Origin of the sequence: Microbacterium istanbulense (assembly GCF_037204145.1) — a bacterium.
Classification (GTDB): domain Bacteria; phylum Actinomycetota; class Actinomycetes; order Actinomycetales; family Microbacteriaceae; genus Microbacterium; species Microbacterium istanbulense.
Map to the genome: position 1 here is coordinate 1 of NZ_JBBDGN010000015.1, position 57,671 is coordinate 57,671.

The 57,671-nt window shown below is 68.7% G+C and carries 52 protein-coding genes (1 of these 52 running past the window's edge); 49 read left to right on the plus strand and 3 right to left on the minus strand.

Annotated features, from left to right (window positions below):
• Positions 1-97 precede the first annotated feature (97 nt).
• From ruvC to WDU93_RS13205, 7 genes are all read left to right on the plus strand, one after another.
• The gene (gene ruvC / locus WDU93_RS13175; RefSeq protein WP_337321380.1) at positions 98-679 is read left to right on the plus strand and encodes a crossover junction endodeoxyribonuclease RuvC; all 582 of its coding nucleotides are present in this window, start codon (positions 98-100) and stop codon (positions 677-679) included.
• Positions 680-688: 9 nt separating this feature from the next.
• Positions 689-1,297 (plus strand): Holliday junction branch migration protein RuvA, encoded by a 609-nt coding sequence (ruvA, locus tag WDU93_RS13180; RefSeq protein WP_337321382.1) that lies wholly within the window; start codon positions 689-691, stop codon positions 1,295-1,297.
• Positions 1,290-2,318, plus strand: coding sequence for a Holliday junction branch migration DNA helicase RuvB (ruvB, locus tag WDU93_RS13185; protein ID WP_337321385.1), 1,029 nt, complete (start codon positions 1,290-1,292; stop codon positions 2,316-2,318). Before ruvA ends, ruvB begins: the two co-directional genes overlap by 8 nt.
• A gap of 78 nt (positions 2,319-2,396) precedes the next feature.
• On the plus strand, positions 2,397-2,798 hold the full coding sequence (locus tag WDU93_RS13190) for a preprotein translocase subunit YajC (protein WP_337321387.1): 402 nt from the start codon (positions 2,397-2,399) through the stop codon (positions 2,796-2,798).
• 54 nt (positions 2,799-2,852) lie between these two features.
• Positions 2,853-4,580 carry a protein translocase subunit SecD gene (secD, locus tag WDU93_RS13195; protein WP_337321389.1) on the plus strand — a complete coding sequence of 576 codons (1,728 nt, stop codon included), beginning with the start codon at positions 2,853-2,855 and terminating at the stop codon, positions 4,578-4,580.
• Entirely contained in the window at positions 4,580-5,569 is a 990-nt protein-coding gene (gene secF / locus WDU93_RS13200; RefSeq protein ID WP_337321391.1) for a protein translocase subunit SecF, read from the plus strand. The genes secD and secF overlap by 1 nt, the downstream gene beginning before the upstream one ends.
• Before the next feature lie 68 nt (positions 5,570-5,637).
• Entirely contained in the window at positions 5,638-7,890 is a 2,253-nt protein-coding gene (locus tag WDU93_RS13205) for a RelA/SpoT family protein (RefSeq protein WP_337321393.1), read from the plus strand.
• Here the strand turns inward: WDU93_RS13205 and WDU93_RS13210 are convergent.
• From WDU93_RS13210 to WDU93_RS13220, 3 genes are all read right to left on the minus strand, one after another.
• A complete protein-coding gene (locus WDU93_RS13210; protein WP_337321395.1) occupies positions 7,869-8,423 on the minus strand; it encodes a hypothetical protein in 555 nt (184 codons plus the stop codon). The genes WDU93_RS13205 and WDU93_RS13210 overlap by 22 nt on opposite strands.
• 64 nt (positions 8,424-8,487) lie before the next feature.
• Positions 8,488-9,777, minus strand: a complete 1,290-nt coding sequence (locus tag WDU93_RS13215) for a DUF349 domain-containing protein (protein ID WP_420064130.1) — start codon at positions 9,775-9,777, stop codon at positions 8,488-8,490.
• Between the two features lie 200 nt (positions 9,778-9,977).
• Positions 9,978-10,328, minus strand: coding sequence for a hypothetical protein (locus WDU93_RS13220; protein WP_337321399.1), 351 nt, complete (start codon positions 10,326-10,328; stop codon positions 9,978-9,980).
• A gap of 103 nt (positions 10,329-10,431) precedes the next feature.
• Between WDU93_RS13220 and WDU93_RS13225 the strand changes: the two genes are divergently transcribed.
• The 42 genes from WDU93_RS13225 to pyk form a co-directional block, all read left to right on the plus strand.
• A complete protein-coding gene (locus WDU93_RS13225) occupies positions 10,432-11,760 on the plus strand; it encodes a replication-associated recombination protein A (protein ID WP_337321401.1) in 1,329 nt (442 codons plus the stop codon).
• A gap of 156 nt (positions 11,761-11,916) precedes the next feature.
• Positions 11,917-12,546 (plus strand): 30S ribosomal protein S4, encoded by a 630-nt coding sequence (rpsD, locus tag WDU93_RS13230; protein WP_337321403.1) that lies wholly within the window; start codon positions 11,917-11,919, stop codon positions 12,544-12,546.
• A gap of 123 nt (positions 12,547-12,669) precedes the next feature.
• Positions 12,670-12,858: a hypothetical protein gene (locus WDU93_RS13235; RefSeq protein ID WP_337321406.1), complete on the plus strand. Its 189-nt coding sequence runs from the start codon at positions 12,670-12,672 to the stop codon at positions 12,856-12,858.
• Positions 12,859-12,892: 34 nt separating this feature from the next.
• On the plus strand, positions 12,893-15,553 hold the full coding sequence (gene alaS, locus WDU93_RS13240) for an alanine--tRNA ligase (RefSeq protein ID WP_337321408.1): 2,661 nt from the start codon (positions 12,893-12,895) through the stop codon (positions 15,551-15,553).
• On the plus strand, positions 15,550-16,032 hold the full coding sequence (ruvX, locus tag WDU93_RS13245; protein ID WP_337321410.1) for a Holliday junction resolvase RuvX: 483 nt from the start codon (positions 15,550-15,552) through the stop codon (positions 16,030-16,032). The genes alaS and ruvX overlap by 4 nt, the downstream gene beginning before the upstream one ends.
• Positions 16,025-17,461 (plus strand): endolytic transglycosylase MltG, encoded by a 1,437-nt coding sequence (mltG, locus tag WDU93_RS13250; protein ID WP_337321412.1) that lies wholly within the window; start codon positions 16,025-16,027, stop codon positions 17,459-17,461. Before ruvX ends, mltG begins: the two co-directional genes overlap by 8 nt.
• A gap of 1 nt (position 17,462) precedes the next feature.
• Positions 17,463-18,287, plus strand: a complete 825-nt coding sequence (locus tag WDU93_RS13255; RefSeq protein ID WP_337321414.1) for a shikimate dehydrogenase family protein — start codon at positions 17,463-17,465, stop codon at positions 18,285-18,287.
• Positions 18,288-18,291: 4 nt separating this feature from the next.
• Complete coding sequence (gene aroC, locus WDU93_RS13260; protein WP_337321417.1) at positions 18,292-19,521, plus strand: chorismate synthase; 1,230 nt, start codon at positions 18,292-18,294, stop codon at positions 19,519-19,521.
• Positions 19,508-20,029 (plus strand): shikimate kinase, encoded by a 522-nt coding sequence (locus WDU93_RS13265; RefSeq protein ID WP_420064132.1) that lies wholly within the window; start codon positions 19,508-19,510, stop codon positions 20,027-20,029. The genes aroC and WDU93_RS13265 overlap by 14 nt, the downstream gene beginning before the upstream one ends.
• Positions 20,026-21,114: a 3-dehydroquinate synthase gene (gene aroB, locus WDU93_RS13270; RefSeq protein ID WP_337321422.1), complete on the plus strand. Its 1,089-nt coding sequence runs from the start codon at positions 20,026-20,028 to the stop codon at positions 21,112-21,114. Before WDU93_RS13265 ends, aroB begins: the two co-directional genes overlap by 4 nt.
• Positions 21,115-21,273: 159 nt before the next feature.
• A complete protein-coding gene (aroQ, locus tag WDU93_RS13275) occupies positions 21,274-21,717 on the plus strand; it encodes a type II 3-dehydroquinate dehydratase (RefSeq protein ID WP_337321424.1) in 444 nt (147 codons plus the stop codon).
• Positions 21,718-21,792: 75 nt separating this feature from the next.
• Complete coding sequence (gene efp / locus WDU93_RS13280) at positions 21,793-22,353, plus strand: elongation factor P (protein WP_337321426.1); 561 nt, start codon at positions 21,793-21,795, stop codon at positions 22,351-22,353.
• A 3-nt stretch (positions 22,354-22,356) separates the two neighbouring features.
• Positions 22,357-22,767: a transcription antitermination factor NusB gene (gene nusB, locus WDU93_RS13285; protein ID WP_337321429.1), complete on the plus strand. Its 411-nt coding sequence runs from the start codon at positions 22,357-22,359 to the stop codon at positions 22,765-22,767.
• A gap of 47 nt (positions 22,768-22,814) precedes the next feature.
• Positions 22,815-25,775, plus strand: coding sequence for a DEAD/DEAH box helicase (locus tag WDU93_RS13290; RefSeq protein WP_337321431.1), 2,961 nt, complete (start codon positions 22,815-22,817; stop codon positions 25,773-25,775).
• Between the two features lie 153 nt (positions 25,776-25,928).
• The gene (locus tag WDU93_RS13295; RefSeq protein ID WP_337321433.1) at positions 25,929-27,506 is read left to right on the plus strand and encodes a Rieske 2Fe-2S domain-containing protein; all 1,578 of its coding nucleotides are present in this window, start codon (positions 25,929-25,931) and stop codon (positions 27,504-27,506) included.
• An 80-nt stretch (positions 27,507-27,586) separates the two neighbouring features.
• Positions 27,587-28,117 (plus strand): bifunctional pyr operon transcriptional regulator/uracil phosphoribosyltransferase PyrR, encoded by a 531-nt coding sequence (gene pyrR, locus WDU93_RS13300; protein ID WP_337321435.1) that lies wholly within the window; start codon positions 27,587-27,589, stop codon positions 28,115-28,117.
• The gene (locus tag WDU93_RS13305; protein WP_337321437.1) at positions 28,114-29,079 is read left to right on the plus strand and encodes an aspartate carbamoyltransferase catalytic subunit; all 966 of its coding nucleotides are present in this window, start codon (positions 28,114-28,116) and stop codon (positions 29,077-29,079) included. Before pyrR ends, WDU93_RS13305 begins: the two co-directional genes overlap by 4 nt.
• Positions 29,076-30,380 carry a dihydroorotase gene (locus WDU93_RS13310; protein WP_337321439.1) on the plus strand — a complete coding sequence of 435 codons (1,305 nt, stop codon included), beginning with the start codon at positions 29,076-29,078 and terminating at the stop codon, positions 30,378-30,380. The genes WDU93_RS13305 and WDU93_RS13310 overlap by 4 nt, the downstream gene beginning before the upstream one ends.
• Positions 30,377-30,889, plus strand: coding sequence for a PH-like domain-containing protein (locus WDU93_RS13315; RefSeq protein ID WP_337321441.1), 513 nt, complete (start codon positions 30,377-30,379; stop codon positions 30,887-30,889). The genes WDU93_RS13310 and WDU93_RS13315 overlap by 4 nt, the downstream gene beginning before the upstream one ends.
• Entirely contained in the window at positions 30,886-32,037 is a 1,152-nt protein-coding gene (carA, locus tag WDU93_RS13320; protein WP_337321444.1) for a glutamine-hydrolyzing carbamoyl-phosphate synthase small subunit, read from the plus strand. The genes WDU93_RS13315 and carA overlap by 4 nt, the downstream gene beginning before the upstream one ends.
• Positions 32,030-35,317, plus strand: coding sequence for a carbamoyl-phosphate synthase large subunit (carB, locus tag WDU93_RS13325; RefSeq protein ID WP_337321446.1), 3,288 nt, complete (start codon positions 32,030-32,032; stop codon positions 35,315-35,317). Before carA ends, carB begins: the two co-directional genes overlap by 8 nt.
• Positions 35,314-36,150 carry an orotidine-5'-phosphate decarboxylase gene (gene pyrF, locus WDU93_RS13330; RefSeq protein ID WP_337321448.1) on the plus strand — a complete coding sequence of 279 codons (837 nt, stop codon included), beginning with the start codon at positions 35,314-35,316 and terminating at the stop codon, positions 36,148-36,150. The genes carB and pyrF overlap by 4 nt, the downstream gene beginning before the upstream one ends.
• Positions 36,143-37,051: a guanylate kinase gene (gmk, locus tag WDU93_RS13335; protein ID WP_337321450.1), complete on the plus strand. Its 909-nt coding sequence runs from the start codon at positions 36,143-36,145 to the stop codon at positions 37,049-37,051. The genes pyrF and gmk overlap by 8 nt, the downstream gene beginning before the upstream one ends.
• 64 nt (positions 37,052-37,115) lie before the next feature.
• Positions 37,116-37,370 carry a DNA-directed RNA polymerase subunit omega gene (gene rpoZ, locus WDU93_RS13340; protein ID WP_337321452.1) on the plus strand — a complete coding sequence of 85 codons (255 nt, stop codon included), beginning with the start codon at positions 37,116-37,118 and terminating at the stop codon, positions 37,368-37,370.
• 102 nt (positions 37,371-37,472) lie between these two features.
• A complete protein-coding gene (gene metK, locus WDU93_RS13345; RefSeq protein WP_337321454.1) occupies positions 37,473-38,669 on the plus strand; it encodes a methionine adenosyltransferase in 1,197 nt (398 codons plus the stop codon).
• 7 nt (positions 38,670-38,676) lie between these two features.
• Entirely contained in the window at positions 38,677-40,614 is a 1,938-nt protein-coding gene (locus tag WDU93_RS13350) for a primosomal protein N' family DNA-binding protein (protein WP_337321456.1), read from the plus strand.
• 34 nt (positions 40,615-40,648) lie between these two features.
• On the plus strand, positions 40,649-41,572 hold the full coding sequence (fmt, locus tag WDU93_RS13355; protein WP_337321458.1) for a methionyl-tRNA formyltransferase: 924 nt from the start codon (positions 40,649-40,651) through the stop codon (positions 41,570-41,572).
• The gene (locus WDU93_RS13360) at positions 41,569-43,005 is read left to right on the plus strand and encodes an RsmB/NOP family class I SAM-dependent RNA methyltransferase (RefSeq protein ID WP_337321461.1); all 1,437 of its coding nucleotides are present in this window, start codon (positions 41,569-41,571) and stop codon (positions 43,003-43,005) included. The genes fmt and WDU93_RS13360 overlap by 4 nt, the downstream gene beginning before the upstream one ends.
• Positions 43,002-43,682 carry a ribulose-phosphate 3-epimerase gene (gene rpe / locus WDU93_RS13365; RefSeq protein ID WP_337321463.1) on the plus strand — a complete coding sequence of 227 codons (681 nt, stop codon included), beginning with the start codon at positions 43,002-43,004 and terminating at the stop codon, positions 43,680-43,682. Before WDU93_RS13360 ends, rpe begins: the two co-directional genes overlap by 4 nt.
• Positions 43,679-43,942: a phosphoribosyl-ATP diphosphatase gene (locus WDU93_RS13370; RefSeq protein ID WP_337321466.1), complete on the plus strand. Its 264-nt coding sequence runs from the start codon at positions 43,679-43,681 to the stop codon at positions 43,940-43,942. Before rpe ends, WDU93_RS13370 begins: the two co-directional genes overlap by 4 nt.
• 37 nt (positions 43,943-43,979) lie before the next feature.
• Entirely contained in the window at positions 43,980-44,822 is an 843-nt protein-coding gene (hisG, locus tag WDU93_RS13375; protein ID WP_337321467.1) for an ATP phosphoribosyltransferase, read from the plus strand.
• Entirely contained in the window at positions 44,822-45,583 is a 762-nt protein-coding gene (gene hisF, locus WDU93_RS13380; RefSeq protein WP_337321469.1) for an imidazole glycerol phosphate synthase subunit HisF, read from the plus strand. The genes hisG and hisF overlap by 1 nt, the downstream gene beginning before the upstream one ends.
• The gene (hisI, locus tag WDU93_RS13385) at positions 45,580-45,939 is read left to right on the plus strand and encodes a phosphoribosyl-AMP cyclohydrolase (protein WP_337321471.1); all 360 of its coding nucleotides are present in this window, start codon (positions 45,580-45,582) and stop codon (positions 45,937-45,939) included. Before hisF ends, hisI begins: the two co-directional genes overlap by 4 nt.
• A complete protein-coding gene (locus WDU93_RS13390; protein ID WP_337321473.1) occupies positions 45,936-46,520 on the plus strand; it encodes a Trp biosynthesis-associated membrane protein in 585 nt (194 codons plus the stop codon). Before hisI ends, WDU93_RS13390 begins: the two co-directional genes overlap by 4 nt.
• A 44-nt stretch (positions 46,521-46,564) precedes the next feature.
• Positions 46,565-46,795, plus strand: a complete 231-nt coding sequence (locus tag WDU93_RS13395; RefSeq protein WP_337321475.1) for a DUF6704 family protein — start codon at positions 46,565-46,567, stop codon at positions 46,793-46,795.
• Positions 46,795-47,571: an indole-3-glycerol phosphate synthase TrpC gene (gene trpC / locus WDU93_RS13400; protein ID WP_337321477.1), complete on the plus strand. Its 777-nt coding sequence runs from the start codon at positions 46,795-46,797 to the stop codon at positions 47,569-47,571. Before WDU93_RS13395 ends, trpC begins: the two co-directional genes overlap by 1 nt.
• The gene (gene trpB / locus WDU93_RS13405; RefSeq protein WP_337321479.1) at positions 47,568-48,779 is read left to right on the plus strand and encodes a tryptophan synthase subunit beta; all 1,212 of its coding nucleotides are present in this window, start codon (positions 47,568-47,570) and stop codon (positions 48,777-48,779) included. Before trpC ends, trpB begins: the two co-directional genes overlap by 4 nt.
• Entirely contained in the window at positions 48,776-49,582 is an 807-nt protein-coding gene (trpA, locus tag WDU93_RS13410) for a tryptophan synthase subunit alpha (protein WP_337321481.1), read from the plus strand. The genes trpB and trpA overlap by 4 nt, the downstream gene beginning before the upstream one ends.
• A 10-nt stretch (positions 49,583-49,592) precedes the next feature.
• Positions 49,593-50,594, plus strand: a complete 1,002-nt coding sequence (gene lgt, locus WDU93_RS13415) for a prolipoprotein diacylglyceryl transferase (RefSeq protein ID WP_337321483.1) — start codon at positions 49,593-49,595, stop codon at positions 50,592-50,594.
• Between the two features lie 98 nt (positions 50,595-50,692).
• Entirely contained in the window at positions 50,693-55,282 is a 4,590-nt protein-coding gene (gltB, locus tag WDU93_RS13420; protein WP_337321485.1) for a glutamate synthase large subunit, read from the plus strand.
• Positions 55,275-56,747, plus strand: coding sequence for a glutamate synthase subunit beta (locus WDU93_RS13425; RefSeq protein ID WP_337321487.1), 1,473 nt, complete (start codon positions 55,275-55,277; stop codon positions 56,745-56,747). The genes gltB and WDU93_RS13425 overlap by 8 nt, the downstream gene beginning before the upstream one ends.
• A gap of 50 nt (positions 56,748-56,797) precedes the next feature.
• On the plus strand, positions 56,798-57,671 hold the 5' portion of the coding sequence (gene pyk, locus WDU93_RS13430) for a pyruvate kinase (protein ID WP_337321529.1). The gene runs 575 nt beyond the window's last position; only the first 874 of its 1,449 coding nucleotides appear in the window; it begins with the start codon at positions 56,798-56,800; the stop codon falls past the right edge of the window.

The following is a 57,671-nucleotide window of genomic DNA, read 5'->3' on the forward strand; positions in this document are numbered from 1 at the left end:
GTCTGTAGCACGGGGTCTCGGCGATAAAGCGGGGTCTCGGCGTCGTGGACAGGCGTGCCTGCGCCGCAGTGTCGGCGGTGGCGCCTAGCCTGGGGGAGTGACCTCCACTCTGCGCGTGCTCGGCATCGACCCTGGTCTCACGCGGTGCGGCGTCGGCATCGTCGACGTCGACAGGGCACGCCGAGCCACCCTCGTGCACGTGGGCGTCGTCCGCACACCAGCCGACGCCGATATCGCCGAGCGGCTCGCCGCGGTGGCGTCCGGCATCCGCGCCGCGATCGCCGAACATCGCCCGCAGGCCGTCGCCGTCGAGCGCGTCTTCGCGCAGCACAACGTGCAGACGGTGATGGGCACCGCTCAGGCCTCCGGCGTCGCGTTGCTCGTCGCCGCCGAAGCCGGGCTGCCGGCAGCCACACACACGCCCAGCGAGGTCAAGGCGGCCGTCACCGGCTACGGATCGGCCGACAAACGTCAAGTGCAGGCGATGATCGCCCGCATCCTCCGTCTCGATGCTCCGCCGCAACCCGCCGACGCCGCCGACGCCCTCGCGATCGCGCTCTGCCACGCGTGGCGCAGGGATGCCGCATCGCCCACCGCCAGCGGCGGGATGACCGCCGCGCAGCGCGCCTGGGCGGATGCCGAGCGTGTCGCTCGAACATACGTACGATCCGGCCGCTAGGCTATCACCATGATCTCCTCCTTGCGCGGCACGGTGCTGCATGCGGCATCCGACCACGTCATCGTCGAGACCGGCGGCGTCGGCTTCTCGGTCGCCGTGCCTGCCGATGTCGCTCACACGGCCACGGTCGGAGAACAGCTGCTCCTGCACACCAACCTCATCGTGCGCGAGGACGCGCTCTCGCTGTACGGCTTCGCCGATCGCGACGAGCTGGAGATCTTCGGACAGCTCCTCAGCGTCACCGGGGTCGGGCCCAAGTCGGCGCTCGGCGTGCTGTCGCACCTCACGGTCGACCAGATCGCCGAGGCCGTGACTGCCGAAGACGACGCCCCCTTCCGGCGGGTGTCGGGTATCGGCCCCAAGACGGCAAAGCTCATCGTCGTGCAGCTCGCGGGCAAGGTGCAGCCACGCATCGCCACCGCACCGGCCGGCGGAGCTGCAACAGCCGTGACCGACCAGGTGACGGCGGCACTCGTCGGACTGGGCTGGTCGGAGAAGGTTGCTGCCGAGGCGGCCGCGCAGACGGCCGAGCAGGCGACGGATGCCGAACTGAGCTCGGTGCCCGCTCTGCTGCGGCGCACGCTCGCCGCCATGGGCCCGGGAGCGCAGCGTGGCTGAGTCCCGCGACGCCGCCGAGCCGCTCGACGAGACCGAGCTGGCGATCGAGGGAGCGCTGCGCCCGACGAGCCTCGGCGAGTTCGTCGGCCAGCCCAAAGTGCGAGGGCAGCTGCAACTGCTGCTCGACGCCGCACGCATTCAAGAGCGCCCCGCCGACCACATCCTGCTTGCCGGCCCCCCTGGGCTCGGCAAGACGACGCTCGCGATGATCGTCGCGCACGAGAGCGGACGCCCCCTTCGGCTCTCCAGCGGACCGGCGATCCAGCATGCCGGCGACTTGGCGGCGCTGCTGTCGAGCCTTACCCCGGGCGAAGTGCTCTTCATCGACGAGATCCATCGCATGGCACGCTCCGCGGAGGAGATGCTCTATCTCGCGATGGAAGACTTCCGCATCGACATCATGGTCGGAAAGGGAGCCGGCGCGACGAGCATCCCGCTCGACCTCGCGCCGTTCACCCTGGTCGGCGCGACCACCCGCTCCGGGCTGCTGCCGAATCCGCTGCGTGACCGCTTCGGCTTCACCGGCCACCTGGAGTACTACGGCGAGGACGAACTCGAGCGTGTGATCGCACGATCCGCGAGCGTGCTCGGTGTCGATGTGCCCACCGACGCCCTCGCCGAGATCGCGCGGCGCTCCCGGGGTACGCCTCGCATCGCCAACCGACTGCTCCGGCGCGTGCGCGACTACGCCCTGGTGCATGGCGCCGGCGGGTCTGCCTCGCTCTCTGACGTGCGGGCGGCACTCGAGCTGTACGACGTCGACGCGATCGGCCTCGATCGCCTCGACCGCGCCGTGCTCGATGCGCTGGTGCGCAGATTCCGGGGCGGCCCCGTGGGGCTGAGCACCCTCGCCGTCGCGGTCGGAGAAGAGGGCGAGACGGTCGAGAGCGTCGTCGAGCCGTATCTCGTTCGCATCGGCTTCCTGGGTCGAACACCGCGCGGTCGCATTGCGATGCCGGAGGCTTACGCGCACCTGGGCGTGGCCCGCCCCGAGGGGTCGACATTGTTCGATGACCTATAATCGCTGAAGACTTCACCGTCATCCCCCCACACGCCCGCACCGTCGCCGGTGTGGGCGTGCGCACCCGAAAGGCGCCTCATGGATCCCACAATCATCCTGTTCGGTCTGCTCGCAGTCATGCTCGTGTTCATGTTCATCAACACGCGTCGTCGCCAGAAGCAGATGAAGGAGCAGCAGGAGGAGAAGGCCACCAAGACCGTTCCCGGCGCCCGGGTCCTTCTGCAGGGCGGTCTGTACGGCACCGTCGTTTCGTATGACGCCGTCGACCTCGACAAGCCCGCACAGATCGAGCTCGCCCCCGGCGTCGTCGTCGAGGTGCACAGCCAGGCCATCCTGCGCCTGGTCGAGCCCGATGTCGCGCCCGAGACCGTCGAGGAGATCGAAGAGATCGAGGTCATCGACGAGGCGCCGACCGACGCGACCCAGCCTGAGACCCCGGAGCAGACCCGCAAGCGCCTCGACGGCGACGCGGACAACTGATCTGCTGATCACCTGATCTACGCCTGATCGCATCGCGGAAAGCGGGAAAATTTCGTGGCTTCATCCTCTCCGGTTCGTCATGCCTGGCGGGTCCTTCTTGGCCTGCTGTTGGTGACGGCGGCACTCTTCGGCATCAATGCGATCGGGGTGTACGGCTTCCAGCAGAGTTCGTGGGCTCCTGAGCTCGCCCTCGACCTGCAGGGCGGCACGCAGATCGTGCTCAGCGCTCAGACGATCGACGGTGCTGACCCGAGCGAAGATCAGCTCAACCAGGCCGCGGCGATCATTCGTCAGCGCGTCGACGCCTCTGGCGTCGCCGAGGCCGACATCACCACCGAGGGCGGCCGCAACATCGTGGTGCAGATCCCCGGCAAGGTCGACGACGCCACCCGCGAGCGCATTCAGGCCAGCGCCCAGCTGGAGTTCCGCGCGGTGATCGCCGCGACCGGCTCTGCAACGGAGTTCGTCGGCGATGATGGCGAGGCGACGCCGTATCCGACCCCGGATGACACCATGAACGCGGTGCCGACGCCGGAGCCCACCGACGCGAGCGACCCGGCATGGATGACCGAGCGTCAGCAGGCCGAGCTGCTCGCCTTCGACTGCACCGCAGAGCGCGGTGTCGAGGTCGCCGACCCCGACCAGCCGCTTGTCGCCTGCGACCCGGAGAACACCGTGAAGTACCTGCTCGGCCCTGCCGAGCTCAACGGCACGGCGATCGACGACGCGCAGGCCGGCCGTGACCAGACGAGCGGTGCGTGGACCGTCAACCTCGAGCTGGATTCCGAGGGAACCAAGATCTTCGGTGAGATCAGCCAGCGCCTGTACCAGAACAAGCTCGCCGGTCAGAGCCCGCGCGACCAGTTCGCGTTCGTGCTCGACGGCGTCGTGATCTCGGCACCCGCGATGCAGGCGCAGATCCTCAACGGCAAGCCGAGCATCTCGGGCTCGTTCACGCAGGAGAGCTCGCAGGCCCTTGCCGATCAGCTGCGCTACGGTGCCCTGCCGCTGAGCTTCGAGGTGCAGAGCTCCGACACCATCTCGGCGACGCTCGGCTCGCAGCAGCTGCAGATCGGTCTCATCGCCGGTCTCATCGGCCTCGCCCTCGTGGCGGTGTACTCGCTGATCAGCTACCGAGCGCTCGGTTGGGTCATCATCGCGTCGATCGGCGTGATGGGAGTGCTGACCTACGTCATCGTCTGCATCCTCGCCTGGCGCATGGGCTTCCGCCTGTCGCTGGCCGGTGTCGCCGGTCTGATCGTGTCGATCGGCTTTACGGCCGACTCGTTCATCGTCTACTTCGAGCGCATCCGTGACGAGCTGCGCGACGGCAAGTCCGTCACCTCAGCGGTCGAAGACGGGTGGGGCCGCGCCAAGCGCACGATCTACATCTCGAAGTCGATCAACGTGCTCGCCGCCGTCGTGCTTTACATCCTTGCCGACTCCACCGTGAAGGGCTTCGCCTTCACCCTGGGGCTCACGACACTGATCGACGTGTTCATCTTCGTGATCTTCACGCACCCGGTCATGCAGCTGCTCGCCCGCACGAAGTTCTTCGGCGGCGGACACAAGCTGTCGGGCCTCGACCCCGAATCGCTGGGCGCGGTCTACCGCGGACGCTCCCGCTACCGCGAGGTGCAGACCGGCTCGTCCGGACGCTCCGCGCGGGTGAAGGGTTCCCGCAACGAGGCCGAGCGCCGCCAGACCATCGCCGAGCGCAAGCGCGCTGAGGCTCTCGCTGCCCAGGGCGGCGCGAACGCCGGGAAGGACTCCGATTCCTGATGCTGTCCATGAACGAATTCGGAAACCGGCTGTACACCGGGAAGATCTCCTTCCCGTTCGTCGCCAAGCGTCGCCTGTGGTTCCTCATCGCGATCATCCTCGTCGTCGGCTCGGCCTTGGTGCCGCTGCTGCGACCGATCCAGTTCTCCATCGAGTTCACCGGTGGTTCGCAGTTCACCGTGACCGCGCCGTCGACGACGGACCAGTCCGTCGCGACCGAAGCCGTGCGCGGCGTCGTGCCGGAGGCGACGGCCAAGGTCGTCATCGTCGGCGGCACCGATGTGCGTGTGCAGACCGACCAGCTCTCAGAAGCGCAGACCCTCGATGTCCGCGACGCTCTCGCCGACGCCTACGGCGTTGACAGCGACGAGGTGGCGAGCTCGTTCATCGGCCCGGCGTGGGGCGAGAACGTCACGCGTCAGTCGCTGTGGGGACTGGCGATCTTCCTCGCACTGACCTTCCTGATCCTGGCGATCTACTTCCGCACCTGGAAGATGTCCGCCGCGGCGATCATCGGCCTGCTCGACGTGCTCGTGATCACCGTCGGCGTGTACGCGCTGGCGGGCTTCGAGATCTCGCCCGCGGCTGTGATCGGCTTCCTGACGATCCTTGCGTACTCGCTCTACGACACCACCGTCGTGTTCGACAAGATCCGTGAGAACACCACCGAAGACGGCGACCAGACCACGCGCACCTTCGGCGAATCCGTGAACCTCGCGGTCAACCAGACGCTCGTGCGCTCGATCAACACCTCGATCGTGGCCGCGCTGCCGGTAGGCGCGATCCTCTTCATCGGCGCGTTCTGGCTCGGCGCTGAGACGCTCACCGACATCTCGCTGTCGATCTTCGTCGGCATCATCGTCGCCACGTACTCGACGCTGTTCGTAGCCGCACCGCTGTACTCGCTCTTCCGGGAGAACGAGCCGGCCATCGCCGAACGCGATGCCAAGGTGCTCGAGGCGCGCGAACGCTCCACCACCTCGGTGTGACCGGTGGGGAGCGGCTGCGCGCCCTCCCCGCCGCATAAGATGTTCTGATCCATGAGAGGTGGTACTAGATGGTCGATTCGCAGACGCCGGCGCAGGGATCCAGCCTGCGACGACTCGTACCGCGAATCTTCTCGCGTGCCCCCCGGGTCAACGACCTCGACAACCTCATCCGCACCGTGCGGGCCAACCACCCGCGCGGCGATCTGCCCATCATCGAGCGCGCCTACGCCGTGGCGAAGGACAAGCACGAGGGACAGTTCCGCCAGAGCGGCGAGCCGTACATCACTCACCCGCTCGCGGTCGCGCAGATCCTGGCAGAACTAGGGCTCGGCCCTCGTGCCATCGCCGCCGCACTGCTGCACGACACCGTCGAGGACACCGGCTACGCCCTTGCCGATCTGACCGACGCGTTCGGCGACGAGGTCGCCATGCTCGTGGACGGCGTCACCAAGCTCGACAAGGTGAAGTACGGCGACAGCGCCCAGGCCGAGACGGTCCGCAAGATGATCGTGGCGATGTCGAAAGACATCCGGGTGCTGCTGATCAAGCTCGCCGACCGCTTGCACAACGCCCGTACCTGGGGCTTCGTTCCGCCGGAGAAGGCGGAGCGCAAGGCCAAGGAGACGCTCGAGATCTACGCACCCCTGGCGCACCGACTCGGCATCCAGGCGATCAAGTCCGAGCTCGAGGATCTCTCGTTCGCGGTGCTGCATCCGAAGATCTACGCCGAGATCAACAGCCTCATCGCCCAGCGCACCCCGCAGCGCGAGAAGTATCTGCTGCAGGTGATCGAGGAGATCGACGAAGACCTGCGCGAACTGCGCATCCGGGGCAAGGTCGTCGGACGCCCGAAGCAGCTGTACTCGGTGTACCAGAAGATGGTCGTGCGGGGTCGGGAGTTCGACGACATCTACGACCTCATCGGCATCCGTGTGCTCGTGGGTTCTGTGCGCGACTGCTACGCCGTCCTCGGCGCCATCCACGCCCGGTGGACGCCGCTCTCCGGCCGGTTCAAGGACTACATCGCCACCCCCAAGTTCAACCTCTACCAGTCGTTGCACACGACGGTCATCGGCCCCAGCGGTCGCACCGTCGAGATCCAGATCCGCACCAATGAGATGCACCAGCAAGCGGAGTTCGGTGTTGCCGCGCACTGGATGTACAAGGAGCGGATGAACGGAGGCAAGGTCGAGACGCGCGCCAGCGACACCGACATGGCGTGGCTCGCGCACATCTCCGACTGGCAGGCCGAGACCGCCGACCCGAGCGAGTTCCTCGACTCGCTACGGTTCGAGATCGGCGCGAAGGAGGTCTACGTCTTCACCCCGAAGGGGCGCGTCATCGGCCTGCCTTCCGGTGCCAGCCCCGTCGACTTCGCCTACGCCGTGCACACCGAGATCGGTCACCGCACGATGGGCGCCAAGGTCAACGGCCGTCTCGTGCCGCTGGAATCCGAGCTGCACAGCGGTGACGTGGTCGAGGTCTTCACCTCCAAGAACCCGGATGCCGGCCCCAGCCAGGACTGGCTGAGCTTCGTCAAGAGCACGCGTGCGCGCAACAAGATCCGCGGCTGGTTCACCAAGGAGCGCCGCGAAGAGGCGATCGAGCAGGGCAAGGAAGCGATCGCTCGCGCGATGCGACGCCAGAACTTGCCTCTGCAGCGCCTGATGAATCAGGAGTCGTTCTCCGAGGTCGCCCAGCAGCTGCGGTACGAGGACGTCTCGGCCCTGTACGCGGCGGTTGGCGAGGGCCATGTCTCGACGCAGTCGGTGCTCGAGAAGGTGACAGCGCTCGTCTCGGCCGAAGAGGACACCGCGACCGGCGCCATCGAACTGCCCGGACGCGCCCCCGTCAAGGAGCGCGCCGGCGGTGATTCGGGTGTTCTGGTGCGCGGTGCCAACGACATCCTGGTCAAGTTGGCGCGCTGCTGCACCCCCGTGCCTGGTGACCCGATCGTCGGCTTCGTCACTCGCGGCAGCGGCGTCTCGGTGCACCGCGCGGACTGCGTGAATGTGAAGGCGCTCGGGTCGGAGCAGGACCGCTTCATCGACGTCGAATGGGCGCCGACGACCAAGAGCGTGTTCCGTGTGCAGATCCAGGTGGAAGCCCTGGACCGTTCGGGTCTGCTCTCCGACGTGACACGGGTACTCACCGAGCACCACGTGAACATCCTCTCCGCGTCAGTCACCACGACCGATGAGCGCCTGGCGCTGAGCCGATTCGTGTTCGAGATGGGCGATGCCGTGCACCTCGATCGCGTGCTCAACGCGGTGCGTCGCATCGACGCCGTCTACGACGTCTACCGCGTGACGACCTCCTGATCCGCACGGAGCAGGGCACGCGCCTGCGCGCGTCCCGGCCGCCGGGGCAGTGAGCCCAGCCGCTCACGCAGATCGTCGCGCAGCGAGGGCATCACCTCGAGCAGGCGAACTAGCCACGTCGCGTAGACGGGGTGCGTCGACGCACCCAGCGCGAGTTCGAGGCCGGTGAACAGGGGAGTGGCGACGACGACACCACTGATCTGCACGCCGTCGGGAGGCTCCAGCGCCGGCTCGTGCACGATCACGGCGTGCCCGACACCGGGCCGGAAGCGTCCCTCCGCGATCCGACGCACATGATGCACCGGAGGCGGGAGCAGCCCCGCGCCGTGAATCCAGGCCGCCGTCGGGCCACACGCTCCCATCCGGTCCGGGATGCCCGCCGCGACGCTGGCCGCCCTGGCATCGACCCCCTCGACCGTGTCTGCCGGCACGTAGGCGTCACCCAGCTCGACCACGTGTCCGTCGAGTCGCGCGGCGGTCAGCTCGGGCAGGCTCAGACGTGTGCCAGGCAGGTACAACAGCGCGGGATGCATCGCTCAACAGTAAGAGCCGTGCCACCCCGGAGGGGGACACGGCTCAGACTGTGGATAACGCGGGTCAGGCGCCGAGGGCGGCGAGCCAGGCGCGCCGTGCGTCCAGCGCCTCCTTGGCGGCCGCAACTGCCTTCTTGTCGCCGGCTGTCTCTGCGGCGGCGAGTTCGGCCTCGAGCTTCTCGATCGCCTCGAGCAGCTGCGAGCTCATGTCGTTGGCGCGCGCCTTCGTCTCGGGGTTGTTCTTCTTCCAGTCGACCTCTTCGCGCGCCTTCAGCGCCTGCTCGATCGAACGCAGGCGGTCGTCGAGCGCCCGCTCCTTCTCGCGCGGGAAGATGCGTCCCTGCTCGTCCCACTCGCGCTGGATGCGGGTGAGCAGCGCACGGGCGCGCTTGATGTTCTTCTCGTCGGCGACGGCCTTGGCCTCTTCGAGGAGGCCCTCGCGGATGACGATCTTGGGCGCGGAGTCTGCCTCTTCAGCTGCAGCCTGCTCGGCACGAGCGGCATACAGAGCGTCACCGGCAGCCTTGAACTTGGCCCACAGCGCGTCGTCGGCCTTGCGGCCGGCGCGGCCGGCGGCCTTCCACTCGTCGAGCAGGTTGCGGTAGGCCGGGATGCCGTCGACACCGCGCGGCGCGAGTGCCTCGGCGCGCTCGACAAGACGCGACTTGGCGTCGCGTGCAGAGCGATGGGTGTCGTCAAGTTCGGAGAAGAACGCGCGGCGCGCCTTGTCGACGGTCGAGCGTGCATCACGGAATCGCTTCCACAGCTGCTGCGCGGTGCCCTTAGGCAGGCGCGGGCCGTTCTGCTGGTGGGCCTGCCACGCGTCGAAGAGTGCCGTCATCTCGACGGTGACCTGCTTCCACTGCACCTTGCTGAGATCGCGGGCGGCGATGGCCTCGGCCTGCTCGACGATGGCGGTGCGCTCGGCGATCGCGGCATCCAGCGCCTCACGAGCTGCCTGCTGCTCCTGTTCGGTGGCGGCGGCGAGCGACGAGATCAGGGCCTGGATGCGGGTGCGGAGACCTGCGAGATCGCCGACCGCTGCCGCGCCCGTGACCTCGCTGAGCAGGTGGTTGGCCTGCTTGGAGAGATCGGATGCCGAGGCGCCGCCGCCCTGGGCGCGCGTCTCGAGCGTGCCGAGCTTGACGGCGAAGTCGTCATACTTGCGTGCGAAGTACGCCAGCGCCTCTTCCGGGGTGCCGTCGGGGTACTCACCGACCGGACGCCAGGTCTCACCTTCGCGGACCTCGACGACGCCCTCTTCGGTCACGCGACCCCACTCGGCGGCATCCGTGGCCGAGACGACAGGGGCGACAGGCGCGGAGGCCGTCGCCGCCGGAGTCTTACGCGGCAGCGGCGCCCGCGGCGGTGCGGGTACAGGAACAGCCGGCTTGGTAGGCACGGGAGCGGCAGTCGCCTGCTCTTCGGCCTGAGGCTCGGCGTTGGGGGACTCGGGGGTGGACGGCTCAGTGGCAGACACGGTGTTCTCCTTGCGCGGGCAACCCGCGGGAGTGGACAGGACGAGATCAGCCTAGTTCACTCGACCGCCCCGATTCACTCGTCCAGCGTCTGCGTCGGTACTGGCTCTGGCTCCCCTGTGGGGTTGGTGGGCAGGGCCGGCAGCGGCGTGCTCGCGGGATCCGTCGCCTGCTCCGAGGGCAGGGGAGTGGGACTCAGCGTCGTCGTCGGCGTTGGCTCCGGAGCGGGGGCATTCACCTGAGCGACGAAGACCTGACTGACGATCGCGCCGACGACGATGACCGTACCCACGACCACGGCGATCAGGGTGTCGCGCCTGCGCCGGCGGATGAGTCCCTCATGCCATGAAGCGCGCGCAGCGTAGAGCCGGGCGCGTTCGGCATCCGTCCGGTTGCGCTTGGCATCTCGGGAACCGCGTGCCGCCATCGTCGTCCTCTCCGCGTCGTTCTCGGGTCGTCTGCGAGCCTAGTGGGATTGGAGGCCCTGCTCTGCCGGCGAGGATGTCACAGGCCCGCACTAGTCTGGACGTATGACCTCCGTCCCGCTGCTGTCCGGCCAGACGCCGCTGGCCGTGCGCATGCGCCCGGTCTCGCTCGTCGAGGTCGCCGGTCAGCAGCATCTGCTCCGCGCAGGTTCGCCGATCGTCGCATTGGCCGACCCCGAGGCCTCGGCGCCCGGCGCGGTGTCGATCATCCTGTGGGGCCCGCCCGGAACGGGCAAGACGACCCTCGCTCAGGCCATCGCCCGCTCCTCGGGCCGTCGCTTCGTCGAGCTCTCGGCCATCACTGCTGGCGTGAAAGATGTGCGGGAGGTCATGCAAGAGGCGATCACGCAGCGCGACTTGTATGGGCAGACGACGATTCTGTTCCTCGACGAGATCCACCGTTTCACCAAGGCCCAGCAGGACGCACTGCTGCCCGGCGTCGAGAACGGCTGGGTCATTCTCATTGCGGCGACCACGGAGAACCCCTCGTTCTCGGTCATCTCGCCGCTGCTCTCCCGATCGCTGCTGCTGACGCTGCAGCCACTCACCGACGACGACATCGGTGTACTCCTCGACCGCGCCGTCAGCGACGCACGCGGACTGAACGCCGCGGTGTCTGTCTCTGCCGAGGCGAGAGCGGCGCTGATCCGGCTCGCGTCGGGCGACGGCCGCCGCGCGCTCACGGGGCTCGAGGCGGCCGCGGCAGTCGCGCTCTCGCGTGCCGACGGCGACACCCCACCCGTGATCACCGACGACGACGTTGCCCAGGCAGTCGACCGGGCCCTGCTGCGCTACGACCGCCAGGGCGATGAGCACTATGACGTGATCAGCGCGTTCATCAAGTCGATCCGCGGCTCAGACCCCGATGCCGCACTGCACTACCTCGCGCGCATGATCGAGGCGGGGGAGGATCCGCGCTTCATCGCCCGGCGCCTGGTGATCTCGGCGGCAGAGGACATCGGCCTCGCCGACCCGCAGGGTCTCGTGATCGCGAACGCCGCCGCCGACGCGGTCGCCTTCATCGGCATGCCCGAGGGACGCATCCCGCTCGCCGAGGCCACCGTCTACCTGGCCACGACAGCAAAGTCGAACGCGGCGTACGAGGGCATCAACGCGGCGATCGCCGATGTGCGCGCCGGGGGATTTGGCCGAGTGCCGATCCATCTGCGCGACGCGCACTACGCCGGGGCGAAGCGACTGGGCCATGGCAAGGGCTATCGGTATCCGCATGACAGCGACGCCGGCGTGCTGCCGCAGCAGTACCTCCCGGACGAGCTTGAGGGTCGCCGCTACTACAACCCCAAGCAGCTCGGCGCGGAGCGCGACGTGGCGGCGCGTCTCGAGCGCATCCGCCGCATCCTCGGCGACCGCTGAGCATCTGGTAGCATTAATCGGCTCGAAACCGAGTTTTCGGGCATCCCCTCACTCACACACACCGTTCTGGCGCCCCGGCGTGCGCCCGACGGCAGAGTGCCGGAGATACGCCCGTGAGGCGCGAAAGACGCGTCCACGTCACGGAAGGAACACTTCGTGGTCACGAAGTCCCAGGACCGCCGCAAGGTCCGTCTCAGCCGCGCGCTGGGTATCCCGCTCACCCCGAAGGCCGCCCGCTACCTCGAGAAGCGTCCCTACGCTCCCGGCGAGCACGGCCGCACCAAGCGCAAGGCCGACAGCGACTACGCCGTCCGTCTGCGCGAGAAGCAGCGTCTGCGCGAGCAGTACGGCATCCGCGAGAAGCAGCTGCGCATCGCCTTCAACGAGGCGCGTCGCAAGGACGGCCTGACCGGTGAGAACCTCGTCGAGCTCCTCGAGATGCGTCTCGACGCTCTCGTGCTGCGTGCCGGCTTCGCCCGCACCACCGCACAGGCTCGCCAGCTCGTCGTGCACCGTCACATCCTCGTCGACGGCCAGCTCGTCGACCGCCCGTCGTTCCGCGTGAAGCCGGGTCAGCTCATCCACGTCAAGACCAAGTCCGAGGGCCTCGAGCCCTTCCAGGTCGCAGCCGCCGGCGGTCACGCCGAGGTGCTGCCCCCGGTTCCGGGCTACCTCGAGGTCGAGCTCGACAAGCTGCAGGCCCGCCTGGTCCGTCGTCCGAAGCGCGCCGAGGTCCCCGTGACCTGTGAAGTGCAGCTCGTCGTCGAGTACTACGCAGCCCGCTGATCACGGATCAGACCTGAACCGGTTCCGGTTCACTCAAGAGGCGTCGGGATCTCCCGGCGCCTCTTGGCGTTTCCGCATACGATGGAGAGACCGCGTCCGGCGCGCGGAGACGAGGATGACGACATGAAGAATCTGCTGTGGCTCCTGATCGGTGTGATCGGCGGTTTCGTCGCTGCGCACTTCATGAACAAGGACCCGCGCGGGCAGGAGATCTTCGCCGACATCGACGCGAGGATCTCGGAGTTCACCGGGATCCTCTCAGACGCCTACCGCGCCGAGGAAGCCCGACTCTCCGACGCCACCGACGACTGACCGCACTGCAACACACAAGGACCCCTAGAACTCAATGAAGACCTCGGAGATCGCGCAGCGATACCTGGACTATTTCGAGAAGAACGATCACCAGATCGTGCCGTCCGCCTCTCTGGTCAGCGATGACCCGTCGCTGCTGTTCACAGTGGCCGGCATGGTGCCGATGATCCCGTACCTCACGGGAGTAGTTCCCGCGCCGTACCCCCGCATCGCCGATGTGCAGAAGTGCATCCGCACCAATGACATCGAAGAGGTCGGCCGCACGGCCAGGCACGGCACGTTCTTCCAGATGCTCGGCAACTGGTCGTTCGGCGACTACTTCAAGGAAGGCGCGATCCGCTACGCGTGGGAGCTCCTGACGACGTCGGAGGCCGACGGCGGCCTGGGCTTCGACGAGAAGGACCTGTGGGTCACCGTCTACGAGACCGACGATGAAGCCGAAGCGATCTGGCGCGACATCATCGGCCTGAAGCCCGAGCGCATCCAGCGTCTGGGCCGTGCCGACAACTACTGGAACACCGGCCAGCCTGGCCCCGGTGGCCCGGACTCCGAGATCTTCTTCGACCGCGGCCCCGCCTACGGCAAGGACGGTGGGCCGGCGGTCGACGACAGCCGATTCCTGGAGATCTGGAACCTCGTGTTCATGCAGGACTTCATCGAGAACATCCGCGGCAAGACGGAGTTCGACATCGTCGGTGAGCTGCCGATGAAGAACATCGACACCGGCATGGGCCTCGAGCGCGTCGCCTTCCTCAAGCAGGGCGTCGAGAACATGTACGAGACCGACCAGGTGCGGCCCGTGCTGGACCGCGCTGTCGAACTCTCCGGTCGCCGCTACGGCGCCGTACATGAGGACGACGTGCGTTTCCGCGTGGTCGCCGATCACGTGCGCTCGTCGCTCATGCTGCTCTCGGACGGCGTGCGCCCCACCAACGAGGGACGCGGCTACATCCTGCGCCGACTCATGCGCCGCACCGTGCGCGCGATGCGCCTGCTGGGCGTGGATGCCCCCACCTTCCCGGAGCTGTTCGCCGCCTCGCGTGACGCGATGAAGGCCTCCTACCCGGTGCTCGAGACCGACTGGTCGACGCTGTCCTCCGCCGCCTTCGCGGAGGAAGAGACGTTCCGCCGCACTCTCGCGCAGGGGTCGACGATCCTCGACCTCGCGCTGGATGAGACGAAGAAGAGCGGCGGCTCGACCCTCAGCGGATCCGAGGCCTTCCTGCTGCACGACACCTACGGCTTCCCGATCGATCTGACTCTTGAGGTGGCCGAAGAGGCCGGCCTGTCCGTGGACCGCTCGGCGTTCGACTCCCTCATGCAGGAGCAGCGTTCGCGCGCCAAGGCCGACGCCCGCAATCGCAAGCGTCAGCTCGCCGACGTCTCGGTGTACCGCGACTTCCGTGCGCTCGGCGAGACCACGTTCGCCGGCTACACCGACCTGCAGACCGAATCGCGCATCCTCGGCATCATCGTCGACGGCCAGACCGTGCAGAGCGCGAACGAGGGCGATGTCGCCGAGGTGATCCTGCCCGAGACGACGCTGTACGCCGAGTCCGGCGGCCAGGTCGCCGACAAGGGAACGATCGTGGGCGCGGGCTTCGAGCTCGATGTGCTCGACGTGCAGCGGCCTGTGCCCGGCCTGATCAGCCACACCGTGCACGTGGCATCCGGCACCGTCGCTCTCGACGATGCCGCCACGACCGTGGTGGACGCCGCGAACCGGCGGGCCGCGCGACAGGCGCACTCGGCCACGCACCTCGTGCACGCCGCACTGCGCGACACGCTCGGCAAGGATGCGACCCAGTCGGGTTCGCTCAACCGCGCCGGCTACATGCGCTTCGACTTCGCCTGGTCGCAGCCGCTGTCGACCGAGACGCGTTCTGAGATCGAGGACATCACGAACCGCGCCGTGCAGGAGGCCCTGGAGGTCACCACGCGGATCGTCTCGCTGGACGAGGCCAAAGAGGCCGGCGCCATGGCGCTGTTCGGCGAGAAGTACGGCGACGTCGTGCGCATGGTCGACATCGGTGGCCCCTGGTCGCGTGAGTTGTGCGCCGGAACCCATGTCTCGTCGAGCTCGGAGATCGGGCTGGTCAGCGTCGTCGGCGAGTCCTCCGTGGGCGCATCCAACCGCCGCATCGAGGCCCTCGTCGGGCAGGATGCGTTCCGCGAGCTCGCGGCCGAGCGCACCGTCGTGTCGCAGCTGTCTGCGGCGCTCAAGGCCCCCCGCGACCAGCTGGCGTCGCGCATCGATGAGCTGCAGGCGAACCTGAAGTCCGCCGAGAAGCGCATCGCGCAGTTCGAGGCCAAGGAGCGGGAAGGCCGCGTGCCTGCCCTCGTCGAGAGCGCGGAGACCGTCGGCGCGTACCGGGTCGTCGCGACCTCGCTCGGTGAGGTCGGGTCGGCAGACGACGTGCGCACCCTCGCACTGAGCGTGCGCGAGCGGCTCGGCTCCGCTCCCGCTGTCGCCGCGCTCGGCGGTGTCGCCGCGGGCCGCCCGATCGTGGTCATCGCGACGAATGACGCTGCCCGTGCCGAGGGTGCCAAGGCGGGTGCGCTCGTGCGCCTCGCTGCCGGCGTGCTCGGCGGTGGCGGTGGGGGCAAGGATGATGTCGCCCAGGGCGGCGGAACCGACGCCTCCGCGCTGCCTGCCGCCCTCTCGGCGATCGTCACGGAACTGCGGGGCGCGTGAGCGGCTTTCGTCGCGGGACGCGTCTGGGTGTCGACGTCGGGAAGGCGCGCATCGGGGTCGCTCGGTGCGACCCCGACGGGATGCTCGCCGTGCCGGTTGAGACCGTCCCCCGCTCCGACACCTCGGTGACGCGGATCGCGGAGCTCGTCTCGGAGTGGGAGCCCGTCGAGATCGTCGTGGGCCTGCCGGTGAACATGCGCGGGGAAGAGACGCCATCCACTCTGGATGCGAAGGAGTTCGCCGCTGATCTGGCGCGCGCGACCGGTATCCCGGTGCGCCTCGTGGACGAGCGCCTGAGCACGGTGACCGCACACGCGGCGCTGCGATCCTCAGGCAGAAACCAGAAGAATTCTCGTAGCATTGTCGATCAGGTCGCCGCCGTGGTGCTGCTACAGCACGCGGTCGACACCGAGAAGAGCACCGGACGCCCCACCGGTGACCTCATCCGTCTCGACGAGGAGCCCCCTGCCGATGCCTGAGCACGACATGTCGCCCGAAGACGCCCGTCGCGGCGACCTGTTCGACAACCTCCCGGCCGCGAACACCTCGCTGCCGGGAGAGACGCCGCGAGAAGCCCCCGCAGCGGGTTCCCGCCGTGCGGCCCGAGAGGCGCGCCGCGCCGCCGAGTCCGGCGCCGGGGGAAACGCAGACGACGCCACGCGCGTCAATCCGGTGGTCACCGACACGACATCCGCGACAACGGATGCGACAGCGGATGCGACCGAGCAGCATGCTGCGCCATCCGCGCCCGCGTCCACGCCCGCGGCCGACGACGTCCCGCCCCATGAATCCGACCTGCACGCGCTGTTCGCACCCGAGAAGCACGAACCGGCTCCGAAGCCGCGCCGTCGTCGTGGATGGCTGGTCGCGCTCATCATCGTCGCCGTCATCTTCGGCGGTGTCGCCGCGGGTGGCGCCTGGGTATGGAGCATCTATGGCGATCGCATCAGTGACGCTATGGGCTGGGGCGAGCCGAAGGACTACGAGGAGGGCATCGCGGAGGGCGAAGCCCTGGTCACGATCAAGGAGGGCGACACCGGAGGACCGGTGTCGACCGCCCTGTACGAGGCGGGCGTCACCAAGACGCAGGGCGTGTTCTACGACTACCTCATCGCTGAGAACCCCTCCGCCGTCTTCTACCCGGGTGTGTACCAGCTGCAGAAGAAGATGACCGCTGCGGCCGCCTTCGCCGCGCTGAGCGATCCGGCGAACAAGCTGGAGAACACCGTGGGTATCCCCGAGGGTGGCACGGTCGCCTCCTCGCTGCCGCGGATCGTCGAGGGCGTCGGTATCCCGCTGGAGGATCTGGAGGCAGCTGTCGAGGATCCGGCGGTCTACGGCGTGGACGCCGACTCGCTCGAGGGCTGGCTGTTCCCGGCCGTGTACACCTTCGATCCTGACGCCACCGCCGAAGACGTGATCGGACGCATGGTCGCCCGCACGCGCGAGTCGCTGTCTGCCGCGGGGGTTACTGATGCCGACGCGCAGCGCATCCTCACGATCGCCTCGATCATCCAGCGCGAGGGCCGCACCGCGGACTTCGACAAGGTGTCTCGTGTGATCCAGAACCGCCTCGATCAGGGCATGAAGCTGCAGATGGACTCCACGTCGCAGTACGGGTACGGCGAACTGCACGCTGGGTCGGTGAGCACCTCGAAGGAGGCGCAGAACGATGACAACCCCTGGAACACGTATGTGATCGAGGGGCTGCCGGTCGGGCCGATCGCGAACCCGAGCGACGCAGCAATCGAGGCGGCCATCCACCCCGCTGACGGGCCCTGGCTGTACTTCGTGACGATCAACCTCAACACCGGCGAGACCCAGTTCTCCGAGACGTATGAGGGGCACCAGCAGGGCATCGACAAGTGGCATTCCTGGTGCCGCGAAAACCCTGACGCGGGCTGCTGAGGTGACGAACCAGCGCCAGCTGCAGGTGTGGGGAGATCCGATCGCGCACTCCCGTTCACCGCAGCTGCATGCTGCCGCATACCGCGTGCTGGGCCTCGACTGGCAGTACGGGCGCCGCCAGGTGTCGACAGCGACCTTCGGTGCGGAACTGGCGAGCCTCGACTCGAGCTGGCTCGGGCTCTCGCTGACGATGCCGCTGAAGGAGGTCGCATACGCGGCCGCCGCCGAGCGCGACCGGGCCGCCGAGCTCACGGGTGCCGTGAACACCCTGCTGCTGGGGGAGGTGCGACGCGGCTTCAACACCGACGTGGGCGGCATCGTCGATGCGTTCACCCAGGCGGGCGTCAGTTCACTGCCGCGCGTGCGCATCCTCGGGGCCGGCGCGACGGCGTCATCCGCGCTCGTGTCCGCCGGAATGCTCGGCGCCACTCATGCGCAGGTCGTCGCGCGACGGCCGGAGGCGGCGCGCACGCTGGTCGACATCGGTACCGCGCTCGGCATGACGGTCGACATCCACGGCTTCGCCGACGCGCCCGGCGTCGTCGATGCGACGATCGCCACAGTGCCGAGCGGCACCGTGCTGGATGCCGACGTCACCCAGCACCTGGCGTCTGCAGGCGGCGTGCTCTTCGAGGCGGCCTACGCGCCGTGGCCGTCCGCGCTGGCCGCCGGATGGGGGAGCGGCACCGTCATCTCGGGACTCGAGATGCTGCTGTACCAGGCAGTACGACAGATCCGTATCTTCCACCACGGCGACCCAGAACGTCCCTTCCCCGACGAGGACGTCATGGTGGCGGAGATGCGGTCTGCCCTCATGGGAGACTAGAGCAATGCTCCGCGTGCTGACGGCCGGCGAATCGCACGGCCCCGAACTCATTGCCGTCATGGAGGGCCTGCCCTCCGGCGTCCCGCTGCGTGCCGAGGACATCCAGGCAGACCTGCAGCGACGCAAGCTCGGGTATGGCCGCGGTTCGCGCATGAAGTTCGAGCAGGATGAGCTGAGCATCTCCGGTGGCGTGCGCCACGGCAAGACCATGGGCAGCCCGATCGCCCTGCGCATCGGCAACACCGAGTGGCCGAAGTGGACCGAGGTGATGAACCCTGCCCCGGCAGAACTCACCGAGAAGTCTCGCGGTCGTGGCACCGCGCTCACCCGCCCGCGCCCGGGACATGCCGATCTCGTCGGTATGCAGAAGTACGACTTCGACGAGGCACGTCCGATCCTGGAGCGCGCGAGCGCCCGCGAGACGGCGGCACGCGTCGCGCTCGGCGCCGTCGCCCGCGCCTTCTTGAACGAACTGGGCATCCGTCTGGTCAGCCACACGCTGTCGATGGGTCCCGTGCACGTTCCGGCGGACGCCCCGCTTCCGACGCCCGACGACGTCGAGGCGCTGGATGCCGATCCGCTGCGCTGCTTCGACCCGACCACCAGCGCGCTGATGGTCGCTGAGGTGGACTCCGCCCGCAAGGACGGCGACACGGTCGGCGGCATCGTCGAGGTGCTCGCCTACGGTCTGCCGCCCGGGATCGGTTCGCACGTGCACTGGGACCGTCGCCTCGACGGCCGTCTCGCGCAGGCGCTGATGAGCATCCAGGCGATCAAGGCCGTCGAGGTCGGGGATGGCTTCGAGACCACCCGTCGCCGCGGATCCGCCGCACACGACGAACTGTTCGTCGGCGACGACGGCATCACCCGGGCATCCGATCGCGCCGGCGGGATCGAGGGCGGGATGTCGACGGGCACCGTGCTGCGCATCAAGGCGGGCATGAAGCCCATCGCGACCGTTCCGCACGCACTGCGCACGATCGACATCGCCTCGGGTGAGAGCTCGACCGCGCACCACCAGCGCTCCGACATCAGCGCGGTGCCGGCCGCCGGCGTCGTCGCCGAAGCCATGGTCGCGATCGAACTGGCGAACTCGCTGCTGGAGAAGTTCGGCGGCGACAGCATCGGCGAGACACGTCGCAACCTCGAGAGTTACCTCGCAGCCATCCCCGAGTCGCTGCGCACGGCGCCGGCCTCGGAGGCCGCGCTGCTCGCGCATGATGAGCTCGGCTGAGCACCCGCTGACGCTCGTGCTCGTCGGCCCCATGGCCGCGGGCAAGACCAGCGTGGGGCGCCGGGTGGCCCGGCTGCTGTCGGTGCCGTTCATCGACACCGACAAGCGGGTGGTCGCCGAGCACGGTCCGATCCCGGAGATCTTCGCGACGCACGGCGAGGCTCACTTCCGCGTCCTCGAGCGGGCGGCGGTCGCCACGGCCGTCGCCGAGGGCGGGGTGGTCTCGCTCGGCGGGGGAGCCGTGACGGATGCCGGCACGCGCGCGCTGCTGGCGCAGCATCCGGTCGTCTACCTCACCGTCACCGAGGAGGCCGTCGCACACCGCATCCGGGGAGCAGGGCGTCCGTTGCTGGCGGGCGAAGAGGATCCGGTGCAGCGCTGGAAGGACATTTTCGCAGCGCGGCGAGAATGGTACGAAGAAGTCGCCGACCTGACCGTCGACACATCACGGCGCCCGATGCGGCGCATCGCGGAGGAGATCACCGCGTGGAGGAGAGAACAGGCATGAGCAGCACCACCATCAGCGTCACCGGCCAGGACCCCTACGACATCACGATCGGCCGGGACATTCTCGACCAGGTGTCAGCGGCACTCGACCCCGGCGTCCGCAAGGTGCTCGTGGTGCACCCGCCGACCCTGGCCGACCGTGCCGCCGAGCTGCGGGACCGGATGCTGGCTGACACGAGCAACGGCCCGCGCGAGGTGCTGCTGGCAGAGATCCCCGACGCCGAGCAGGGCAAGCGCATCGAGGTCGCCGCGTTCTGCTGGCAGATCATGGGCCAGGCGGACTTCACCCGCACGGATGCCGTCGTGGGCTTCGGAGGGGGAGCGGTCACTGATCTCGCGGGCTTCGTCGCCGCGACCTGGCTGCGCGGCGTGCAGCTGATCCAGGTGCCCACGACCGTGCTCGGCCTCGTCGACGCGGCCGTCGGCGGCAAGACCGGGGTCAACACGAACGAGGGCAAGAACCTCGTCGGTGCCTTCTGGGCACCCCGGGCGGTCATAGGCGACCTCGACCAGCTCACCAGCCTCAGTGCGAACGAGGCGACCGCCGGTTTCGCCGAGGTCGTCAAGGCCGGGTTCATCTGGGCACCCGAGATCCTCGACATCATCGAGGCCGACCCGCAGCGAGCCGTCGACCCCACCACCGACGAGTTCCGGCGCGCGGTCGAGCTGGCGATCGACATGAAGGCGAAGGTCGTCTCGGACGACTTCCGTGAGGCCGGGCAGCGCGAGATCCTCAACTACGGGCATACCCTCGGCCACGCCATCGAGCATGCAGAGCGCTACCGCTGGCGCCACGGCGCAGCCATCTCGATCGGGATGATGTACGCCGCCGAGCTTTCTCGCCTGGCCGGGCGCCTCTCCGACGATGCGGCAGAACGTCACCGGACGGTGCTGGAGTCGTTGGGCCTTCCCACCACCTACCGGGCCGGTGCATGGCCCACGCTGCTGGCCACCATGCAGCGCGACAAGAAGGCCCGCGGTGGCATGCTGCGCTTCATCCTTCTCGACGACATCGCCAAGCCCACCGTGCTGCAGGCGCCGGACGAGTCGCTGCTCTTCGCCGCATACCAGGAGGTCGCGGAGTAGCATCCGCCGCTACCCGTGCGCGCCGTAGCGACGCGCCGGTTTCGCGCCGACACGCCACTGCTGCGCAGGCGTGTCGTCGCACAGGCGGCGCCTCGTCACGAAGGCCGCCGCGTGTCATCACCGTCCGGGGCACGCGTGGCGGCTGATAGCGTGCGGTAGGTGACCACACCCCGCCGCCTGCTGCTCGTGAACGGACCGAACCTCAACCTGCTCGGCACCCGCGAACCCGAGGTCTATGGCACCGCCACACTCGCGGACGTCGAGAAGATCACGGCGGATGCCGCGAGCAGGGCGGGCTTCGAGCTCGACGCCGTGCAGAGCAACCATGAGGGCGTGCTCATCGACGCGATCCATGCCGCACGCGGGGTGGCATCCGGCATCGTCATCAATCCCGGCGGCCTGACGCACACCTCGGTCGCGCTGCGCGATGCCCTCACCGGCGTGGCGCTGCCGTTCGCGGAGGTGCACATCTCCGACGTCTACGCGCGCGAGTCTTTCCGCCACTTCTCGTACCTCGATGATGTCGCCGCCGTCCGGGTCGTGGGGCAGGGCGTGGACGGCTACGCCGACGCCGTTCGTCAGTTGGCCGCTCTCATCGCGTAGAATCGACTGTCGGCCTGTGCGTGCGATCGCGCGCCGCCGGCCCCACCGACCCGATACGAACGGAACTCTCAGCGCATGGCATCGACCGCAGACATCAAGAACGGCGTCGTCCTCTCGATCGACGGACAGCTCTGGAGCGTCATCGAGTTCCAGCACGTCAAGCCGGGCAAGGGTGGCGCGTTCGTGCGCACCAAGCTGAAGAACGTCGTCTCGGGCAAGGTCGTCGACCGCACCTACAACGCCGGCGCCAAGATCGACATCGAGAACGTCGACCGCCGCGACTTCACCTACCTGTACACCGACGGTGACGGTTTCGTGTTCATGGACATGGACGACTTCGACCAGATCACCGTCGGCGCCGCCACCGTCGGCGACGCGAAGAACTTCCTGCTCGAGAACCAGCAGGTCACGATCGCCCTGAACAACGGCAACCCGCTGTACATCGATCTGCCCGCCTCGGTGATCCTTGAGGTCACCTACACCGAGCCCGGCCTGCAGGGCGACCGCTCGTCGGCCGGCACCAAGCCCGCCACGCTCGAGACCGGCTACGAGATCCAGGTGCCGCTGTTCCTCGAGTCGGGCACCAAGGTCAAGGTCGACACCCGCACCGGCGACTACCTCGGTCGCGAGAAGTAAGGCGTGAGCGCACGCACCAAGGCGCGCAAGCGCGCCCTCGACATCCTGTTCTCGGCGGACGTGCGCGGCGACGAGCTGGCGGTCACGCTGGCCGCCGCCGCCACGCGCGCCGCGAACGAGCCTTCTCGCGAGGCGTCGTGGCTGTACGCCCGCGACATCGTGGACGGCATCATCGACAACCGCGACGAGATCGACGAGCAGATCACCACGCACAGCCGTGACTGGAAGCTGGAGCGGATGCCGGCGGTCGACCGTGCCCTGCTGCGCATCGGCACCTGGGAGATCCTCTTCAACGACGAGGTCCCGACCGCGGTCGCCATCGACGAGGCCGTGGAGCTCGCCAAGGAGCTCTCCACCGAGGACTCCGGCGCGTTCGTGCACGGTGTGCTCGCCCGCATCGCCCGCGCCAGCTGAGCGTCACGGCCTCCGCGATGTCGGAGGCCAGCAGAAGGATGCCGGTCATGTCCACCCCACGTCGTGACCCCGATCGGTCGGGCACGAACTGGCGTGCGCTGATCACCGACGCCCCGCGCGCCGACCTGCTCCCGCTCGCCCTCGGTTTCGAGGTACGGGTGCAGGATCGGCGCGATCAGCATTCCTGGTCGCCTCCGCGCTCACGCACGGCCACGCCGCGTGATGTCGCGAAGGGGCAGGAGACGTTGGGCGTCGGCATCCGCCCGCTCACCCGGAGCAGCGCGACGGGTGCGTGGATCCAGGCAGACGTGGGATGGGATGCCGTCCGCCGGCCAGGGCACCGTTTCGACGATGACACCGCGCGCTGGTTCTCCGACCTGCTGGGGATCGGGCGTGACGCGCTGCTCTCGGGCACGGCGGGGGCCTGGCTACCGCTGGATCTCATCTCCTCGCCGCTCCTCTGGCCGCACCTGCGCGCAGCAGCGGACCTTGGCATCCCTTTCGTGACCACGCAGAAGCACACCATGCTCGCGCTGGCGGAATCAGCCGCCTTGCACGTCGACGTCGACCGCGCGGATGACGGCTCCCTCGCCCTTGAAGCGATGCTCGACCTCGATGGCACCGAGGTGTCTGCCGCGATGGCACGACCGATCGGACGATCGGGGGTGTTCCTCGCCGAGACGGTCGGGGCTCGCATCCGACTCGTGCTCGCCGAACTGCCGCTGACGGCAGCGCAACGTGCCTTGCTGGCCACCGGCGCACAGGTACAGATCCCGCAGGAAGAGGAAGACGCGTTCCTTCGCGAGGCCTTCCCGGCGCTGGCCCGGCGCACGTCGCTGCGCGCCCGAGGCGCCGTCGACCTGCCGGCCGTGCCTCGCCCCGAGCCGACGCTGCAGCTGACGCATCGCATCGGCGATCGCGTCGCCTATGCCTTCGGCTGGCACTACGCCGGTCATGGCACGTTCTCGCTGGAGGGAACCGGCGACGGCGTGCGGGACGCGGATGCGGAGAAGGCGGCGCTGCCCGCACTGGCAACAACGTGGACGGAGACGACCGGTACCGCTTTCGATCGCCAGGGCACGCTGGTCGATGTGGACGCCGCCGAGTTCGTCACGCACGTGGTTCCCCGGCTGCAGGCGGCAGGCGTCCGCGTCGAGACACGAGGCACGCCCCGCAGCTACACCGAGCTGTCGGGAGCGCCCGAGATCACGGTGAGCACCGTCGAGACGACGGATCCGGACTGGTTCGACCTGGGTGTGCTCGTCACGATCGACGGCCGCCGTATCCCGTTCACCCCGCTGTTCACGGCGCTGAGCATGCGCCGCAAGAAGCTGCTGCTCTCTGACGGCGGGTGGTTCTCGCTCGCGCACCCCGCGCTGCAGCGCTTGCGCGATCTGCTCGATGAGGCCGTCGATCTCGACGAATGGGAGACCGGGCCACGGATCAGCCGCCACCAGATCGCGTTGTGGGACGAATTCGAGGATCTCGCCGACGAGGCGCAACCGGCCGTGGCCTGGCGGGAGGCGGCTGACGCCCTGCGCGGGCTCGACGGCGTTCCCGGGCGGCGTATCCCGCACGGTCTGCGCGCGACGCTGCGGCCGTACCAGCAGGCCGGATTCGAGTGGCTGGCACTGCTCTGGCAGCACCGCCTGGGGGGCATCCTCGCGGACGACATGGGTCTGGGCAAGACCCTGCAACTGCTCACGCTGATGCTGCACGTGCGCGAGAGCGGTGATCAGCGCCCTTTCCTCGTCGTGGCGCCCACGAGCGTCGTATCGACGTGGCGGCACGAGGCGGCGACGTTCGTGCCCGACCTGCAGGTACGGCTGATCAGCGACCGTGCAACGTCGGTGGCGGATGCTGCCGCCGGAGCCGACATCGTCGTCACCTCGTACGCTCTGCTGCGGCTGGAGGACGCCGCGTACTCGGCGCAGACGTGGGCAGCCGTCGTGCTCGACGAGGCGCAGTTCGTGAAGAATCCGGCATCGCAGCAGCACCGTGCCGCAGCGGCGCTGCAGGCGGACGCCGTGTTCGCCGTCACCGGCACCCCGGTCGAGAACAGCCTCGCCGATCTGTGGGCGCTGCTGTCCCTGACCGCTCCCGGCCTGTTCGCCTCGTCGCGACGTTTCCGGCAGGACTACATCCAGCCCATCGAACAGGGCAAGGTGCCGGAGAACGCCGAGGGTGGGGAGTATCGCCGGGCGCGGCTCGAGCGGCTGCGCCGCCGCATCCGTCCGCTGGTTCTGCGCCGGACGAAAGAGGCCGTCACCCCCGAGTTGCCGCCCAAGCAGGAGCAGATCCTCGAAGTCGACCTGTCACCCGCGCATCGGGCCGCCTACGACATCACGCTGCAACGCGAACGTCAGAAGGTGTTGGGACTGCTCGATGACCTGGACCGCAACCGGTTCATCGTCTTCCGTTCGCTGACCCTGCTGCGTCTGTTGAGTCTCGCCCCGGCGCTGCTCGACGCCGATGACACGACGGCGGGATCGGCCAAGCTCGATGTGCTCGTCGACAAGGTGAACGAGATGAGCGCCGAGGGCCACCGCGCTATCGTCTTCAGTCAGTTCACCTCCTACCTCGATCTCGCCGCGGCCCGCCTGGATGCCGAGGGGATCGCCTACGCCCGCCTGGACGGCTCCTCGCACAGCCGCGAGCAGATCGTCGACGGGTTCCGGGCGGGGGAGCAGCCGGTGTTCCTGATCAGCCTCAAGGCCGGTGGCTTCGGCATCACCGTCACCGAGGCCGACTACGTCTTCCTGCTCGACCCCTGGTGGAACCCGGCGGCCGAGAACCAGGCGATCGACCGCACCCACCGCATCGGCCAGGAACATCCGGTGGTCGTCTACCGGCTCATCGCCTCCGACACGATCGAAGAGAAGGTTCTTGCCCTGCAGCAGCGCAAGGCCCGGCTGTTCACCGCCGTGATGGACGACGACGAACTGTTCGCACAAACCTTGACCGCCGACGACATCCGCGGCCTCTTCGAGCCCTCGCTCGGTGCCTGAGCCTGTCGAAGGCCCCTGAGCCCGCACCATTGGGTGCCTGAGCCTGTCGAAGGCCCCTGAGCCCGCATCGCGCTCAGGGGTTTCCACGGCCCGCCCTCGGGCGATCCCGAGGTGGCCTCGGTAGAATCGTCAAGTTCGACCACGAGGAGAGACATGCGGATCACGGGACTCGGCCACGCCGGAATGTTCATCGAGACGACCGGCGGCAACATCATCTGCGACCCGGTGCTCGGACCCTCGTTCTACGGTTCCTGGTTCCCGTTCCCCGACAATCGCGGACTCGACTGGGAGAAGCTCGGCCGCGAAGCCGACTTCCTGTACATCTCGCACCGGCACCGTGACCACTTCGACCCGGCGCTGCTCGAGCGCTACATCCGCAAGGACATCGAGGTGCTCCTGCCCGAGTACCCGACCGACGACCTCGAGCAGGACATCCGCGCCCTCGGGTACGAGAACATCACCTATGCCCCGGCGGGCGAGATCATCCAGCGTGGCGAGCTGAAGATCATGATCACGCCCCTGCGCGCGCCCAGCGACGGCCCGATCGGTGACTCCTCGCTCAGCGTGGACGATGGCTCGGGCTCGGTGCTCAACCAGAACGACTCCCACCCGCTCGACCTCGAGAAGCTGCTGAAGTTCGGCAAGCCCGACGCCTACTTCACGCAGGTCTCCGGCGCCATCTGGTGGCCGATGGTCTACGACCTCCCGTTGGATGCCAAGCAGAACTTCGCTCAGCTCAAGCGCGAGGCGCAGAACAAGCGCGCGATGTACTACATCGAGAAGGTCGACGCGCCGCACGTGTTCCCCATGGCCGGACCGCCGATGTTCCTGCGCGACGACCTGTTCGACTTCAACGGCACCGGGCGCAACGGCGAGTCGATCTTCACCGATCAGAAGCAGTTCCTCGCCCACATGAAGGAGCTCGCCCCGCAGTACGACGGTCAGCTCTTCATCCCGGGCACGGTCGTGACCGTCGAGGGCGGCCAGGTCAGCACCGAGCAGACCCTGTACACCGAGGCCGAGATCGCGCACATCTTCGACGAGAAATGGGACTACCTCGAAGAGCAGCGGGCGACGCGCCAGCAGGAGATCCTCGACGAGGAGGCCTCGCGAGCCGAGGTCATCCCGCCCGCCGAGATGCTCGAAGCCATCAAGAGCTGGTGGGAGCCGCTGCTGAAGAAGTCGCGAACGATCCGTCTCGGTGTCGGTGGCAACGTCCGCTTCCGCATCGGCGAGCTCGACATGGTCGTCGATTTCCCCAAGGCGAAGGTGCGCGAGTACGCGGGGGAGGAGTGCATCTACTGGTACACGATCCCCGCCGACCTCGTCTCGACGAACATCCGCGATCGTGAGATCGACTGGTCGAACTCGATCTTCCTCTCCATGCAGTTCTCCGTCGGCCGCAGCGGCAAGTTCAACGAGTTCCTCACCACCTTCCTCAAGTGCCTCTCGGTCGACCGGATCGAGTACGTCGAGAACTGGTACCAGGAGCAGACCGACCAGACCGAGGATGCCGAGATCGGCGACTGGGTCGTGCAGCGCCGGTGCCCGCACCTGCGTGCCGACCTCACCCGCACCGGCAAGATCGACGAGGACGGCGTGCTCACCTGCAGCATGCACGACTGGAAGTGGGATCTGAAGACCGGCAAGTGCCTGTCGACCAGTGGCCACCCGATCCGCGCCGCGAAGATCGACGACGTCACCGACGACGCCCTGCGCCCCGCCGTCTGATCAGAGCCGGGCGCTCCGGTAGACTCGAGCACGCAAGCAACCTTTAACACCGTCCTGTGAGGCGGAGAAGGGAGCGGCGAATGAGCACACGCAGTGTGTTGCAGGAAGCCGATATCTCGCGAGCTCTGACTCGCATCGCGCACGAGATCCTCGAATCCAACCGAGGAGCCCACGACCTCGTCCTGCTGGGAATCCCCACCCGCGGCACGACGCTCGCGCACCGTCTCGCCCTGCTCATCGAGAGCATCGCTCAAGAGCCTGTCGGCGTCGGATCGCTCGATGTCACCCTCTTCCGCGATGACCTCGCCAAGCATCCGACGCGGTCGCCGCATCCGACCCAGATCCCGGCCGGCGGCATCGACGGCAAGACCGTCGTCCTCGTCGACGACGTGCTCTTCTCCGGACGCAGCATCCGCGCCGCCCTCGACGCGATCCAGTCGATCGGGCGCCCCGCCGCCGTGCGACTGGCGATCCTCATCGATCGCGGCCACCGCGAGCTGCCGATCCGCCCCGATTTCGTCGGCAAGAACATCCCCTCCGCGCGTACCGAGCGCGTGAACGTGCGCCTGTTCGAGAACGACGGCGCCGAGGAGGTGACGATCGGCGAATGAGGCACCTTCTCGACACCCGTACCCTCGACCGTGCGACAGCCCTGCGCATCCTCGACATCGCCGAGGACATGTCCGACACCCAGTCGCGCGAGGTCAAGAAGCTCCCGACGCTCCGCGGCAAGACGGTCGTGAATCTCTTCTTCGAGGATTCCACCCGCACCCGCATCTCCTTCGAGGCCGCCGCCAAGCGCCTCTCCGCCGACGTCATCAACTTCGCCGCCAAGGGATCCAGCGTGTCCAAGGGCGAGAGTCTGAAGGACACCGCCCAGACCCTCGAGGCCATCGGTGCGGATGCCGTCGTCGTCCGGCATCCGGCATCCGGCGCCCCCCAGACCCTCGCCACCAGCGGCTGGATCTCGGCCGGGGTGGTCAATGCCGGCGACGGCACCCACGAACACCCCACGCAGGCACTGCTGGATGCGTTCACGATCCGCAAGCGCCGCTTCGGCGCAGACAGCAGAGGACGCGACCTGTCCGGCCTGCACGTCGTGATCGTCGGTGACGTACTGCACTCGCGGGTCGCCCGCTCGAACGTGTGGCTGCTGACGACCCTCGGCGCCCGCGTGACGCTCGTCGCGCCGCCCACCCTCGTGCCGCAGAACGTGTCGCTGTGGCCGGTCACGGTGCGCTACGACCTCGATGAGGCCCTCGCCGACGATCCGGACGCGGTGATGATGCTCCGCATCCAGCTGGAGCGGATGAACGCCGCGTATTTCCCGACTGAGCGGGAGTATTCGCGACGGTGGGGCCTGGACGCACTGCGCGTGCGCACCCTCACGGGAGATACCATTGTGATGCACCCCGGTCCCATGAACCGAGGCCTGGAGATCTCCTCCGACGCTGCCGACTCGCCCAGATCCACCGTGCTCGAGCAGGTGGCGAACGGGGTGTCGGTGCGCATGGCCGTGCTGTACCTGCTGTTGGCAGGCGAACGAGAAGACGAACGAGGGGGAGACCTGTGAGCGAGACCCTCGTCATCACCGGTACGCAGCTGCTCGGCAACACCAGCGCCGACATCATCATCGAAGACGGGACGATCACCGAGATCGGCTCCGGCCTCAGCCGCGCAGGCGCGCGCGTGATCGACGCGCGGGGCCTCGTCGCCCTGCCGGGACTGGTCGACCTGCACACGCACCTGCGTGAGCCCGGGTACGAGGCATCCGAGACGATCCTCACCGGCACCAGGGCCGCGGCCGCCGGCGGCTTCACCGCTGTGTTCGCGATGCCGAACACCTCACCGGTCGCGGACACGGCCGGTGTCGTGGAGCAGGAGCTCGCCCTCGGCGAAGCCGCAGGGTATGCGACGGTGCAGCCGATCGGTGCCGTCACCGTGGGCCAGAAGGGGGAGCGTCTCGCCGAACTCGGCGCGATGGCCACCTCCCGTGCGCAGGTGCGCGTCTTCAGCGACGACGGCTTCTGCGTCTTCGACCCGCTGATCATGCGACGCGCGTTGGAGTATGTGAAGTCGTTCGACGGCGTCATCGCCCAGCACGCACAGGACCCCCGCCTCACCGAGGGTGCCCAGATGAATGAGGGCACGGTGTCGGCAGAGCTGGGTCTGGCCGGTTGGCCCGCGGTGGCCGAGGAGTCGATCATCGCCCGCGACGTGCTGCTCGCCGAGCACGTCGGCTCGCGCCTGCACGTGTGCCACCTGTCGACCGCAGGCTCCGTCGACATCATCCGGTGGGCCAAGAAGCGCGGCATTAACGTCACCGCCGAGGTGACGCCGCACCACCTGCTCCTCACCGACGAGCTCGTACGCGGCTACGACGCCCGCTACAAGGTCAACCCGCCGCTGCGCCGCGAGGAAGACGTGCTCGCGGTGCGCGAAGGCCTCGCCGACGGCACCATCGACATCGTCGCTACCGACCACGCCCCGCACCCCAGCGAGCACAAGGCGTGCGAATGGCAGGCCGCCGCGAACGGCATGGTCGGCCTCGAGAGCGCGCTGCGCGTCGTGCACCAGTCGATGGTGCAGACCGGTTTGCTGGAGTGGTCGGATGTCGCCCGCGTGATGAGCGCTGCCCCTGCCCGGATCGGCCGTCTCACCGGTCATGGCGCACCGCTGGCCGTCGGCAGCCCCGCACATATCACCCTCTACGACCCGTCTGTCGCCGGCGTGTTCACCGAGGCCGACCTGCACGGCCGCAGCGCGAATTCGCCGTACCTCGGGCGTGATCTGCCGGGGCGCGTGCAGTACACCGTGTTCGGTGGCACAGTCACGGTCGCTGACGGCGCCCTCGTCGAGGACCTCACCGCATGAGCATGCGTGACCTCGCGATCACCCTGACCATCGCCCTGGCCGTCGTCATCCTGCTCGGCATGCTGTTCGCCTGGCGCAAGCGGCTGCGCCGCGACAGCGGGCTTTCCGCGCCGCTGGGGGTGCCAGAGCACGCCGAGGTGATCCGCCGCGACGAGGTGCTCTACGTCTCGACCACCCGGCACGACGAGCCGCTCGAGCGCGTCGCGATCAGCCCGCTGGCATACCGGGCACGAGGTGAACTGGCGGTGACCGATCGCGGCGTCGCGCTGTGCCTCGACGGAGCGCCCACGGTGTTCCTCGCGACACCGCGTCTGGTCGAGATCGACCGGGCGACGGTGACCATCGACCGGGTCGTCGAACCCGGCGGCCTGGTGCGCATCGCGTGGAACGCCTCCGACGACACGGTCGTCGACTCCTACTTCCGCGTCGTCACCGGCGACCCGAAGCCCCTTCTCTCCGACCTGCAGCGGCTCGTGCCCGCTGGCCCCGACACAGGAGCATCCTCATGACCCCCACGCTCGCTGACCCGGCCGTCCTCGTTCTCGAAGACGGCACTCGTCACCGCGGCCGCGCCTACGGCGCCCGCGGCACCACACTCGGTGAGGTCGTCTTCGCGACCGGCATGTCCGGCTACCAGGAGACCCTCACCGATCCGTCCTACGCCGGCCAGATCGTGCTGCAGACCGCACCGCACATCGGCAACACCGGCATGAACGACGAAGATCCGGAATCGCGCCGCATCTGGGTGGCCGGCTACATCGTGCGCGACCCCTCGCGCGTGGTCTCGAACTGGCGCGCCACCACCTCGCTCGACGACACGCTCGTTCGCGACGGCATCGTCGGCATCAGCGGCATCGACACCCGCGCGATCACCCGCCACATCCGCTCCGCCGGCTCGATGCGCGGCGGCATCTTCTCGGGTGCCGACGCCGCTTTGCCCGCAGAGGAGCAGCTGCGGATCGTCACCGAGGCACCGCAGATGGCCGGACAGAACCTGTCCGCCGAGGTCTCCGTCTCGGTTCCCACCGTCACCGCGGCTGTCGGCGAGAAGGTCGGCAACCTCGCCGTGATCGATCTCGGCGTCAAGCGGGCCACGATCGACAACCTCGCCGCCCGCGGCTTCGAGGTGCACGTGCTGCCGCAGACCTCGACCATCGACGACATCCGCCAGATCGACCCGGTCGCCGTCTTCTATTCGAACGGCCCCGGCGACCCCGCCGCCTCGGACGGGCACGTCGAACTGCTGCGCAGCGTGCTCGACGTCAAGCTGCCGTTCTTCGGCATCTGCTTCGGCAACCAGCTGCTCGGTCGTGCGCTCGGGCTCGGCACCTACAAGCTGCCCTTCGGGCACCGCGGCATCAACCAGCCGGTGCTCGACAAGGCCACCGGTCGCGTGGAGATCACCGCGCACAACCACGGCTTCGCCGTCGACGCGCCCCTCGAGGGCAGCTTCGACAGCCCCGCCGGCTACGGCCGGGTCGAGGTCAGCCACATCGGCCTGAACGACCAGGTCGTCGAGGGTCTGCGCGCCCTCGACATCCCCGCCTTCTCGGTGCAGTACCACCCCGAGGCCGCCGCCGGCCCGCACGACGCCAACTACCTCTTCGACCGCTTCCGCGACCTCGTCGTCGCGACCCAGAAGGACACCAATGCCTAAGCGCGACGACATCTCATCCGTCCTCGTCATCGGCTCCGGCCCGATCGTCATCGGTCAGGCCGTCGAGTTCGACTACTCCGGAACCCAGGCCTGCCGCGTGCTGCGCGAGGAGGGCGTGCGCGTCATCCTCGTCAACTCGAACCCGGCCACGATCATGACCGACCCGGACTTCGCCGACGCGACCTACGTCGAGCCGATCACCCCCGAGGTCATCGAGACGATCATCGCCAAGGAGAAGCCGGATGCCATCTTGCCGACCCTCGGCGGCCAGACCGCGCTGAACGCGGCCATGGCACTGCACGAGCGCGGCATCCTCGACAAGTACGGCGTCGAGCTCATCGGCGCGAAGGTCGACGCGATCAAGAAGGGCGAAGACCGCCAGATCTTCAAGGAGCTCGTCCTCGAGGCGGGGGCGGATGTCGCAGCATCCGTCATCTGCCACAGCATGGACGAGCTGCTCGCCGGAGCCGAGAAGCTCGGCTACCCGCTCGTCGTGCGCCCCAGCTTCACCATGGGCGGCCTCGGCTCGGGCTTCGCCTACGACGAGGAGGACCTGCGTCGCATCGGCGGTGCCGGGCTGCACGACTCACCCACCAACGAGGTGCTCCTGGAGGAGTCCATCCTCGGGTGGAAGGAGTACGAGCTCGAGCTCATGCGCGACACCGCCGACAACACGGTGGTGGTCTGCTCGATCGAGAACGTCGACCCGGTGGGTGTGCACACCGGCGACTCGATCACCGTCGCCCCTGCCCTGACCCTCACTGACCGTGAGTACCAGAAGCTGCGCGACATCGGCATCGACATCATCCGCGCCGTCGGCGTGGACACTGGTGGCTGCAACATCCAGTTCGCGGTGAACCCGGAGAACGGGCGCATCATCGTCATCGAGATGAACCCGCGTGTCTCGCGCTCGAGCGCACTGGCGTCGAAGGCGACGGGCTTCCCGATCGCCAAGCTCGCCGCCAAGCTCGCCCTCGGCTACCGCCTGGACGAGGTGCCCAACGACATCACCGGCGTGACGCCGGCGAGCTTCGAGCCGACGCTCGACTACGTCGTGGTGAAGGTTCCCCGCTTCGCGTTCGAGAAGTTCCCGGCCGCCGACGCCACCCTCACCACCACCATGAAGTCGGTGGGCGAGGCGATGGCCATCGGCCGCAACTTCACCTCGGCGCTGCAGAAGTCGCTGCGCTCGCTCGAGAAGCGCGGCTCCAGCTTCCACTGGGGCCAAGAGGACCGCTCGGTCGATGAGCTGCTCGAGATCGCCAAGACCCCGACCGACGGCCGTATCGTCGTGCTGCAGCAGGCGCTGCGCAAGGGCGCGACCATGGAGCAGGCTTTCGACGCCACGGCGATCGACCCCTGGTTCCTCGACCAGATCGTGCTGATCAACGAGATCGCCGCCCTCGTGCACGCCGCTCCCGAGCTCGACGGCGAGACCATCCGACTCGCCAAGGAGCACGGCTTCAGCGACGTCCAGATCGCCCAGCTGCGCAGCATCAGCGAGGCCGAGGTGCGCGGCATCCGCCGGGCGCTCGGCATCCGTCCGGTCTACAAGACCGTCGACACGTGCGCGGGGGAGTTCCCCGCGCTGACCCCGTACCACTACTCGAGCTACGACGCCGAGACTGAGGTCGAGCCCTCCGACCGCACCAAGGTCGTCATCATCGGATCGGGCCCGAACCGCATCGGGCAGGGCGTCGAGTTCGACTACTCGTGCGTGCACGCGTCGTTCGCGCTGTCGGATGCCGGGTTCGAGACCATCATGGTCAACTGCAACCCCGAGACCGTCTCGACCGACTACGACACCTCCGACCGGCTCTACTTCGAGCCGCTCACCATGGAGGACGTGCTCGAAGTGCTGCACGCCGAGAGCCAGAGCGGCACGATCCTCGGTGTGGTCTGCCAGCTCGGTGGCCAGACGCCCCTCGGCCTGGCCAAGGGCATCGAGGCCGCCGGCTACACGGTGCTCGGCACCAGCCCCGAGGCGATCGACCTGGCCGAGGAGCGTGAGCTGTTCTCGCGTCTGCTCGACGAGGCCGGGCTGGTCGCGCCCCGCAGCGGCACCGCGATCGACGTGAACGGCGCCGTGCGGATCGCCGAGGAGATCGGCTACCCGGTGCTCGTCCGCCCCAGCTTCGTGCTCGGTGGCCGCGGCATGGAGATCGTCTACTCCAGCGACGCACTGCGCGACTACTTCGTGCGCACCGCGGACGAAGTCGTGATCGAGGCGGGCAAGCCCCTGCTGGTCGACCGCTTCCTCGACGACGCGATCGAGCTCGATGTCGACGCCCTGTATGACGGCGAAGAGCTGTACATCGGTGGCGTCATGGAGCACCTCGAAGAAGCCGGCATCCACTCCGGTGACTCCAGCTGCACGCTGCCTCCCGTCTCGCTGGGACGATCGGACGTCGACCGTGTGCGCGAAGCGACCCTCGCCATCGCGAAGGGCGTCGGGGTGCGTGGCCTGCTGAACGTGCAGTTCGCGATCAGCGCCGGTGTGCTCTACGTCATCGAGGCGAACCCGCGCGCGAGCCGCACGGTGCCGTTCGTGTCGAAGGCGCTGGGCATCCCGATGGCCAAGGCTGCCAGCCGCATCATGACCGGTGCGAGCATCGCCGAGCTGAAGGCCGAGGGCCTGCTGCCCGCGCAGGATGGCTCCCGCGTGCCGTTGGATGCTCCGGTGGCGGTCAAGGAGGCCGTACTGCCCTTCAAGCGCTTCCGCACGGCGGACGGCAAGATCGTCGATTCCGTGCTCGGCCCGGAGATGCGCTCCACGGGTGAGGTCATGGGCATCGACCGCGACTTCCCGACCGCGTTCGCGAAGAGCCAGGCGGCGGCCTACGGCGGCATGCCCACCTCTGGCACCGTGTTCATCTCTGTGGCCGACGCCGACAAGCGCGCCGTGATCCTGCCTGCGCATCGCCTGCAGCAGCTCGGCTTCACCCTCATCGCCACCGAGGGCACCGCCGAGATCCTCGCCCGCAATGGCATCGCCGTCAGCGTGGTGGCGAAGTACAGCGACACCGCCGAGAGCGGTGAGCGCAACATCGTCGACCTGATCAACGACGGCGAGATCGACATCATCGTGAACACCCCGAGCGGGGGAGCGGCCCGCGCGGATGGCTATGAGATCCGTGCTGCGGCGGTCGCTGCCGACAAGGCGCTCTTCACGACGATGGCCGTGCTCGGCGCCGCCGTCAGCGGTGTGGATGCCGTCGAGGAGGGCTTCCGGGTGCGTAGCCTGCAGGAGTACGCGGTGGATCGGAACGCCTCGCGATGACGACCTCGTTCGGGGCGCGTCTGCGCGACGCGCTCGACGCGCACGGGCCGCTGTGTGTGGGAATCGACCCCCACGCACAGCTGCTCGACGCGTGGGGGCTGGGTCAGGACGCGGACGGTGTGCGCGAGTTCGGTCTGCGCGTGGTGGATGCCGCCGCAGGCCGGGTCGCGGCGATCAAGCCCCAGGTGTCGTTCTTCGAGCGTTTCGGCAGCCGTGGATTCGCGGCGCTGGAAGCAGTCCTCGCGGCGGGACGCGCTGCAGGGCTGATCGTGATCGCCGATGCGAAGCGCGGCGACATCGGCACCACGATGCAGGGCTACGCGGACGCCTGGCTTGCCGAGGGCGCCGCCCTCGAGGCAGATGCCGTGACCTTGAGCCCCTATCTGGGGGCGGGGTCGCTGACCGCCGTGCTGGGTGACGCCGTCGCCAGGGGCAAGGGTGCTTTTGTGCTCGCCGCGACGAGCAACCCCGAGGGCGCCTCGGTGCAGACCGCGCGCGGTGCAGACGGGCGGTCCGTCGCCGCGCACATCGCGAGCGAGACCACCGCGATCGGTGCGGTGGCGCCGCTGCGCCCCGTCGGTCTCGTGGTGGGCGCGACCGTGGATCGCGCCGCCTTCGGCCTCGACGACGCGGTGCTCGCTGAGGTGCCGCTGCTCGCCCCGGGTTTCGGCGCCCAGGGCGCCACGCCCGAAGATCTCGTCGTGCGCTTCGGCGCTCTGGCACGCAACGTGCTCGCCAGTGAGAGCCGCAGCATTCTTACAGCAGGGCCGGGGGAGATCACCGCTACGATCGATGCACGAGCAGCACGCTATCGGGAGGTTCTGGGTGGCTGAAGGACGGGTCATCCCCGAGGTTGATCGCGCGGCGGCCGCACGCAAGGCGCTGGAGCGTCGTCGTGCCCGCGCCTCGCTCAAGCGCGACCTCGCCATGCGCGTGATCTCGCCGCAGAAGGTGCTCGCGCGCGCCGTCGCGGATGCCGAATCGGATGCCGGCACCATGCGCATCACCGACTTCCTGATCGCGCTTCCCGCGATCGGTGCGGGCAAGCGTGACCGTGTGCTGCAGGATCTGCGCATCGCACCCGTCAAGCGCCTCGGCGGGCTGGGTGTGCGCCAGGTGACCGATCTGTCGGCGTGGCTCGACGACCGGTTCCCGCAGCCGCGGGCGCGGGGAGGGCGCAGCCGTCTGCTCGTGCTGGCCGGCCCCACCGCCGTCGGCAAGGGCACGGTGGCCGCACGCATCCGCGAGGAGTACCCCGAGATTCATCTGTCCGTCTCCGCCACGACGCGTGCACCGCGACCGGGCGAGATCGACGGCGTGCACTACTACTTCGTCGACGACGCACAGTTCGATCGGATGATCGCCGGGCATGAGCTGCTCGAATACGCGGTGGTCCACAACGCGTACCGCTACGGAACCCCCCGCGGACCGGTCGACGCGGCCCTGGCCGAAGGCAAGACCGTGCTGCTCGAGATCGATCTGCAGGGCGCCCGCCAGGTGCGCGCCGCCGAGCCCTCGGCGACGCTCGTGTTCCTCCTGCCGCCGTCGTGGGACGAACTCGTGAACCGCCTCGTCGGCCGAGGCACCGAGGGGCCAGAGGAGCGGGCGCGCCGCCTGCGCACGGCGAAGGCCGAACTGGCCGCTCAACACGAGTTCGATCACCTCGTCGTGAACGAGGACGTCGCCACCGCGGCGAAAGAGGTCGTAGACTTGTCTGCGGCGATCGCGCGCTGAGCTTCTCGCGCGCCCGCACCACCGACTTCGCGACGATCCCGTCGCCAGACCAGGAGGTCCACCCATGACCGCACGTAACAACGGCATCATCGATCCGCCGATCGACAACCTGCTCGACCGCGTCGAGTCGAAGTACGAGCTCGTGATCTACGCGTCCAAGCGCGCCCGTCAGATCAACGACTACTACTCCGACCTGCACGAGGGCAACCTCTTCGACAACGTCGGACCGCTGGTCGACTCGTCCGTCGAGGACAAGCCGCTGACCATCGCCCTCCACGAGATCAACGAGGACAAGCTCCGCATCCGTCACGCGGACTGACACCGTCGTCCAGGGAGCCGTCGTCATCCGTCCATCGGATGTCGGCGGCTCCCTGCACACTGGGAGCACGCCTCCCACCCGAACGCAACCGATGGAGCATCGATGAGCGCGCTGCGCCTGTTCACGTCCGAGTCCGTCACCGAGGGCCACCCCGACAAGATCTGCGACCAGATCTCCGACAGCATCCTCGACGGGCTTCTGGCCGTCGACCGTGATTCGCGTGTCGCGGTCGAGACCCTGGTGACCACCGGCCTCGTGCACGTCGCCGGCGAGATCCGCACCGAAGGCTACGTCGACATCCCCACGATCGTGCGCGACGTGGTCAACGGCATCGGGTACACCTCCAGCGACACCGGTTTCGACGGTTCCTCCTGCGGTGTGAGTGTTTCCGTGGGCGAGCAGTCCACCGACATCGCGCACGGCGTCGACCAGGCGCAGGAGCACCGCGACGGCATCTCGTCCGACCCCCGTGATGCCCTCGGCGCCGGCGACCAGGGCATCATGTTCGGTTTCGCCACCGACGAGACGCCGCAGCTCATGCCGATGGCCGCGTGGACGGCGCACCGCATCGCCGAGCGCCTCACCGAGGTGCGCCGCTCAGGCGAGCTGCCCTTCCTGCGCCCCGACGGCAAGACCCAGGTGACTCTCGGATACGACGGCTTCACCCCGAAGACCGTCGACGCGGTCGTGCTCTCCACCCAGCATCACCCTGACGTCAGCCAGGACGAGCTGAAGGCCCTCGTACGCGAGAAGGTCATCGACCCGGTGCTGGCGCAGACCGGGCTCGACCTCTCGCCGGAGCTCAGCTACTACATCAATCCGGCTGGACCGTTCGTGACCGGCGGCCCGAAGGGCGATGCCGGCCTCACCGGCCGCAAGATCATCATCGACACCTACGGTGGGGCATCCCGTCATGGCGGCGGCGCGTTCAGCGGCAAGGACCCGTCGAAGGTGGATCGCTCGGGCGCGTACGCCATGCGCTGGGTGGCCAAGAACGTCGTCGCCGCCGGGCTCGCCTCGCGTGCCGAGGTGCAGGTCGCCTATGCGATCGGCGTCGCCCGCCCCGTCGGTCTCTACGTCGAGACCTTCGGCACCGGCACCGTCCCCGACGAGGTCATCACGAGCGCGATCAACGACGTGTTCGACCTGCGCCCGCAGGCGATCATCGAAGAACTCGACCTGCTCCGCCCGATCTACGCACAGACCGCCGCCTACGGCCACTTCGGCCGCGAGCTGCCGGACTTCACCTGGGAGCGCACCGACCGCGCCGAGGCACTGCGCCGCGCTGCCGGACTCTGAGGTTCGCATGACCAGGCGGATCGCGCGCGTGGTCATCGACTCACCGCTGCCGCAGCTCGATCGGCTGTTCGACTACGCGCTCCCCGAGGAGATGGGTGCAGTCACCCCGGGTGTCCGCGTCAAGGTGCCGCTGCGCACCGCCGGCCGCGTCGTCGATGCCTATGTCGCCGAGATCGATGTCGAGAACGACGCCGAGCGCGCCCTGTCCGAGGTCGAAAGCGTCGTCTCGCCGATCGAGGTGATGCCCGATCGGCTCTACCGTCTGGCCCGCCGGGTCGCCGACCGTGCGGCGGGGTCGGCCTCCGATGTGCTGCGTCTGGCGATCCCCAAGCGCCAGGTGCGGGTGGAGAAGGCCTGGCAGCCGCAGACCGACAGCACCGCGCCGAGCGATTCCGCGGTCACCCAGGCGCGCGCGCTGCTGGCCGAGTACACGGGACTCGACGAGGTACTCGTCGGCCACGAACGCGCGGCGGTCGAGGCGATCCCCACGTTGCGCGGCGCCGTGCCGAACTGGGCGGCCCTGCTCGCCGCCGCCGCGACCGTGACGCTCGCAGCGGGGGAGTCGAGCGTGCTGGTGGTACCCGACCATCGCGACGAAGACCAGCTCCTCACCGCCCTGGGCGCCCTGCTGCCCGACGATGCCGTCGTGCGCATGGACGCCCGGCAATCCAACCCCGACCGCTACCGCGCGTTCCTGCGCACGCTCGAGCCGCGCCCCGTGGTGGTCGTCGGCAACCGCTCAGCGGTGTACGCCCCTGTGGTTGCCGGGCTGGTCGCGGTCTGGGACGACGGCGACCCGCTGCTGGCCGAGCCGCTGGCACCCTACGTACATGCGCGTGACGCCGCGCTGGTCCGCCAAGAGCAGGAAGGGTCAGCGCTGCTGTTCGTCGGCCACACCCGCACCAGCGACGTGCAGCGCCTCGTGCTCGGTGGCTGGACACGCGCGATCACCGCAACGCGCCGCGTGCTTCCCCGAGTGCAGCTGAGCACCCCTCAAGAGCTCGAGCAGGGCGGCCAGCGCGTGCCGTCCAGCGCCTTCGGGTCGGCGCGCACGGCGATCACCGAGGGGCCGGTGCTGGTGCAGGTCGCACGCCCCGGCTTCGCCCCGAGCCTCGTCTGCGCGACGTGCCGCGCGCCCGCGCGCTGTGCGCACTGCGGCGGACCGTTGGCCGCGCACCGCCGCGGCGCGCTGCCGGTGTGCGGGTGGTGCGGTCGCGGAGCGCATTCCTGGCGTTGCCCCCATTGCGAAGGTGATCACGTGCGTCTGGCTGCCTCCGGCACCGAACGCACCGCCGACGAACTGGGGCGTGCCTTCCCCGGCGTTCGGGTCATCGTCTCCGACGGCACGCACCAGGTGCTGAGCGTCGGATCAGCGCCGGCGTTGGTGATCGCGACCCGCGGCGCCGAACCTCTCGCCGAGGGCGGCTATCGCGCTGTGATCCTCCTCGACGGGGCGAGGATGCTCCAGGCGCCGGAACTGCGCATCGGCGAGTCCTGTCTGCGGTGGTGGTCGGATGCCGCCGCACTCGCCGCGCCGGGGGCGCCCGTGCACCTCGTCGGTGTCGACGGACCGGTGGCCAGGGCGTTGGCCACGTGGACGCAACCGGCGTACGCCCGCAGCGAGCTGGAGGCGCGGGCGCCGCTGCAGATGCCGCCGACCGTGCGTGTCGCGCAGGTGGAAGGTGCGCCGGCATCCGTGCGCGCGGCCCTGGATGCACTGCGCGCGGAGGGGATGGCGACGGATGCCGTCCTCGGTCCGCTGCCGGTAGCGGGGGAGGACGACAGGGTCCGGGCGCTGGTCCGCTTCGCCTACGCCGCCGGCGGCACCGTGGCATCCGCACTGCGCGCGGCCGTGATCGCCGACGCGACACGTGCCCGCCGGGCCCGAGGGCGAGCGCGCAGCACACTCTCGGTACACCTCGATATCCTCGAACCGGAGATCTGACCGTTCTCCTCGATCCGAACCGGAGCACCTTTACATGCGACTCGTCTTCGCCGGCACTCCCGCCGTCGCCATCCCCACACTGCAGGCGCTCGCCCGCACGCACGAGATCGCCGCGGTGGTGACCAGGCCCGATGCTCCCCTCGGTCGCAAGCGCGTGCTGACCCCCTCGCCGGTGGCGCAGGCAGCCGATGAGCTCGGCATTCCCGTCATCAAGGCGGCCCGGCTCGATGACGAAGCGACCGCAGCGATCACCACGCTTGATGCCCAGCTCGGCGTCATCGTCGCGTATGGCGGCCTCGTGCGCGAGCCTCTCCTGTCCGCCCCGGCGCACGGTTGGATCAACCTGCACTTCTCGTTGCTGCCGCGTTGGCGTGGTGCGGCTCCCGTGCAGCGCGCCCTGATCGCGGGCGACGCCGAGCTGGGTGTGAGCGTCTTCCAGCTCGTCCCCGCCCTCGATGCCGGCGACGTGTTCGCCATGCAGGCAGTGGAGATCCCCGCAGACGCCACGGCCGACACCGCTCTCGACATCCTCGCCCACGATGGCGCCGCGGTCACCGCCGAGGTCGTCGACAGCATCGCGACGGGCTCCGCCATCGCCACCCCGCAGGCGGGCGAGCCGACGGCCGCGGCGAAACTCAGCCTGGACGACGGCCTGCTCGACTGGAGCGAACCGCTGGAGCGCGTCTACGCCCGCTTCCGCGGCGTCACGCCCGAGCCCGGTGCGCACACCAGCATCGACGGCGCGCGTCTGAAGATTCTCGACGCCGGCCGCCCGACCGATGGCGCGGCGAGCCCCGCACCGGGCGAGATCGTCGCCATCAAGGGCGCTCTCCTGATCGGCACAGCCACCGCGCCCCTCGAAGTGCGCCGCGTGCAACCGGCAGGCAAGGGCGCGATGAACGCCGCCGACTGGTGGCGCGGACTCCGTGAGCAGCAGAATGTGCGGGCCGGATCATGAGTCGCGGCGACTCCGGACGTCAGCGTCCGCGCTCCGGTCAGGGCCAGAACAGGTCTGAACGGGAACGGCGGGTGCAACCTGCCCGCCAGGTCGCGTATGACGTGCTGCGTGCCGTCAGCGCGTCGGACGCCTACGCCAATCTGCTGCTGCCGACCCTGATCGCCGAGACCGGGCTCACACCGCAGGACGCCGGGTTGGCGACCGAGCTGACCTATGGCACCCTGCGCCGACGCGGCACCTATGACGCCATCATCGCGGAGGCGGCGGGACGCCCTCTCGCCGACATCGACCCGGCCGTACTCGATGCCCTGCGTCTGGGTGCGCACCAGCTGCTGGCCACGCGCGTCGCCGACCACGCCGCCGTCAACGAGACGGTCAACCTCGTCAGCGCCGTCGCCGGGCGCGGTGCCTCCGGGTTTGCGAACGCGGTCATGCGGAGGATCAGCCGCGAGACGCCCGAGCAGTGGCAGGAGATCATCGAATCGCACGCGCGCTCAGACGATGAGCGCCTCGCGCTGCGCACCGCACACCCGGTGTGGGTCATCCGTGCTCTGCGACGATCGCTGGCCGCCGAAGGGCGTGCCGACGAGCTCGAGGCGCTGCTCGAGGCAGACAACGTCTCACCCGACGTCACCCTGGTCGCCCTTCCGGGTCTCGCCGAGCCGGGGGAGCCGCGTCGCCCCTACGCCCCGACCGCGTTCGGGTGGCAAGGCGGCGATCCGCGTGAGGCCGTCGCAGCAGCGGACGGCCGGGTGCGCGTGCAGGATGAGGGCTCGCAGCTGGTCGCTCTCGCCCTCGCCGGGGCCGCCCCGGCGCGCGAGGGGGAGCGGTGGCTCGATCTGTGCGCGGGCCCGGGCGGCAAGACGGCCCTGCTGGCTGCCATCGCGCGCGCGCGCGGTGCGCAGCTGGAGGCGAATGAGGTCATCCCGGCGCGCGCCGGACTCGTCCGCAATGCACTGCGGCCGCTGCCGGTCGATGTGCCCGTGCATGTCGAAGACGGCCGAGCACTCGCACACGCCATGCCGGACACCTTTGACCGCATCCTCGTCGACGCGCCGTGCACAGGTCTGGGGGCACTGCGCCGACGCCCGGAGGCCCGCTGGCGCAAGTCCCCGGCCGACGTCGCCGAACTCGTGGGTCTGCAGACCGAGCTGCTCGACGCCGCGATCGACGCACTCGCCCCTGGGGGGATCGTCGCCTACGTGACCTGCTCGCCGCATCTGGCCGAGACGACAGGCGTGGTCGCCGAGACGCTGCGTTCGCGTGACGATGTCGTGCAGCTCGACGCCCGATCCGTGGTGACCGACCTCGCCGAGTCTCCGATCGACCTCGCCGACGGCGATGACGGTCATGTCCAGCTGTGGCCGCACCGCCATGGCACCGATGCCATGTTCCTCGCCCTGTTGCAGCGCACCCCGAAGGGATCGTCATGACTCTGCCCTCCGCTCCGCGGATCAACCCCAGCATCCTGGCCGCCGACTTCGCCAACATGCAGTCCGAGCTGGCGAAGATCGCCTCGGCGGACTACGCGCACGTCGATGTGATGGACAACCACTTCGTGCCGAACCTCACCTTCGGTCCGCAGATGGTGGATCGCATTCAGCAGACCAGTCCCATCCCGCTGGATGTGCACCTGATGATCACCGACCCCGATCGATGGGCCCCGGGGTACGCCGAACTGGGCGCGGCCAGCGTCACCTTCCACCTCGAGGCGGCGCACGACCCGGTGGCCCTCGCCCGGCGTCTGCGCGCGATCGGCGCACGAGCGGGAGTGGCGATCAAGCCCGGCACGGCCGCCGAGCCGCTGTTCGACATCCTCGACGAGTTCGACCAGATCCTCGTGATGACCGTGGAGCCCGGTTTCGGCGGTCAAGGCTTCATGCCGGAGACCATGCCGAAGCTGCGGATGCTACACGATGAGGCGCGTCGCCGCGGCTCCGACGTGTGGCTGCAGGTGGACGGCGGTATCTCACTGGACACGATCGGTCAGGCCGCCGAGGCGGGGGCCGATACGTTCGTGGCCGGTTCGGCCGTGTATGGCGCCTCCGACATCGAGGCGGCAGTCACGGGACTCCGCACCCTCGCACGAGCCGGTAGCCTGGAAGCGTGAAGACTTTCGACGAGCTGTTCGCGCAGCTGCGCGCCACCGCCGAGTCCCGTCCGGAAGGTTCCGGCACGGTCGCCCAGTTGGACCGTGGTGTGCACGCCATCGGCAAGAAGGTCGTCGAAGAGGCCGCCGAGGTCTGGATGGCGGCCGAGTACCAGTCGAACGACGAGACCGCCGAGGAGATCTCGCAGCTGCTCTATCACCTGCAGGTGATGATGCTGGCCAAGGGCCTCACCCTCGAGGACGTCTACCGACATCTGTGATCAGTCCCCACCCGACCGATCCGATCGAAAGACCCCCATGCTCCGTATCGCCGTTCCCAACAAGGGTTCGCTGTCCGAAACCGCCGCAGAGATGCTCGCCGAGGCCGGGTACGCCGGTCGCCGCGACTCCAAGACGCTGCACCTGATCGACGTCGACAACGACGTCGAGTTCTTCTTCCTGCGCCCGCGTGACATCGCCACGTATGTCGCCTCCGGCGCGCTCGACGTCGGCATCACCGGCCGCGACCTGCTCCGCGACGTCCGCCAGCCCGACGCCCGCGAGATCGAGCAGCTCGGGTTCGCCCGCTCCACCTTCCGCTTCGCCGGCCCTCCCGGACGCTACTCGTCGATCGAGGAGCTGCACGGCATCCGTGTCGCCTCGGCATACCCGGGCCTCGTCGATGACTATCTGCGTGCGCACGGCGTCGAGGCACAGCTGGTGCCGCTCGACGGCGCCGTCGAGTCGGCCGTGCGCTTGGGCGTGGCCGATGTGATCGCCGACGTCGTCGAGACCGGCACCACGCTGCGGCAGGCCGGGCTCGAGATCTTCGGGCCGGTGATCATCGAGTCGGAGGCCGTGCTGATCAGCCGTCCCGGCGACGCCGACGGTACCGAGACGCTGCTCCGGCGCCTGCGCGGCGTGATGGTCGCCCGCCAGTACGTGCTGCTCGACTACGACCTGCCGGCCGACCTCGTCGACCAGGCGGTGGCCATCTCGCCCGGCCGCGAATCCGCGACGATCTCGCCGCTGCGGGATGCCGCCTGGGTGGCCGTCCGCGTGATGATCCCACGGCGCGGCATGAACCGTGTCATGGATGAGCTGTATGCACTGGGCGCCAGAGCCATCCTCGTCACCGCGATCCACGCCGCGAGGCTCTGATGACTCTCGCCGCCCGCGTGATCCCGTGCCTTGACGTGGCCGACGGCCGCGTCGTCAAGGGTGTGAACTTCCAGAACCTGCGCGATATGGGCGACCCGGTCGAACTGGCCTCGCACTATGCCGCACAGGGCGCGGACGAGATCACCTTCCTCGATGTCACCGCCACGGTGGATGCCAGGGCCACGACCTATGACGTGGTGCAGCGCACCGCGGAGCGCGTCTTCGTGCCACTGACGGTCGGTGGCGGGGTGCGCGGGGTCGACGACGTCGCCCGGCTGCTGTCGGTGGGAGCCGACAAGGTGGGCGTGAATTCTGCAGCCATCGCACGGCCCGCCCTGATCGGTGAGATCGCCGACCGCTTCGGCGCCCAGGTGCTCGTGCTCTCCCTCGACGTCAAACGCGCCGACACCACTGCATCCGGGTTCGTCGTCACCACGCACGGCGGCCGCACCGAGACCACCCTCGACGCCCTGGAATGGGCGCGGGAGGCCATCGAACGCGGCGCGGGGGAGTTGCTCGTCAACTCGATCGACGCGGACGGCACGCGCGACGGCTTCGACCTCGAACTCGTGCGTCTCATGCGTGAGGTCTCGTCTGTACCCGTGATCGCCTCGGGCGGAGCGGGAGCCGCAGCCGACTTCCCTCCGGCGATCGATGCGGGGGCGGATGCTGTGCTCGCCGCGAGCGTGTTCCATAACGGCACGCTCACCGTCGCCGATGTGAAGGACGCGCTGCGCGCGGATGGGGTGATCGTGCGATGAGCACGGTGGACGACGACATCGCCAAGGTCCGATGGAACGCCGATGGTCTGGTGCCGGTGATCGTCAAGCAATGGGATACCGCCGAGGTGCTCATGCTGGCGTGGATGGATGCCGAAGCGCTGCGACGCACGCTGACCGGTGGTCGTGCCGTGTACTGGTCCCGCTCCCGCCAGGAGTATTGGCGCAAGGGTGACACCTCCGGCAACACGCAGCGTGTGCACGGACTGCAGGTCGACTGTGACGGCGACACCCTGCTGCTGTCGGTCGACCAGCACGGCCCGGCATGCCACACAGGCACCCGCACCTGCTTCACCGGGCGCGACCTCACGCTCGCCTTCGAGGACGAATCGGCATGATGCGGCGGGCACGAAGCATCGCGGTGCTCGGCTTCCTGCTCGCCGGTGCCATCGGCATCATCTCGTCGACGCAGACATGGCTCACGGTGACCCGCGCGGACGGCGCGGCCGAGCTGCTGGTACCGGGCGCCTCGGCGCTGCCGCTGCTGGCCCCGCTGTCACTCGCCGTGCTGGCCCTGGGCGCTGCCCTCTCGATCGTCGGGCCCGTGCTGAGGTACGTCTTCGCGTTGCTCGCCGCCGCCGGTGCCGTGCTCCTCATCACGATGACCGTGCCGCTGGCCTTCGCCCCGCCCATCGCCGCCGTGGCGCCCACGGTCACCGAGGCGACCGGTCTCGCCGGCGATGAGGCGATGCGCGACATCATCGCTGTCATCGCCCCCACCGCGTGGCCGTCGATTGCCCTGGTGGGCTGGGCACTGCTGTTCGCCGCTGCCGTCTTCACGCTCGTCACCGCTCGCGGTTGGAAGCGCGGGGGTCGCCGCTACCAGGCCGACGCAGACGCGCACAACCGCAATGACGGCCCCCTGGATCCGGTCGATTCGTGGGACGAGCTGTCGCACGGAACCGATCCGACGAGCTGACCCCGATAGACTGACCTCATCGCCGACCTTCCCCGGAGGAGAACATGACCAACCCGATCGCCGACCCCGGACACGGACACTCGCCTGCTGCCTGGACGGCCGTTGTGATCATGCTGGTCGGCTTCGCCGCCGGCACCCTCGCGTTCTGCATGAACCAGCCCGCGTTCGTGTGGGCCTCTGCCGTCCTCATCGTGATCGGCCCCATCGTCGGGTGGATCCTCGCGAAGGCCGGTTACGGCGTGAACGGCCCGAAGTACTCGCCGAAGGCACACTGATGGTCCTCGCCGACCTGACGGCCGGCGCTGTGGAGGACGCAGAGCGTCGGGCCGTGACCCGGCCGTTGATCGATGTCGAGCGTGCCGCGCTCGCGCGCCCGGCCGCACTCGACGCGCTGGCCGCGCTCGCTCCGGCCGCGCGGGTCAAGATCATCGCCGAGGTCAAGCGGGCCAGCCCGTCTCGTGGTGCCCTCGCCGAGATCCCCGATCCCGCCCACCAGGCTGCCCTCTATGAGCAGGGCGGTGCGTCGGCGATCAGCGTGCTGACCGAGGAACGCCGCTTCGGCGGCAGCCTCGCCGATCTCGAGGCGGTCACCGCACGCGTCGGAATCCCGGTGTTGCGCAAGGACTTCATCGCCACGCCGTACCAGGTGTTCGAGGCGCGAGCCGCGGGCGCCGACCTCGTACTGCTCATCGTCGCCGGGCTCACCCGCGTACAGCTCACCGAGCTGTACGCGCTGATCCTCCAGCTGGGCATGACGCCGCTGGTCGAGACCCACTCCGCCGAGGAGCTCGAGATCGCGGTCGACCTGGGTGCCACCCTGATCGGCGTGAACGCCCGCGATCTGAAGACGCTCGAGCTCGACCGCGACCTGTTCGGACGCCTGGTCGATCGCATTCCTGATTCCGCGATCAAAATCGCCGAGTCTGCCGTGCTCACCCCCGACGACGTTGCGCACTACCGCCAGGCAGGTGCCGACGTCGTGCTCATCGGTGAGGCGCTCGTGACCGGAGATCCCGTCGCAACCCTCTCTCGTTTCCTGGAGGTCGGATGAGCCTGCGCGACCAGCACGGCCCGTTCTTCGGTGAGTTCGGCGGGCGGTACATGCCCGAATCCCTCATCGCCGCGATCGACGAACTGACCCAGGCCTACGAAGAGGCCATCGCCGACCCGGCGTTTCGCGCAGAGCTGGCCGGTCTGCTGCACTCCTACGCCGGTCGTCCCTCGCCGATCACCGAGGTGCCGCGCTTCGCCGAGCACGCTGGCGGCGCTCGGGTGTTCCTCAAGCGCGAGGATCTCAACCACACCGGCTCGCACAAGATCAACAACGTGCTCGGCCAGGCTCTGCTCACCAAGCGGCTGGGCAAGACACGCGTGATCGCTGAGACCGGCGCCGGCCAGCACGGTGTCGCCACCGCGACGGCAGCGGCCCTGTTCGGCCTGGACTGCACCATCTACATGGGTGAGGTCGACACCGAACGCCAGGCGCTCAACGTCGCCCGCATGCGGCTGCTGGGCGCGGAGGTCGTTCCCGTGACGACGGGATCGCGCACTCTCAAGGACGCGATCAATGACGCCTACCGCGACTGGGTCGCGACCGTCGAGAGCACCAACTACATCTTCGGCACGGCGGCAGGCCCGCATCCCTTCCCGGCGATGGTGCGCGACTTCCAGAAGATCATCGGCGAGGAGGCCCGCGAGCAGCTGCTCGTCGAGGCAGGCCGACTTCCGGATGCCGTCGTGGCGTGCGTAGGCGGCGGGTCGAACGCGATCGGCATGTTCGACGCGTTCCTGGATGACGCCGATGTGCGGCTCTACGGTGTCGAAGCCGCCGGCGACGGGGTGGACACTCCGAAGCACGCGGCGTCGATCGAACGCGGCCGCCCCGGTGTGCTGCACGGCGCGCGCACCTACGTGCTGCAGGACGAAGACGGCCAGACGATCGAGTCGCATTCGATCTCGGCAGGGCTGGACTACCCCGGCGTCGGGCCAGAGCACTCGTGGCTGGCCGACATCGGTCGGGCGGACTACATTCCCGCGACCGATGACGAGGCCATGCAGGCTCTCCGCCTGCTGAGCCGGACCGAGGGAATCATCCCCGCTATCGAGTCCGCCCATGCCCTCGCCGGTGCCCTGCGCATCGGCCGCGAGCTCGGGCCCGACGGCATCATCGCGGTCTGCCTGTCCGGCCGCGGCGACAAGGACATGGATACCGCCGCCCGCTACTTCGACCTGTACGACGCTGAGGACGAGAACGCATGAGCCGCGTCGAGAACGCGATCCGCCAGGCGCAGGCCGAGGGCCGCGGTGCCTTCGTCGGCTACCTGCCGGTCGGCTACCCCGACCTGCAGACCAGCATCGACGCGGCGCTCACGCTCGCGCGGAACGGCGTCGACATCATCGAACTGGGCCCGCCGTACAGCGACCCCGTGATGGACGGTGCCATCATCCAGGAGGCCACCCAGCACGCGCTGGCGAACGGTTTCAAGATGCGTGACCTCTTCACGGCCGTGGCAGCCATCACCGCCGAGACCGACGTGCCCGTCGTCGTGATGACCTACTGGAACCCCGTCGTGCAGTACGGCGTGGACCGCTACGCAGACGACCTGCTCGCCGCCGGCGGAGCAGGCCTGATCACTCCCGACATCACGCCTGAGGCGGCAGGGGACTGGATCGCCGCGAGTGAGCGCACCGGCCTTGACCGCATCTTCCTCGCCGCGCCGACGTCGACCGACGAGCGACTGGATCTCGTGATCGCCTCGTCCACCGGATTCGTCTACACCGTCTCGACCATGGGCATCACGGGGGAGCGCGCCGCGCTCGACCGTGCGGCCCGCACGCTCGTCGAGCGCCTGCGCGCACGCGACCCCGAGGTGCGCGCCTGTGTGGGCATCGGCATCTCGACGCCTGCCCAGGTGGCCGGGGTCGTCGAGTACGCCGACGGCGCGATCGTCGGCACCGCGCTTGTGCGCGCGCTGCGCGACGGCGGCCTCGACGCCCTCGCGACCACGACCCGAGCCCTTGCCGACGGCACCCCGTCGGCGCGATTCGACACAGGAAACTAGACTCACTCTCATGTCCCTCGCGCTTCACAGCACCGCCGGTGTGCTCACCAGCATCCCGAGCCCGCCCGTCAGCTCGTTCCAGATCGGCGGCCTGACCATCCACTTCTACGCGCTGTGCATCATCGCCGGGATCATCGCAGCCACGCTGATGACGAATTACCGCCTCACCAAGCGCGGAGCGGAGAAGTGGGTCGTGATCGACATCGCGATCCTCGCCGTGCCGCTGGCGATCATCGGTGCGCGCATCTTCCACGTGCTCACCCACCCCGACTTCTACTTCGGTCCGGACAAGAACACCTGGAACCCCTTCCAGCCCGGTTCGGTCTGGGCGATCTGGGAGGGTGGCATCGCGATCTACGGTGCGCTCATCGGCGGCGCGATCGGCGCCTGGCTCGGATGCCGCTGGACCGGCATCCGGTTCTGGACCTTCGCCGATGCGCTGGCCCCCGGCCTGCTGCTCGCACAGGCGATGGGCCGGTTCGGCAACTGGTTCAACCACGAGCTCTTCGGCCTGCCCACCGACCTGCCGTGGGGGCTGGAGATCGAGTCGACGAACGCCGCCTTCCCTCCCGGCCTGGCTGAAGGCACCCTCTTCCACCCCACCTTCCTCTACGAGGTCATCTGGAACGGCCTCGGCGTGCTGGTGCTTCTGTGGCTCGGGCGACGCCTGCAGCTGCAGTGGGGCAAGCTCTTCGCGGTCTACCTCATCTGGTACAGCGCCGGTCGCATCCTCTGGGAGTCGATCCGCATCGACCCGAGCGAGATCATCCTCGGCCTTCGCAGCAACGTCTGGGCCGCCATCATCGGTGTCGTCATCGGCATCGTCATCATCATCGTGCAGACGCGCCGCCACCCCGGCGCCGAGCCCTCCCCGTACATGCCCGGGCGCACCCCCGACTCGGTCGATGTACAATCGCAGAACAAACCCAGCGAGTACGTCGACGTGAGCGAGCCTCAGACGGACGAGAACGAAGCAGGAGTCCTCGCCACAAGCGACGCTCCCTCCAGCTGACACCGGCCCCCGAGGCGCGGGTCGCCTCGGGGGATCCTGCCCGCACTGCGCAGGCCGACGACGTCCTCCGTGCACCGAACCTATCGAGGACGGCAGCTATGGCTTCACGCCGCCATGTGAACGACCCCGCTCAGCCTGTGGGTCAGCAGTACCCGGCCGCACAGGGTCTCTACAACCCCGCCAATGAGAAGGACGCCTGTGGCCTCGCCATGGTCGCCACGCTCCGCGGCACGCCGGGGCACGACATCATCTCGCTCGCCTTGGAGGCGCTGCGCAACCTCGAGCACCGCGGTGCGATCGGCTCCGATGCCGGCACCGGCGACGGCGCAGGCATCCTCACGCAGATGCCCGACGCGTTCTTCCGCGATGTCGTCACCTTCGACCTTCCCCCGGTGGGCGAGTACGCAGCCGGTCTCGCCTTCCTCCCGCGCGACTCCGGTGCGCGCCGCGAGCAGAAGGCCGGCATCGAACGGATCGCCCGCGACGAGGGCCTCACGGTGCTCGGCTGGCGCGACGTGCCCACGGCCAATGAGAACCTGGGCAAGCTCGCCGACGAGGCACGCCCCGCGTTCGAGCAGCTGTTCGTCTCGCACCCCGCCGCCGGTGAGCACGCCGCGGCATCCGGCATCGCGCTGGACCGCCTCGCCTATCGCCTGCGCAAGCGTGCCGGTCACGAGCTCGGCGCCTACTTCGTGTCGCTGTCCTCGCGCACCCTCGGGTACAAGGGCATGGTCACCACGCTGCAGCTCGAGCCGTTCTACCCCGACCTGCAGGACGAGCGATTCGCCTCCGAGCTCGCCGTGGTGCACTCGCGCTATTCGACCAACACCTTCCCGTCGTGGCCGCTCGCGCAGCCGCTGCGCATGCTGGCCCACAACGGCGAGATCAACACCGTCGGCGGCAACCGTAACTGGATGCGGGCCCGCCAGTCACAGCTCGAGTCAGAGCTGCTCGGTGACATGAAGCCGCTGCTGCCGATCTGCACGGTCGGCGCGAGCGACTCGGCCTCGTTCGACGAGGTGCTCGAACTGCTCACCCTCACCGGACGCAGCCTGCCGCACGCCATCATGATGATGGTCCCGGAGGCCTGGGAGAAGCAGGCGGGGCTCGACCCGCAGCTGCGCGCGTTCTACGAGTACCACTCGAACCAGATGGAGCCGTGGGACGGCCCCGCCGCCCTGATCTTCACCGACGGCACGCTCGTCGGCGCGACCCTGGACCGCAACGGTCTTCGCCCGGGGCGGTGGACCGAGACAACCGACGGCCTCGTTGTCATCGGCAGTGAGACCGGCGTGCTCGAGTTCGAGCCCGAGCGCATCAAGCGCCGCGGACGGCTGCGTCCTGGTCGTATGTTCGTCGTCGACACCGCGCAGCGTCGCATCGTCGAGGACGACGAGATCAAGCAGGATCTCGCCGCCATGCACCCGTGGCAGGAGTGGCTCGACGAGGGCGCGGTGCGCCTGGCTGATCTGCCCGAGCGCGAGCACATCGTGCACCCGGCGGCATCCATCACGCGCCGTCAGCGCACCTTCGGCTACACCGAAGAAGAAGTGCGCATCCTTCTCACCCCGATGGGGCAGAACGGCGCGGAGCCGCTGGGTGCCATGGGCAGTGACACGCCGATCGCCGTGCTCAGCGACCGTCCGCGCCTGCTGTTCGACTACTTCGTGCAGCAGTTCGCCCAGGTCACCAACCCGCCCCTGGATGCGATCCGTGAAGAGGTCGTCACCAGCCTGCGCCTGGGCCTCGGGCCCGAGCGCAACCTGCTCTCGTGGGGACCGGAGCACGCCCGCACGGTCACCCTCGACTTCCCGGTGATCGACAACGACGAACTCGCCAAGATCCGCCACATCGACCGGGTGCTTCCCGGCCGTTCCAGCGCGACCATCAAGGGCCTGTACCACTTCGATGCCGGCCCCCACACGCTCACGGAGCGTCTCGAGGAGATGTGCGCCGAAGCGGATGCCGCGATCGAGCAGGGCGCCGAGCTGCTGATCCTCTCGGATCGCGACTCCAACAAGGACCTCACGCCGATCCCGTCGCTGCTCATGGTCGCGGCTGTGCACCATCATCTGATCCGCAAGGAGAACCGGATGAAGGTCGGCCTCATCGTCGAGGCCGGTGACGTCCGCGAAGTGCACCACGTCGCGACCCTGCTCGGCTACGGCGCCTCCGCGGTCAACCCGTACCTGGCCATGGAGACCGTCGAGCATCTCGTGCGCACCGGCTACATCACCGGGATCACGCCCGAGAAGGCCGTGCGCAACCTCATCTACGCGCTCGGCAAGGGCGTGCTGAAGATCATGTCGAAGATGGGCATCTCGACCGTCGGCTCGTACGCCGGCGCGCAGGTGTTCGAGGCCGTAGGCCTCAGCCAGGAGCTCGTCGACGCCTACTTCACCGGCACCGAGACGAAGCTCGGCGGCATCACCATCGAGGATGTGTTCGCCGAGAACCAGGCCCGTCACGACTTCGCCTATCCGGAAGATACCGCCGCGCGTGTGCACGAACGGCTGTGGACCGGCGGCGAGTACCAGTGGCGTCGCGATGGATCGCCGCACCTGTTCAACCCAGAGACGGTGTTCCGGCTGCAGCACTCCACGCGCACTCGCCGGTACGACATCTTCCGTGAGTACACGAAGCTCGTCGACGACCAGGCGCGTGACCTGAAGACGCTGCGCGGGCTGTTCGAACTGCGCACGGGGGAGCGCCACCCGGTTCCGCTCGACGAGGTCGAACCGGTCAGCGAGATCGTGAAGCGCTTCTCGACCGGAGCGATGAGCTACGGCTCCATCTCGAAGGAAGCGCACGAGACCCTGGCGATCGCCATGAACCGGATCGGCGGCAAGTCGAACACCGGTGAGGGCGGCGAGGATCCCGATCGGCTGGTCGACCCCGAGCGTCGCAGCGCCATCAAGCAGGTGGCCTCCGGCCGCTTCGGCGTGACCAGTCAGTACCTCACCGAAGCCGACGACCTGCAGATCAAGCTGGCGCAGGGCGCCAAGCCGGGCGAGGGCGGTCAGCTGCCGCCGCAGAAGGTGTACCCGTGGGTGGCGCGGACGCGTCATGCGACCCCCGGCGTCGGACTCATCTCGCCGCCTCCGCACCACGACATCTACTCGATCGAAGATCTCAAGCAGCTGATCTTCGACCTCAAGCGCGCGAACCCGAGCGCCCGTATCCACACCAAGCTCGTGAGCCAGTCGGGCATCGGCGCGGTCGCTGCGGGAGTCGCCAAGGCCCTCAGCGATGTCGTGCTCGTCTCGGGTCATGACGGCGGCACCGGCGCGAGCCCGCTGAACTCGCTCAAGCACGCCGGCACCCCCTGGGAGCTGGGGCTGGCCGAGACGCAGCAGACCCTCATGCTCAACGGCATGCGCGGCCGGGTCGTGGTGCAGGTGGACGGACAGCTCAAGACCGGCCGCGATGTGATCATCGGCGCGCTGCTCGGTGCTGAGGAGTTCGGCTTCGCGACGGCGCCGCTGGTGGTCAGCGGATGCATCATGATGCGGGTCTGCCACCTTGACACCTGCCCCGTGGGCGTCGCCACGCAGAACCCTGTCTTGCGCGAGCGTTTCACCGGCAAGCCGGAGTTCGTCGTCAACTTCATGGAGTTCATCGCCGAAGAGGTGCGTGAGATCCTCGCCGAGCTCGGCTACCGTTCGCTCGACGAGATCATCGGCCGCGCGGACCTGCTGCGCACCGATGCCGCCATCCGGCACTGGAAGACCGACGGGCTCGATCTGTCGCCGATCCTCGACGGCCCCGTGTTCCCGGCGAGTGAGCCGCGTCGCAGCGGCCGCGAGCAGGACCACGAGCTGCAGAAGCACTTCGACCGCCAGCTCATTCGGATGGCCAACGAGGCGCTCGTGGACCGTGCTCCCGTGGTGATCGAGTTGCCGATCCGCAACACCGAGCGCGCGGTCGGCACCATGCTCGGACACGAGGTCACCTCGCGCTTCGGTGCCGAAGGCCTCGCTCGCGAGACGATCGACGTCATCCTGCACGGCACCGCCGGTCAGTCGCTGGGGGCTTTCCTGCCGCCGGGAATCACGCTGCGCCTGGAAGGCGATGCGAACGACTACGTCGGCAAGGGGCTCTCGGGCGGTGACATCACGATTCGTCCGCCGCGGGATGCGACCTTCGCGCCGCATCACAACGTCGTCGCCGGCAACGTGATCGGCTACGGCGCGACCTCGGGCACGATGTTCATCTCGGGCGTCGTAGGGGAGCGCTTCCTGGTGCGCAACTCCGGTGCCACGGCCGTGGTCGAGGGCGTGGGAGACCACGCACTCGAATACATGACCGGTGGACTGGCCGTCATCCTCGGCGAGACCGGACGCAACCTCGGTGCCGGCATGTCGGGTGGTGTGGCCTACGTGCGGGGCCTGCAGCGCGAGAACATCAACGCCCAGGCGCTGGAGACGGGCGAGCTGCGCCTGGAGCCGCTGGATCGCGCCGACCTCGAGGTGCTGCGCAGCCTGCTCGTCGAGCATGTCGAGCGCACCGCCTCGCCCCTCGCGGCCGAGCTGCTGGAGTCGTTCGACTCCGCGCAGGCCGAGTTCACCAAGGTGCTGCCGCGCGACTTCGCCGCAGTGCAGAGCACTCGTCAGACCGCAGAAGCTGAGGGGCTGGACCCCGACGGCGATGTCGTCTGGAACCGCATCCTGGAGGTGACCGGTGGCTGATCCCAAGGGCTTCCTAACCACGACCGAACGCGAGCTCCCCGCTCGCCGTCCCGTGCCCGTGCGCATCATGGACTGGAAAGAGGTGTACGAGCCGGGCAGCCGCACGGTGCTGCGCCGCCAGGCTGGCCGCTGCATGGACTGCGGTGTGCCGTTCTGCCATTCCGGATGCCCGCTGGGCAATCTCATCCCCGAGTGGAACGACCTCACCTGGCGCGGCGAAGACCGAGCGGCGATCGAGCGGCTGCACGCGACGAACAACTTCCCGGAGTTCACCGGTCGCCTGTGCCCGGCCCCCTGTGAGAGCGCCTGCGTGCTGAGCATCAATCAGCCCGCCGTCACGATCAAGCAGGTCGAGGTGTCGATCATCGACGAGGCCTTCGCCAAGGGCTGGGTTGACCCGCAGCCTCCGGCACGCCTGACCGGCAAGACGGTCGCCGTGGTCGGCTCGGGTCCTGCCGGACTCGCCGCCGCGCAGCAGCTGACGCGCGCCGGCCACACGGTCGCGGTGTTCGAGCGCGATGACCGCATCGGCGGTCTGCTGCGCTACGGCATCCCGGACTTCAAGATGGAGAAGCGGCACCTCGAGTCTCGCCTGCGTCAGATGCAGGAGGAGGGTACGCGGTTCCGCGCCGGTGTGGAGATCGGCAAGGACATCTCGTGGGATGAGCTGCGCAGCCGCTACGACGCGGTGCTTGTCGCGACCGGCTCGACCGTGCCGCGGGACCTGCCGATCCCCGGTCGTGATCTCGATGGTGTGCACTTCGCGATGGAGTACCTCGTCGAGTCGAACAAGGCCACCGCCGGCGACACCGTCTCGGACCAGATCACCGCCGAGGGCAAGCATGTCGTCGTGATCGGCGGTGGCGACACCGGTGCCGACTGCATCGGCACCGCCCACCGGCAGGGTGCCGTCAGCGTGACCAACCTCGCCATCGGTCGCCAGCCCGGCGACACGCGACCCGACCACCAGCCGTGGCCGACCATGCCGACGCTCTTCGAAGTGCAGTCCGCACACGAGGAAGGCGGCGAGCGGCACTATCTGGCATCGACCGTCGAGTTCCTCAGCAACGACGTCGGCGAGGTGCGCGCTCTGCGCGTGGCCGAAACCGAGTTCGTCGACGGCCGTCGCGTGCCCAAGAGCGGCACCGAGCGCGAGATCCCCGCCGACCTGGTGCTGATCGCCATGGGCTTCACCGGCCCCGAGACCGACGGCTTCGACGGTGAGACGCGCCCGACCATCACCGACCGCGGCAACATCCACCGTGAGAACGACTACCAGACGGCGGTTCCGGGCGTGTTCGTCGCCGGTGACGCCGGTCGTGGCCAGTCGCTCATCGTGTGGGCGATCGCTGAGGGCCGCGCCGCGGCCGCCGCGATGGACCGTCATCTGATGGGGGAGACCATGCTTCCCTCGCCCGTCGGACCGAATGATGTCGCGCTGAGCGTGCCGCCCGGCGTAGGCTGAGCGCGGCAACGACGCCTGGTATATCCCCCACCCCTACCCTGGAGAAGATGTTGAGACGCGCGAAGATCGTCGCCACACTCGGCCCTGCCACCTCGACCTATGAGTCCGTTCGCGCACTCATCGATGCGGGCGTCGATGTCGCCCGCCTGAACCTCAGCCACGGTGACTACTCCGTGCACGACGCCAACTACGCCAATGTCCGCCGCGCTGCGGAGGACTCGGGTCGTGCCGTCTCCGTGCTCGTCGACCTGCAGGGGCCGAAGATCCGTCTCGGCCGGTTCGAGGACGGCCCGTACGAGCTCGCGGTCGGTGACATCTTCAAGATCACCACCGAAGACATCATCGGCAACAAGGAGATCTGCGGAACCACCTTCAAGGGCCTGCCGCAGGACGTCAAGCCCGGTGACTTTCTGCTGATCGACGACGGCAAGGTGCGGGTGGAGGTCATCGACACCGATGGCGTCACCGTCACCACCCGCGTCGTCGTGGCCGGCGCGGTCTCGAACAACAAGGGCATCAACCTGCCCGGCGTCGCCGTCAACGTCCCCGCGCTCAGCGAGAAGGACGAAGACGATCTGCGCTGGGGTCTGCGCATCGGCGCCGACCTGATCGCACTGTCGTTCGTGCGCAGCGCCGATGACGTCGTGCGCGTGCACGAGATCATGGCCGAAGAGGGCATCAAGGTGCCGGTCATCGCCAAGGTCGAGAAGCCGCAGGCGGTCGACGCGCTCGAAGAGATCGTCGACGCGTTCGACGGCATCATGGTCGCCCGTGGCGATCTGGGCGTCGAGCTGCCGCTGGAGGCCGTGCCGATCGTGCAGAAGCGTGCCGTCGAGATCGCCCGCCGCATGGCGAAGCCGGTCATCGTGGCCACGCAGATGCTCGAGTCCATGATCTCCAGCCCGGTGCCGACGCGCGCCGAGA

Coding starts and splice junctions, on each gene's coding strand:
- ruvA (WP_337321382.1), top strand. CDS start 689: ATGATCTCCTCCTTGCGCGGCACGGTGCTGCATGCGGCATCCGACCAC.
- WDU93_RS13190 (WP_337321387.1), top strand. CDS start 2,397: ATGGATCCCACAATCATCCTGTTCGGTCTGCTCGCAGTCATGCTCGTG.
- secF (WP_337321391.1), top strand. CDS start 4,580: ATGCTGTCCATGAACGAATTCGGAAACCGGCTGTACACCGGGAAGATC.
- WDU93_RS13205 (WP_337321393.1), top strand. CDS start 5,638: ATGGTCGATTCGCAGACGCCGGCGCAGGGATCCAGCCTGCGACGACTC.
- WDU93_RS13210 (WP_337321395.1), bottom strand. CDS start 8,423: ATGCATCCCGCGCTGTTGTACCTGCCTGGCACACGTCTGAGCCTGCCC.
- WDU93_RS13220 (WP_337321399.1), bottom strand. CDS start 10,328: ATGGCGGCACGCGGTTCCCGAGATGCCAAGCGCAACCGGACGGATGCC.
- WDU93_RS13225 (WP_337321401.1), top strand. CDS start 10,432: ATGACCTCCGTCCCGCTGCTGTCCGGCCAGACGCCGCTGGCCGTGCGC.
- WDU93_RS13235 (WP_337321406.1), top strand. CDS start 12,670: ATGAAGAATCTGCTGTGGCTCCTGATCGGTGTGATCGGCGGTTTCGTC.
- alaS (WP_337321408.1), top strand. CDS start 12,893: ATGAAGACCTCGGAGATCGCGCAGCGATACCTGGACTATTTCGAGAAG.
- mltG (WP_337321412.1), top strand. CDS start 16,025: ATGCCTGAGCACGACATGTCGCCCGAAGACGCCCGTCGCGGCGACCTG.
- aroC (WP_337321417.1), top strand. CDS start 18,292: ATGCTCCGCGTGCTGACGGCCGGCGAATCGCACGGCCCCGAACTCATT.
- WDU93_RS13265 (WP_420064132.1), top strand. CDS start 19,508: ATGAGCTCGGCTGAGCACCCGCTGACGCTCGTGCTCGTCGGCCCCATG.
- aroB (WP_337321422.1), top strand. CDS start 20,026: ATGAGCAGCACCACCATCAGCGTCACCGGCCAGGACCCCTACGACATC.
- efp (WP_337321426.1), top strand. CDS start 21,793: ATGGCATCGACCGCAGACATCAAGAACGGCGTCGTCCTCTCGATCGAC.
- WDU93_RS13290 (WP_337321431.1), top strand. CDS start 22,815: ATGTCCACCCCACGTCGTGACCCCGATCGGTCGGGCACGAACTGGCGT.
- WDU93_RS13295 (WP_337321433.1), top strand. CDS start 25,929: ATGCGGATCACGGGACTCGGCCACGCCGGAATGTTCATCGAGACGACC.
- pyrR (WP_337321435.1), top strand. CDS start 27,587: ATGAGCACACGCAGTGTGTTGCAGGAAGCCGATATCTCGCGAGCTCTG.
- WDU93_RS13305 (WP_337321437.1), top strand. CDS start 28,114: ATGAGGCACCTTCTCGACACCCGTACCCTCGACCGTGCGACAGCCCTG.
- WDU93_RS13315 (WP_337321441.1), top strand. CDS start 30,377: ATGAGCATGCGTGACCTCGCGATCACCCTGACCATCGCCCTGGCCGTC.
- carA (WP_337321444.1), top strand. CDS start 30,886: ATGACCCCCACGCTCGCTGACCCGGCCGTCCTCGTTCTCGAAGACGGC.
- carB (WP_337321446.1), top strand. CDS start 32,030: ATGCCTAAGCGCGACGACATCTCATCCGTCCTCGTCATCGGCTCCGGC.
- pyrF (WP_337321448.1), top strand. CDS start 35,314: ATGACGACCTCGTTCGGGGCGCGTCTGCGCGACGCGCTCGACGCGCAC.
- rpoZ (WP_337321452.1), top strand. CDS start 37,116: ATGACCGCACGTAACAACGGCATCATCGATCCGCCGATCGACAACCTG.
- metK (WP_337321454.1), top strand. CDS start 37,473: ATGAGCGCGCTGCGCCTGTTCACGTCCGAGTCCGTCACCGAGGGCCAC.
- WDU93_RS13350 (WP_337321456.1), top strand. CDS start 38,677: ATGACCAGGCGGATCGCGCGCGTGGTCATCGACTCACCGCTGCCGCAG.
- fmt (WP_337321458.1), top strand. CDS start 40,649: ATGCGACTCGTCTTCGCCGGCACTCCCGCCGTCGCCATCCCCACACTG.
- WDU93_RS13360 (WP_337321461.1), top strand. CDS start 41,569: ATGAGTCGCGGCGACTCCGGACGTCAGCGTCCGCGCTCCGGTCAGGGC.
- rpe (WP_337321463.1), top strand. CDS start 43,002: ATGACTCTGCCCTCCGCTCCGCGGATCAACCCCAGCATCCTGGCCGCC.
- hisG (WP_337321467.1), top strand. CDS start 43,980: ATGCTCCGTATCGCCGTTCCCAACAAGGGTTCGCTGTCCGAAACCGCC.
- hisF (WP_337321469.1), top strand. CDS start 44,822: ATGACTCTCGCCGCCCGCGTGATCCCGTGCCTTGACGTGGCCGACGGC.
- hisI (WP_337321471.1), top strand. CDS start 45,580: ATGAGCACGGTGGACGACGACATCGCCAAGGTCCGATGGAACGCCGAT.
- WDU93_RS13390 (WP_337321473.1), top strand. CDS start 45,936: ATGATGCGGCGGGCACGAAGCATCGCGGTGCTCGGCTTCCTGCTCGCC.
- WDU93_RS13395 (WP_337321475.1), top strand. CDS start 46,565: ATGACCAACCCGATCGCCGACCCCGGACACGGACACTCGCCTGCTGCC.
- trpC (WP_337321477.1), top strand. CDS start 46,795: ATGGTCCTCGCCGACCTGACGGCCGGCGCTGTGGAGGACGCAGAGCGT.
- trpB (WP_337321479.1), top strand. CDS start 47,568: ATGAGCCTGCGCGACCAGCACGGCCCGTTCTTCGGTGAGTTCGGCGGG.
- trpA (WP_337321481.1), top strand. CDS start 48,776: ATGAGCCGCGTCGAGAACGCGATCCGCCAGGCGCAGGCCGAGGGCCGC.
- lgt (WP_337321483.1), top strand. CDS start 49,593: ATGTCCCTCGCGCTTCACAGCACCGCCGGTGTGCTCACCAGCATCCCG.
- gltB (WP_337321485.1), top strand. CDS start 50,693: ATGGCTTCACGCCGCCATGTGAACGACCCCGCTCAGCCTGTGGGTCAG.